Genomic DNA, 54099 nt, shown 5'->3' with positions numbered 1-54099 from the left:
GTGCCGTCCTCACCCGACGTCGACGTGCTGGTGCGACCGGAGGCCGTGCTGGTCACGCCCTCCCCGGAAGGCAACGCCACGGTCGTGGCGTCGTCCTTCCGCGGCTCCACCGCGCGGCTGCGGGTGCGGGTGGGCGAGCTGGAGGTCCTCAGCGACGTGCCGGGACACGACGCGGTACGCCTGGCGCCGGGCACACGGGTGGACGTCTCCCTCGTGCAGCGGCCCGTGCTCGTCGCCGCGCGCACCGCCCCCGCCCCCGTCCTCACCCCTGAGGGCTCCCCGGACTCCGCGACGCCCGCCGCGTCGTCGAGGGCGTCCGGGGCATCCGGAGCGTCCGAGTCCGAGGACGTCGCGGGTGTCGGGTGAGCTCAAGGCCGTTCTGTTCGACATGGACGGCACGCTCGTCGACACCGAGGGGATGTGGTGGCAGGCGTGCGTGGCGGTCGCCGCCGAGCTGGACCTGGAGCTGACGGAGGCCGACGCCGGCCACGTCCTGGGCCGCATGGTCGAGGACGTGGCCGGCCATCTCGCGCGACGCGCACCGTCCCCGCCCGGCGTGGAACGGATCGGGGCGCGACTCACCGAGGCCTTCGCCGGACGGATCTCCGGCGGGGTGACACCGCTGCCCGGCGCGATCCGGCTGCTGGACGAGCTGAGGGCGGAAGGCGTACCCGCGGCGCTGGTCAGCGCCTCACCGCGACTCGTCGTGGAGATGGTGCTGCGTACCGTCGGGGCGGAGCGCTTCGCCCTGGTCGTGGCCGCCGAGGACACCGTTCGCGGCAAGCCGCTGCCCGACCCGTACCTGCGGGCGGCCTCCGTGCTGGGCCTCGACCCCGCCGACTGCGTGGCCGTGGAGGACAGCCCGACCGGGCTCGCCGCGGCCCGCGCGGCGGGGTGCCGGGTGGTGTCGGTCTCCGGCGGTCCGGCGCCCGAGGACGTGCTGACCGTGGACGGCCTGGAAAAAGTCGGCGTGCCGCTGTTGCGTCTGCTGGTGAGCGGCAGAAGATCGATAGGCTGAAACACCCATGTGACGGCGTAGGCGGTTAGGCACAAAGGTGAGCGACCTCAGTCCCGACGAACCCCTGCAGATAGGCCGATACCGCGTGCTCAGTCGGCTGGGCAGGGGCGGGATGGGCACGGTCTATCTCGGCGAGTCCCCTGACGGGCAGCAGGTCGCCATCAAGGTCATCAATCCGGAGTACAGCCGGCACGAACGGTTCCGGATGCGCTTCCGCAGGGAGGCCGACGCGGCGCAGCGGGTCCGCAGGTTCTGCACGGCCGCGGTCGTCGAGGCCGCGCTCGACGGCGACCAGCTCTACGTCGTCACCGAGTACGTCGCCGGCCCCAGCCTTGAGGAGGCCGTCGACACGGACGGGCCGCTCCGCGGCTCCAGCCTCGACGCGCTCGCCGTCGGGGTGGCGACCGCGCTGACCGCCATCCACGGCGCCGGAGTCGTGCACCGCGACCTCAAGCCTTCCAACGTGCTGCTCTCCCCCGTCGGCCCCCGCGTGATCGACTTCGGTATCGCCCGCGCGCTGGACACCCTCGGCGGGATGACCGGGACCGGCGAGATCCTCGGCACCCCCCGATACATGGCGCCCGAGGTGCTGCGCGGTGAGCCGGTCTCCGCCGCCTGCGACGTGTTCTCGTGGGGCTGCCTGATGGCCTTCGCCGCGAGCGGGCGGGCGCCGTTCGGCGGCGAGGCGCTGCCCGCCGTGCTGTACCAGGTGCTCAACACCGAACCCTCCCTGGAGGGCATGGAGCCCGCGCTGCGCGAGCTCGTCACCTACGCCCTGACCAAGGACCCGCACAACCGGCCCACCTCGCAGCAGCTCCTCGACCACCTGGTGGGCCGCTCCGCCGCGCCGGAACAGGCCGCCCACTCGGTCCAGGCCTCCTGGCAGGAACTCGGGGAGACGCCTGACGGCGTCCCCTGGAGCGGAACCGGTCCCGGTGGACCCACGGGTACGCCTTCCAGCCCCGGCCACACCCTCACCGGGCCACCGGAGGGCGGCACCGGTCCCTTCCCACGCGGCCTCGCGGGCGGGCGGCGAAACCTCGCCGTCGGGGCGGCGGTGGCGGCCCTGCTGGTGGCGGCAGCGGGGATCGGGCTGCGCCTCGCCCTTGCTCCCGGCGGCCCTCCGGAGGACCTCCCCCTGCTCTACCAGGACGACTTCACCCAGAGCGGCACCGGCTGGAGCGGCGGCACCTACAGCCCGTTGACCGGCACGTACGGCTACTCCCCCAACGGCTACTACGCCGTCGACGTCAGCGGTTACTCCCCCATCAGGCGGGAGCAGGCCCCGATCCCCTTCGTCTCCGCTCCCCCGGCCACCCCCGACCCCACGGCCAGTCCCATGCCGATCACCCCGAGCCGTATCCTGCTCGGCTCCGACATCACGATCCGCTCCGGCACCGTCGGTATGGGCGAGTACGGGCTGTTCTGCCGGGGCGAGGACGACAACAAGGCGACGCGGTACGAGTTTCTGCTCGACACCTCGGGCAACGCCCGCATCCGCAAGACCGTCAAGAGCGCCGGGGGCGAGCTCACCAAGCCCGTCAAGGTCGACCTGCCCAAGGGCGAGGCCGTCCGGCTCACGGCGGAGTGCGCCGGCGTGAAGGAGGGCGTTCGGCTCACCATGTGGGTCAACGACGAGCAGACCCAGTCGTTCCTCGACACCAACCCGCTGCCCAACGGGCTCGTCGGCGTGATCGCCCGGGTGGGCGAGAACAGCGACGCCGTCCTGCGGACCGCGTTCGACAACTTCACCCTGCACGGCCCCGCCCCCACCACACAGCCCTGACGGCGAGTGATCCGCACCCTGCGGGGAACGGGGCATCCGACCGACCGAAGGAGTTCAGCACGATGCGCGCCATAGTCGTCTCCGCCACCGGTGGACCCGAGGTTCTCACCTACACCGACGATCACCCGGACCCCGAGATGAACCCCGGTGACGTCCTGGTCGACGTCGCCGCCTCCGGGGTGAACTTCATCGACGTCTACCACCGGATGGGCCGCTACCCGCTCTCCCTGCCCTTCGTTCCCGGCGAGGAGGGCGGGGGCACCGTCGTCGCGGTCGGCGAGGACGTGCGCGACGTCGCCGTCGGCGACACCGTGGCGTGGGCGAACGTGCCGGGCAGCTACGCCTCCAGGAACGTGGTGCCCGCCTCCAAGGTGCTCGCCGTCCCCGAGGGGGTGACGGCCGAGGCCGCGGCGGCCGTCACCCTCCAGGGACTGACCGCCCACTACCTGACGCACTCCACGTACGAGGTGAAGGAGGGCGACGACGTCCTGGTGCACGCCGCCGCCGGGGGGATGGGCCTGCTGCTCACCCAGATCGCCAAGCTGCGCGGCGCCCGGGTCATCGGCACGGTCTCCACCGACGAGAAGGAGACCCTGGCCCGCCAGGCGGGCGCCGACGAGGTGTTCCGCTACAAGGGCTTCGCCGACGCGGTCCGCGAGCTGACCGGTTCCGGCGTGCACGTCGTCTACGACGGCGTGGGCGCGGCCACCTTCGACGAGAGCATCGCCTCGCTGCGACCGCGCGGCATGATGGCGCTGTACGGCCAGGCGAGCGGCCCGGTCCCGCCGTTCGACCCGCAGGTCCTCGCCAAGAACGGCTCGCTCTTCCTCACCCGTCCGACGCTGGGCTCCTACATCGCCACCCGCGACGAGCTCGCCTGGCGCGCCTCCGACCTCTACGGCTGGGTCGCCTCCGGGCAGCTGCGGGTGCACGTCTCCGAGCGCTACCCGCTCGCCGAGGCCGCCCGTGCCCACGAGGATCTCGAAGCCCGCCGGACGACCGGCAAGCTGCTCCTGATCCCGTAACGGCGCGGAGGTCCGGTCAGTGCGTCGGCTGGGCGGGCCAGTCCAGGAGCCGGGCGCCCAGGACCGCCGTCTCCAGGGTGAAACGCTGGGTGGGATCGTCCGGCGAGAACCCGGTGAGGCGGCGGATCCGCTCCAGCCGGTAGGTCACCGCCCGGGTGCTGATATCGAGCCTGCGCGCGGCGGCGGTCTGGTTGCCCTGGGAGGCGAAGACGGCCTCCAGCGTGGCGAGCAGCGGCTCGGGGCCGCCCCGCGCCTCGAGCAGCGGGCTGAGGACGCTCGTCACCAGGTCCTCGATCGCCGTACGGTCCCGCAGCAGCACCGGGAAGACCAGCAGGTCGGCGGCCTTGAGCACCGGGGCGCGCAGCCCCAGCCTGTCGCCGAACCCGATGGCGTTGACACCCTCCCGATAGGAGGTGACCACCCCGCCGGGGCCCCGGTGCGCCCTGCCGAGCCCGACCCGCCAGCCGGGCGCGAACATCTGGCGCACGTGATGGGTGAACTCTCCGGTCACGACGCCGAGGCTGCCCGGCGCCACGCACACGAGCATCCCGTCGCGTACCGTGACCAGCACGTTGTGCGAGCCGAACCGGGCGACCAGCGCCTCCTCGATCCTCCTGGCCGTCCCCTCGGTCTCGCCCGCGAGCCCGCGGACCTCTTCCTTCCCACCGTGCCTCTCGAACCCGTCGCGCCTCTCGAACCCGCCGTCCTCCGAAGCGACGGCCGCGGCGGCTCCGGTGGCAGGGCGGGCGACGGCGACCACGTACGTCTCGGCCATGCGGAGCCCGAAGTGCTCGGCCCGTTCGGCGAGCCTGTCGGCACGGCCCTGGAGCAGGTCGTCGACGAACTTCCTGCGCTCCGTCTCCTCCCGGCGCAGCGCCGCCCGCTGGGCGTTCTCGTACCCCTCCATCAGGGCGGAGACCGTACGCCGCAGGGCCGGGAGCGGGGTGGGGGTCACCGACTCGGCCGTCGCCAGCGCGGCCTCGACCAGTGCCCGCACGGACACGCCCCGCTCGGCGGCCAGCGCGCCGGCGGCGCGGCAGTCGTCGAGCTCGGCCCGCCCCGGCAGCCTGCCGGTGGCGGCCGCCTCCCGCAACATCCGGAGATGGCCGCCGAGCAGCTCGTCCATCAGACTCCCACGTCACGCCTGTCGAAGGCCGGCATCGCGATCAGGAGCAGCACGACGGTCGCCCCGGCCAGCACGAGATAGTCCGCTACCGGGAGCCCCAGCTGGATCGGCCGACCGTCGAGGTAGTAGTGGAACGGCGAGATCCAGCGCAGCCAGGACACACCGGCCACGTCCTTGCCCATGGTCTCGACCACGTATCCGGCCACGGCGACCACCCCGACCACCGCGAGGGCGACCCCCCTGCGACCCGTCGCGGCGCCGACCGTCAGGCAGAGCGTCCCGAAGAAGAGGGCGAGCAGGAAGACGCCGACGTGACCGGCGAGGATCCTGCCGGCGGGTACGCCCATGTCGACGGCGACCGCCAGGCCGAGGACGGCGAGGAAGGTGGCCGCCGCCACGCCGAACAGTGCGAGGGCGAGGGCGGCGAAGCGCTCCAGGACCAGTCGCCTGCGGTCGACCGGAAGGGTGAGGACGAGCTCCAGCGTGCCCGACTCCTCGGGCTGGGCGATCGCCCGGTTGCCGATCACCGCGGCGCACATGATGAACAGCAGCGGCCCGAACAGCTGGTAGACCAGGGTCTGCAGATAGCCGGAGCCGCTGGTGAATCCCTCCTCCAGGCCGCCCATGAGGTCGCGCATCGCCCCGGGGAACTTGGTCAGCGCCACTTCCCCGTAAAGGTCGGGGTTGCTCTGGATGTTCGGGTAGAAGGCCAGGTACAGCGCGAAGAAGGCGCTGATCCCGATGGTCCAGCCGAGCAGCGGCCTGCGGTAGTCACGCAGGCTTTTCGACACCAGTGCGGGCATCGCGCGCCTCCTCTTCCTCTTCGTGCCGGCTGTAGTAGGTGAGGAAGATCTCCTCCAGGTCGGGCCGGGCGCTGACCATGTGCACCACCGTGAACCTCGCCGCCGCCTTGATCAGCGCGTCCGGGCGGCCGTCGATGGTGCAGCGCACCCCGGCCCCCTCGACCCGCAGGTCCCGTACGCCGGGCAGGTTCTCGAACGCCTCCCGGGGCACCGGGGCGTCGAAGTGGAACTCCACCCGGCGCACCGCCTTCTCCCTGAGCGCGGAGACGTCCTCCACCGCGACCAGCCTGCCGCCGCGCACGATGCCCACCCGGTCGGAGACGTCCTCGACCTCGGCCAGCACGTGGGAGGACATCAGCACGGTACGGCCCGAGGCGCGGACCTCGCGGACCATCGCGAGGAACTCCTGCTGCATCAGCGGATCCAGGCCGCTGGTCGGCTCGTCGAGGATCAGGAACTCCGGCTCGTGCATGAACGCCTGGATGAGCCCGACCTTCTGCCTGTTGCCCTTGGAGAGTTTGCCCATCGGCACCGACAGGTCGGCCTCCAGCCTCTCGGCCAGCTCCTCGATCCGCCCCTTGGGCACGCCGTCGCGCATCGCGCCGAGGAAGGCGAGGAACTCCCCCGCCTTCTCCCTGCCCTCCAGAGCCAGCTCGCCGGGCAGGTAACCGATCCGGCTCCGCACATCCGCCTCGCGGGGATCTCTGCCCAGGACCGTCATCCGGCCCCTGGTGGGACGGATGACGTCCAGGAGCAGCCTGATGGTCGTTGTCTTGCCCAACGCTCGAATATGACGCTTCTCATGCATACGCTGTGACCAGCGGTCAAGCACAAGGGAGAGCGGACATGGGCGAGCGAGCGGTCATCCTGGCAAGGATCAGCGACGCTGAGAAGATCACGGCAGACGACGGCACGGTACAACTCGACACGACCGGCGTTGACGATCAGGTTCGACGGCTGACGGCGTTCACGACCGGCAACGGGTGGGACGTCGTGAAGGTGATTGTCGAGAACGACACGAGCGCGTTCAAGCGCCGGAAGATCAAGCTCCCGAACGGCGAAGTCGCCATGCGGACTGTCCGCCCCGGCTTCCGTGAAGCGCTCGACTGGCTCGCCCGTGACCGCGCCGACGTCCTGGTCTCGCTCGATCTCGACCGCGCCATGCGCGACCCCCGCGACCTCGAAGACCTGATCGACGTCGTTGAGTCGAACCGCCCCCGCGTCCGGGCAGCGTCCATCACCGGGTCTCTCAGGCTGGACAACGACGCTGACGTGACCATGGCTCGGGTCATGGTCGCCATGGCGAACAAGTCGAGCCGGGACACCGCGCGGCGCGTGAGCGCGGCTCGGGAGCGTCAGGCGTCGGCCGGACAGTTCGGGGGCGGACGTCGGCCGTACGGGTTCGAGCCGGACGGCGTCACGATCCGGGAGAGCGAAGCGGCCGTCATCCGGCGCATGGCTGACGCGGTGCTCGCCGGGGTCAGCGTGCGTGCTGTTACTCGCGACCTGAACACGGACGGAATCCCGACCGCTGACGGGAAGCCCTGGCAACCGACGTACATCCGTGACGTGCTCATGCGCCCCCGGAACGCCGGGCTCATGGTCCACAAGGAAGGCACCGGCCGGAAGGTCTACGCCCCCGCTGACGTGGTCGGCCGCGCGCCGTGGAACGCGATCATCCCCGAAGATCAGCTCTGGACGATCGTCCACAAGCTGAGCGACCCGACCCGGCGGACGAACCCCGGCGTCGCGCCGAAGTGGCTCGGAAGCGGGATCTACCGGTGCCCGTGTGGCGCTGTGGTGCGCGTCTCGGGGTCGAGCGGGAGGAAGGACCGTCCGGTGTACGCCTGCCCGCCCAGCCCGAACCGGGGCGACGGACCGCACGTCATGTGCCCGCAAGCCGACCTTGACGCGCTCGTGGAAGGGCTCGCCGTGGTCATCCTGGCTCGGGACGCGGCCGACCTGATCGCGGCACCGGCCGCCGGGATCGACGTCAACGCCCTTCGGGGCGAACTGATCGCGGCACGTCAGCGGAAGGTCGTGATCGGTGAGGACTACGACGACGGGCTGATTGATCGCGCCGAGTACGTGACCCGCACGAAGCGGCAACAGGCAAAGATCGAAGATCTCGAACGGCGCCTTGCCGACGTCGCGGAAGCATCCCCGCTGGCAGCGTTCGCCGGGGTCGAGTCCGAAGACGCGGCACGGCGCGTGTGGGAAGGGCTCGGGATCGGAACCCGCCGGGAGATCATCCGGAACGTCATGACCGTGACCCTGAAGCCCTCCGGGAAGGGTCGGCGGCCGTCGATCGAAGAGCGCGTCACGATCGAGCCGATCAAGGGTCAGAGCATGTAATCAGCGAGATACAAAAGGCCGGTGAACTGGGAAAACAGTCACCGGCCTTTCGGTTGCGTATCCGAAACTGAGCGCCTACTGTGGAGGTAGATCGTTGGTCATGCAGTCACGCTGACCAGCGCCGGAGTTCGGCAGAGAGGCTGACGACCTCACTCCGGTAACGCCATGATCGCCGTACCAGCGGAACCCCTGTGATGTCACCGGGGGGCGGCATCCGCAGATCACTTCCTTCGGGAGATCTGCCATGGCGACCATGCCTGAGCCCCGGACGATCGCGGCCGAGATCGCACGGACAGAGCGCTACCGCCCCGACGCGGACACGACCGAGCTTCGCCGGAAGCTGCACGCCGCGAAGATCGCGAAGTTCATCCGGGAGACGGCCGACAAGTTCCCGCCCCTGAACGACGACCAGCGAGCCACCATCGGGCTTCTGCTGAAGGGCGGGCAGCACGCATGACCACAAACGAAGATCGCCGCCCCCTGGCCGGGACGGCGACCCTGAACGGCGCGGACACGTACGTTCACGACCAGAGTAGATCTCTTCACGCAAAGCTGACAAACGGTCACATGGACATGCTTCGCGCGTCCGGCATCGCAACCGACGTGATCGAAGAGCGCGGGTACTACTCGCCGACCGTGGGCGCTCCCGAGGTCGCCGACCGGCTTGCGGCACGGAAGATCCGGTTCAGCACGGGCAACCGTGACGGGCTCATGATCCCGATGTACGGACCGACCGGCGAACTGGTCACGGCTCAGTTCCGGCTCGACACGCTTCCGGCCGTCACCGGCGGGAAGAAGCCGCTCCGCTATCTGTCACCCGTGGGCATGCCGAACAAGCTCGATGTCCATCCCCGGAACGCGAGCCGGATCAAGGACCCATCCGTCCGGCTGTGGATCACCGAAGGCGTGAAGAAGGCCGACGCGCTGACCTCGCTCGGGGAATGCGTGATCGCGCTGACCGGCGTCTTCAACTGGCGTGCCAAGCTCGGGACGCTCGGGGATTGGGAAGACGTCCCGCTTCGCGACCGTGAAGTGATCGTGTGCTTCGACTCGGACGCGGCCGAGAAGCGTCAGGTCATGCTCGCCATGGTCCGGCTCGGACGGTGGCTGAAGAGCAAGGGTGCGAGCAAGGTCCGGTACCTGATCACGCCGACCGTCGAAGGGCTCGACAAGGTGGGTGCTGACGACTACCTCGCCAACGGCGGGACCGTCGCCGGGCTGCTCGACGTCGCGACCCCTGACGAGCCGGTGACCGCGTCGGCGGACGGAACGTTCTCGGACGCCTACCTGACGGAGACCGTCGCGGACGAAGTCATGGACGGCCGGTTTCGCTGGTCGGCCGGTACCGGCTGGATCGTCTGGGACGGCCGCCGGTGGGCTCGCTGCGACGAAGCGGCCGTGATCGAGGCGGTTCGGCTGTGGGCTGTGGCTCGCTTCGCGGAAGCGGTCGAGGGGGCGACCGGTGACAACAGCCGGACCCGTCAGGAAGTGATCGACGGGTGGCGCTCGGTTCTCGGTCGTGGCCGGATCGCGGCCGTGGTTGCGCTCGCGAGAGGGATCGTGCTCTTCGACGCGGCCGACATGGACGCGGACCCGGACGTTCTCAACTGCCGGAACGGCGTCGTGGATCTCCGTACGGGCGACCTCATGCAGCACGATCCCGAGCGGCTGATCTCGCGCATGGCGGGGGCCGACTACGACCCCACGGCAGCGAGCGACGACCTCGACGCGATCCTGTCGGCCGTCCCGGCGGACGTCGCCGAGTGGCTTCAGGTCCGGTTCGGGCAGGCAGCGACCGGCCACATGACGCCGGACGACGTCATGCCGCTTCTCAACGGTGGGGGCAGCAACGGGAAGACGACGCTCGTGGACTCGGTCGGCGCGGCGCTCGGGGACTATCACGTCCTTGTCCCCGATGCCGTCCTGATCGGGCAGGCATCGGACTTCGACCGGATCGCGCTTCAGGGTGTGCGCTTCGCGCTGATCGAGGAAACGCCGGAAGCGGCTCACCTCGACTCGGTCCGGCTGAAGAAGTCGATCGGTTCCCCCGAAATGCGGGGGGCGTTCAAGTACAAGGACAGCGTCACGTGGCGCGCTACACACTCGCTGTTCCTGACGACGAACTATCGGCCGATCGTGACCGAGACCGACACCGGCACGTGGCGACGGCTCGCGCTCGTGACCTTCCCGTACACCTACGTGAAGGGCGAGCCGACCGCACCGCATGAGCGGAAGAGTGACGGAAGGCTTCGCGACCGGGCGAGCAAGGATCCGAAGATCCTTTCGGCCATGCTCCGATGGATCGTGGACGGCGCACGCCGGTTCTACGACGCGGACATGGTCATGCCCCCGGCACCGACCACCGTGGACGCGGACACGCGGTCATGGCGAGCCGAGTCGGACATGATCCTTGCCTACTGGGACGACCGGCTGACGGCCGACCCGGACAGCTACGTGTCGAGCACGGACCTATACGAGGACTACCGCGCGTGGTCTCGCGATCGAGGCAACCGTGAGCCGTCCGAGAAGCTGTTCACCCCCCGGTTCCGGGATCACTCGGAGACGGCGCGGGCTCGGGTCGAGAAGAAGCGCGTCCGGACGTCTCAGCCGGGGATCTCGCGGCCGAAGGGTGCGCCTGCCGGTGCGCTCTCGGCTCAGGTCATGGCATGGCTCGGGGTCCGGTTCAGCGACGACGAAAGCCCCTTCGAGTGATCGTGTGCAGCTTGTGCAGGGTCGTTCTAAAACTCTCTACGTGTAGCGCTATGGGGAGTTTTGGATTGACCCTGCACAAGCTGCACACACCGAGTTTCCCCAGGTCGGGGGACCTGAGACACGGACCCTGATCGGCCACCGACACGAACCGATCCGAGAGGATTCATGACCATGACCACGACGACCAGCCGGGGGCGGACCCTATCCGCCCCCGACCGGCCGACCCCATTCTGTCCGATGTGCCGACCGGCCCTCGTGATCGACATGGGGCGGCATGAGATCGCTCACGAAGCCCGGTGTCCCGCCGGGTCACTGCCCACCGGGGCACCCATCACGGACGCTTACGGGCGCCCCAACGACCGGGAGGTGGCAGCGTGAAGAGAGGGCAACTCGCACAGCGGGTAGAGGCTCAGGACACAGCGATCATGCAAGCACCTACTGACTTCAGTGGTGCGCCGATCGTGATTCACGATCACCCGACGTGGATCGAGATCGTTCCCGATGATGATGGATTCGGATCATCGGTTCAGCGCGTGTGGCGCTTGATCGTCGCACCGTTCCGAGCGCTCGCCGTGATGTTCCTCTTGCTCACCGAACGTTGGTACACGTTCGCGTTCGTGGTCACGTCGGTCGCCGCGATCCTTGTGATCTACGCGACGCGCTGACCAGCGGTTTGTACCGTACGTACCAGAACCATCGCGGTACGTGGTACCGCATGGTACGGACGGTACCGACGTGGTACCGCGTACCACTGGTACCACGTCGGTACCGGTACCGGTGGTACCGGTACCACGAGTGCCATTCCTGGCGGGGTCGGCACTCGACCGGCTCGACCACACGCCCCCTGCGGGGGGTAGGGGTCGAGATCACGGCCAAGATCGCACCCCAGGGAGACCCCGCAATCTCCTTTTTCCCTCCCCGAGCCCCAGGCCCAAGAAAGGAAGATCGAAATGACCCCGGAAGAAACCCCGAGAAACCCCAAGATCACCCCTCAGGACGTCGAGATCCAGGTGACGGACTGGGTAATCACGCTCTTCGCCGAGATGTTCGGCCGCCCCGACGCGATGGCGGTAACGGACGCATGGCTGAGGGGTGAGGTCGTGTTCCTGGTGACGCGCTCGGGTCTCGCCGTCGCGCCGAACGACGGCAGCGCGACCGAGCCCCTGGCGGCCGACGTCGAGCCCGCACCGATGCCCGGCAACTACCTCTAGACGATCTACGCGCGTGCCTTCCTGGCGGGGTTCGGCATGACGCGCGGCCACAGAACGCGAGATAGCCCTAGGCGGCGCTGAGAGCCACGCGCTACCCACCTTGACGCGATGGCAGGAGTCTCACGGCGTGTGACGGCCGGTCAAGTGCAACGGGCAAGGGCAGCACGCGCCCCCCGATCACGTACGCGCGGGCGAAGCGACCTCAAGGGCAAGCGAGGGCAAACTGCCTGGTCAACGCCTTGATCAGGCAGCGTCGTCTGTGACGATCAGCTTCCACAGATCGAGCGTCGCCAGGCGCGTCATCTCGCGGCCGACCTCGCTCACGACGACCCGCTTTTTCGTGTAGTCGGTCCTGCGGATCACGTCTTGCCCACCTTCGGCGCACAGCTCGAACTCGACCTTGCCGCGCGTCACGATCTCCCGGACGCGGGACGTCGTTCCTCGCGAGTCGTACGGACGCCAGTCAAGATCCGGCATGACGGTCGAGCACTTCCCGGATGCTCGTGATCGAGATCAGGATGCGGACTTCATACGCGCGCCACACGAGAAGTTCCCAGTTGTCGGCGCTGATCGTCCGGCCGCTATCGCGGTGCCGACCGCGCCACATGTCCGCTTCGAAGTTGTCCCGCCAGATGTCGAAACCGGGGATCGCGTCGGGGATGTACTCAGGCTCGCTCACGTTCTTGACCTCGCCCTCTGTGACTGTCCGTCAAGCGCACTTTATATGTAGCGCGCTATATCTCACTAGGGCTCGCGCTGCCTCGCCCGTGCTGACTAGCGGTCACTACGGTGAGCGAGTGGTGATCGAACTCGACAGAAGCCGTGCCCTCTGGCCTCAGGTGGCCGCGATCATCCGTGAGCGGATCGAAGCGGGCACGTACAAGCCGGGCGAGCGCATCCCGCCCGTGCTCGCTCTCGTGACCGAGTTCGGCGTGACTCAGGTGACGGTCCGGAAGGCCGTCGCGGCACTTCGGGATGATCACTACATCCGGACCGAGACCGGCATGGGTTCGTTCGTGCTCACGCCGAAGGAACGTGAGGATGCGCAGCGTTCGGCCGACGACGTACGCTGATCATCAGACCCACGCGATCACTCGCCGGTCGGAACGTCGGGCTCGGCCCACCTTCCGAGACCTCGCCCGTGATCGCGTAGACAGCAAGCCGGGCACATCGCCCACTTCCTGACGGGTTGATCAATCCATGATCGACTTCAGGAGATCCACCATGTCCGAACGACGCACCCCCGTAGTCATCCGTGACGAGATCGACCGGCTCATGCGGGAACAGGACGACTTCAACGAAGACCACCCCGAGCCGATCAGCGGCGCGGAGCTTCGCGAGTGGCAGCAGCGAGACGACAAGATCGCGGCGCTCACTCGTGAGTACCGAACCGAGTTGCGGCGCGACTGGCTCGCGGGTCACGCGGTTCGCGGCGGCACGGCCGACCGGGCGACGTCCGCCCCGCGCGGCACGGCCAACCGGAACCGCGACCTCGCGCTGTGGCAGCTTGACGACCTCGTTGGGGCCGACCGTCTTCCCGCTCGTGCGGCCGAAGCGGCTCAGGGGCTTCTCGACAACGGCCCGACCGGGGATCGTTCTCTCGCGGCGCGTTGGGTTCAGGCGGCCGGTAGCGACGCCTACACCCGAGCGTTCGCGAAGCTCGCGGCCGACCCGACGCGCGGTCACCTTCTGTGGACGGCCGAAGAGGGTCAGGCGTTCCGGAAGGCCGACGAAATCCGGACGGCGCTCAACCTGTCCGGCGGATCCGCCATGCTCCCGCTCGTGATCGACCCGGCGGTCTTGCTGACGAATGACGGCAGCAACAACCCGCTTCGCCAGATCTCCCGCGTCGTACGAACCGTGTCCGACAAGTGGAACGGCGTCTCGTCCGCCGGTGCAACGGCCGAATGGAAGACCGAGGGGGCTCAGGCGGCGGACGGCACGCCCGCACTCGCGGCCGAACCGATCCCCGTGTTCATGGGCGACGTCAACGTGACGTACTCCTACGAACTCGGGATGGATGCGCTCGACCTGACCAATCAGCTTCGGGTCGTGGCGCGCGACGCGGCCGATCAGCTCATGGCGACGGCGTACACGACGGGCAACGGCTCGACCGCCCCGCGCGGCATCGTGACGGCTCTCGTAGGCACGTCTAGCGAGATCGACACTCTCGGCTCGGAAGCGCTCGCCGCGACCGACCCGTTCCGGCTTCAGAACGCTCTACCGGCGCGGTTCTCCGGGAACGCCTCGTTCATGTCGCACATCGCGACGGCGAACACCTACCGGCAGATGGAGACCACGAACGGCGCTCTCCAGTTCCCCGAGCTTCGCGAAGACCCGCCCCGGCTTCTCGGAAAGCCCTGGCATGAGAACTCGAACATGGACGGCACGATCAACCCGGCGGCCACAGCGAACAACTACGTCATGGTGTACGGCGACTTCTCGCAGTTCATCATCGTTGACCGGATCGGGACCACAGTCGAGATCCTTCCCGGCTACGGGGCGGACGGTCGGCCGTCCGGTCAGCGTCACATGTTCATGACCTTCCGGACCGGCAGTGACGCGCCGGTTCCCCAGGCGTTCCGTCTGCTGGACGTGCCGACGAGCGCCTAGCATGCGGACGGGGGCTCGGGGTTGCGCGGGTGAAACCGTGCCAGGGGAACCGAGCCCTCGCTGATCTCCCTTCGGGGATGGGTACGGGCCATGGGGCAGCCCGGAAGCCCCCGACGCGTTCACTCCTTCCGCGTCGGGGGCTCTCTCATGTCCGCGTCACAGAGGGTCCGATGTCTTCCCGTAGGTGACCGCGAAGCCTGCCGGGAGGTTCGGCGGGCTTCGTGCTGTACGGCTCTGAGAGCCACGCTGAGCGCCTTACGGGCTTCTCCGGTGTCGTCTATCCAAGGTGCTCGCGATAGGCCGTCAGTGTGGACTACAGCGCATCGGATTTCGCGAGACCGCGCCATATCTCGCCATAGAGCACCGATCGTGTATCCGGTGGGATTCAAGGGCTGATTTGGTCCGGCGGCCATGATCGAAGTTGTGTGAGCGCGATCCTAAGCAAGATCGTTCGCAGACCCCTACCTCACTGAGGGTTCCGGCGACGCTTTCAGGTCACAACGTGTATCCGGCGGCATTCAAGGGGCACAGTTACGTCACAATCGCCCGTCCGGCTTTCCCGCTCCGTTCGGGCCGAGATACCCGAACACCTCCCCCGGCCGGATCTCCAGGTCGAGATCCTCAAGTCCTCGGCGTCCGCCGTAGAACTTGGTGAGCCCTTCGGTCTCCACCACACTTGTCATGCGTCAGATCGTGCCCTCTCGCCGGCGCCTGAGGTCATGTCAGGACCCGGACAACTGGCCGCCTTTTCTTTGCGGGGATCCGGAACCGCCCGGTTCCTCGGCTTCTTCCCGTGGATCCGGAACCGGCGCGGCCTCGGCGGGAATCCGGTGCTCCGGGGCGGGGATATGGTGAGCCCATGAGCCTGGACACTGCCTTCGTACTGGGTGGCGGGGGCGTTCTCGGCGCTCACGAGGTGGGCATGCTGCGCGCGCTCGACGAGGCGGGCATCAAGCCCGACCTGATCGTCGGCACGTCCGTGGGCGCGCTGAACGGCGTCGTGTTCGCCGCCTCCCCCGGCGACGCGGTCGAGCGCCTGAACACGCTGTGGAGTTCCGACATCGTCCGTACGGCGTTCGCCGGGTCCTGGGTGACCCGGCTGTCCACCCTCGCCAGAAGCGGTACCCACCTGCACTCCTCCGAGCCGCTGCGCGACCTGCTCGCCAGGACGCTCCCGGTCTCCCGCATCGAGGATCTTCCCGTGTCGTTCCAGTGCGTGGCCGCCTCCGTCGAGCGTGCCGCCGCGCACTGGTTCACCGAGGGGCCGCTCGTCGACGCGGTCCTCGCCTCCTGCGCCGTTCCGGGGCTGCTGCCGCCGGTCCGCGTCGGCGAGGGCCACTATCTCGACGGCGGGCTGGTGCACAGCATCCCGGTCGGCCGGGCCGTCGCGCTCGGCGCCCGGCGGGTCTACGTGCTGCACGTGGGCAGGATCGAGCGTCCCCTGACGGTGCCCCGGCGCCCGTGGGAGGTCGGCATGACCGCCTTCGAGATCGCCCGGCGGCACCGCTTCACCGAGGAGATGGCCACCCTGCCGGACGACATCGAGGTCCACGTGATGCCTTCGGGGGGTGAGTCCCGGCCGGGAATGGACTTCTCCCAGCTGCGATACCGGGATATTTCGCATATATCTAAATACATCGATCGCGCCTATCGGGCCTCGGCCGACTACCTGGCCCGGCAGTCGCCCTCCTGAGCCACGTCACCCGTCCACCCCGGCATCGATGTGCGCCACACCGCGTTGTACGTATACATCGGGGTACCTCACAGGGACATGTCCGCATCAACGTCCATCCGAGTCACACCGGCCTGAGTCACACCGGTGTGAATCACACGGCACCCGCACGACCTACACACCGCACATCCACACAGGCAGGAGCCGCTCGTGCTGCCTCCTCGCATCATCCGCCGCCTGGTCCTCGCACCTCTCGTCATCGTGCTCACCGTCCTCGCGGTGCTCACGCTCCCGATCTGGCTGCTGGTGGTGACCGCGGCCTCGCTGCGCCTGCCACCCCCGCAGCGGCGCGGCACCCGGCTGGTCTGGTTCGCGATGGCGTGGCTGACGCTGGAGTCGATGGCACTGTGCGCCTGCCTGTGGCTGTGGGTGACGAACGGCCTGGGCGGCCGGCTCAGCCGTGACGAGTACCAGGAGCAGCACTACGAGCTGATCCAGTGGTTCCTGTCCAAGATCTACGAGGCCGCGGTGCGGATCTTCCGCCTGAGCGTCGAGGTCGACGAGCCTCCGCCGACCTCCGAGGAGACCTCCCGGCGCCTCACCCGCCCCGTCATCGTCCTGTCCCGCCACGCGGGCCCCGGCGACTCCTTCCTGCTCGTCCACCACCTTCTCGCCCGATACCACAGGCGCCCGAGGATCGTGATGAAGGCGGCCCTGCAGTTCGTCCCCTCGCTGGACGTGGTGATCAACCGGCTCCCCAACGCCTTCGTCCACCGCAAGACCGCGGAGAGCGGCATCCTCGCCGAGATCCGCCGCCTGTCGGCCGGCATGGACGCCGACGACGCCCTGGTGATCTTCCCCGAGGGCGGCAACTTCACCCCGAAGCGCCGCTGGCGGGCCATCCTGAGGCTGGAGCAGAAGGGCCTGGCCGAGGAGGCCGCACGGGCCCGCAGGCTGGAGCACCTGATGGCTCCCCGCCCCAACGGGGCGATCGCCGCCATCGACGCCTGCCCCGAGGCGGACGTGATCTTCGTCGCGCACACCGGCCTCGACGACCTGATCACCTTCGGGGACATCTGGACCCGTCTGCCGCTCAGCGCCCAGATCAAGGCCAAGTGGTGGCGGGTCCAGGCCGCCGACGTGCCCCGCGAGCGCGAGGAGCAGATCCGCTGGCTCTTCGAGCACTGGGAGGAGATCGACGCCTGGATCACCGAGAACCAGCCGGCCCCCGCCCCCGCGACCTGACACGCGTCGGCGTCACGATGTGCGTCCGACCACGTCGGCTCGTGACGCCGGTCCGACCACCTAAGGGCCTGAGAGAGATCGTCATCAAACTTGATCACAGCGACAACGACGCCATCACACCCGAGGCCACGGTGGAGGTGCTTCAACCGGCGATCGCCCTCCTACAGGACCTTCCCGAGCAGGACCGGCAAGCCCTCACCGAGCTGATCAGCCAGTTCGTACACCAGGAAACCAACCCCGAGCGGCAGCCGACAGCCTGGGAAACGCCCGAACCCCTGAGACTCCCGGATTGAAGGGCCACCTGATCCTTGTGAGCCGGCGAACACCACGCGATCACCCCACTGCCACCGACGTGACTTGTGCCCCCGGTTCGCCCTGCCCGATCGTTGAGGCATGAAGAGCATGAAGATCTTAATTGCCCTTGTCGCCATGCTGTTGTTGACCATCCTGAATGGCTGTGGTGTGGCGCGGACACAGGGAGGCGGGCCGTCGGCGTCGCCGTCAGCGTTACTTCCTTGCCCGGAAGCCGTTGAGTCGCTGACGCCTGCCCCTTGCATCACGATGCCCTCCTGGGAGCAAAAGCACGCGGACAACGAGGCATACCGCCAGCGCGGCGCGGTTCCTCCGGAGGTGGCTGCGAAGGCTGAGCCGGTGGCCGAGGCCCTGCGGGGCAAATTCGCCGACCTGCGCGAGCGGGCACTGCACGGCGAGGCCCACGTCGCGAAAGCGGTACGGGCGGTCGCCCCACCAGGGACGAACGTCATCATCAGGGCAGGAGGGGCTCGCTCCGCTGTGGTGTTCGCTATCGAATTGTCGGGAGGATGCCTCACCGGCTTCTACGACGAGCGTGAGTCGAAGGTGGAGGTAGGGGGCTACATCAACGACGGCGGTTGCCTGACAGCTCCCGGTCACTGACCCCTGTTTCCGCCAACATCGCGACCATCCCGGCCGCAGACTCTGCGACCTTGCGCCGTGCCCTCACCGGAGCCCAAGGCCACCAAGCGGCAATCCCACATGGGGCCACCCACCTCCGCTTCGTCGCCGGCTCCATCACCGCAGCTTTTGGGCGCTCCCCATTGAATGTGGACACCTTGAAGACTGGATCTTGAGGTCCAACGGCACCAACCTGACCGCAGCCCGACGCCGGTGGAACTACCAGTCCTGGGAGAGGCCCGACATCCGGCGGAGGTATTCGTCCTCGTCGATCTCACCGGCCGCGTAGCGGCGCTTGAGGATCTCGCGGGGACTGTCGGCGACGGGCTCGCGTTTCACCCCGCCTGCCACGGCGGCACGTACCCTCCTGGTCACGCCGAGGATCACCACCACGATCACCGCGATGACGACGAGCAACACCAGGATGCGGAACATCGTCGGCCTCCCCTACCTCCCCATCGGATTCGCCGGGGATCCATCGAGTTTACCCGGCGGAAGACCTTCCCCTTTTTCACCATCTGAACTGATTTATCCGTCTTCTCCCCTCATAAGAGGCAGTACAGGGGATAAATCACCTGTCGCCTCGCTGGAACGGACACCGGTCTCAGCCCACGGAAGGACCGGCACCTCACCCGACGGAGGGAACCCCCGGCTCCGATCGCTTCGCCGGTCGCCTCCGGTGCACCTCACCCGACGGAGGAAGCGCCCGCCGAGAAATCCGGAGCCTCACGCGAGACCCCGCCGGGCGGCAGCGACGGCAGCCCCGCGGGAGCCCCGCCCTCCAGCAACCGGAGCAGGGCAGCGGTGTCGACGTTCCGCTCGATCAGGTCACCGAGCGCGTCCAGCCTCTCCTCCCTCAGCGCGGCGAACGACACATCCGGCGCCGGGGTGAAGTCGCGGCCGGAGACGGCGGCCACGTCGGCGAGGAAGGCCCGGCGGAAACCGTCGTTCTCCAGGGCGCCGTGCCAGGTGGTACCCCACACCGAACCGGCACGGCAGCCGTCCAGGAAGGGCTCGCCGCCGTCGGCCGTCACCACGCCGTGGTGGATCTCGTACGCGGAGACCGGGTGGCCGTACGCGGCACCGACCGGACGGCCCAGCGTCTTGTCCCCGGCGAACTCCACCGACGCGGGCAGCAACCCCAGCCCTTCGATCAGCCCCGCCCCCGACTCGACGTCGTCGCGGATGGTCCTGGCGAGCATCTGGTAACCGCCGCAGATGCCCAGCACCGCCCGCCCCGGCAGGGCGGCGGCCAGGCCGGTGGCACGGAGCCACCCCAGGTCGGAGACCGTGGCCCGAGAGCCCGGCAGCACCACCAGATCGGTGTCCTCCAACTCGCCCGGGGAGGTCACGAAGCGGACCACCACTCCTGGCTCGGAGGCCAGCGCGTCCACGTCCGTGAAGTTGGAGATCCTCGGCAGCCGCACCACCGCCACCCGCAGGGTCTGCCGGCCGTACGGGGCACGCGTCCCGGACGCGGGCCGGTTGTCCAGGGCGAGGGAGTCCTCGACGTCCATCCAGAGGCCGTCCAGCCAGGGCAGCACCCCGTACACCTCGCGGCCGGTCAGCTCCCTGATCATGTCCAGCCCCGGTTCGAGGAGCTCGGGCGCCCCGCGGAACTTGTTGATCACGAACCCGGCGATCAGCGCCTGGTCGGCGGGCTCCAGCAGCGCGACCGTCCCGTACAGCGCGGCGAAGACCCCACCCCTGTCGATGTCGCCGACCACGACGACCGGCAGGTTCGCGGCACGGGCCAGGCCCATGTTCGCGATGTCGCCCCTGCGCAGGTTGATCTCCGCCGGGCTGCCCGCCCCCTCGCAGACCACCACGTCGTACGCGCCCCGCAACCGCTCGAGCGCGTCGACCGCGACCTGGCGGAGCCGCTCCTTGACGTCCCAGTACTCCATCGCGTCGACCTCGGCCATCGGCCTGCCCATCACCACGACCTGGCTGCGCCGATCGCTGCCCGGCTTGAGCAGGATCGGGTTCATGTCGGCGCTGGGTTCCAGCCCGCACGCGGCGGCCTGCATCGCCTGGGCCCTGCCGATCTCGGCGCCGTCCGCGGTGACGAAGGAGTTGAGCGACATGTTCTGCGCCTTGTACGGCGCGACCCTCACCCCCTGCCTGGCCAGCCAGCGGCAGATCCCGGCGGTGACGACGCTCTTGCCCGCGTCGGAGGTCGTCCCCGCGACCAGCAACGCCCCCTTCACCCCTTCCTCCCATACGAGCCCGTCCCGCGTGAACCTCGCCCGTACGAGCCCCGAACGGCGGCCAGGACGGCGAGCCCCGCCGCCGCCAGGCCGACCGCCCGCGCCAGCCGTACCGACCTGCGGATGTCCGCGACCGAGGGCGCGGGCCCCTCGCCCATCTCCGGCCGGTGCTCCACCCTGGTGCCGTACACGTTCACCCCTCCCAGAGTGAGGTCCAGCGCCCCCGCGAAGGCGGCCTCGCAGCGGCCCGCGTTGGGACTGGGATGGCGGTGGCCGTCCCTGCGCAGCACCGCCGCCGCCCGCCGCGTCGAACCGCCCACCAGCGGGGCGCCGAGCGCGGCGAGCAGCCCGGTGATCCGGGCGGGCACGAAGTTGGCGACGTCGTCGAGGCGGGCGGCGGCCCACCCGAAGCGCTCGTAGCGCGCGTTCCGGTGCCCCACCATCGCGTCCAGCGTGTTGACCGCCCGGTACGCGAGCAGACCGGGCACTCCGGCCACCGCACCCCAGAACAGCGGCGCCACCACCGCGTCCGAGGTGTTCTCCGCGATCGACTCGACGGTCGCCCTGGCGAGCCCGGACTCCCCGAGCCCCGACGGGTCACGCCCGCACAGGTGCGGCAGCCTCCCCCGCGCCCCCGCGAGATCGCCGTCCTCCAGGAATCCGGCCATCGCCGCACCCTCGCGGCCCAGCGTCGTACCGCCGACGACCGCCCACGTCGCAGCCGCGCTCAGCCCGGCCCGCACCACCGGGTTACGCGGCCGGGTCGCGACGTGACCGAGCAGCGCCACCGGGACCACACACAGGGCCACATGGAGCACGCCTCTCGCCCGGCTGTCGCCGTACACCCGCCCCTCCATCCCGGCGGCGGCGGTGCCGAACAGCGCGACCGGATGCCCGCGCCGGGGATCGGCGAGCACGGCGTCGATCGCGACCCCGGCGAGCATCCCCACCCCTTCGGCCACTCCAGGTCTCTTCGGTCCCACTTTGGCGATCAGTCGGCTAAACGAGGTGTTCATGGAGTTCATCCTGGTGGGTCTCCAGCCACACACAGGCCCGCCGGATGCGCTCCCCCGCCCCACCGGCCCACATCCGGGCCCACCCGCCGTTCCCGCCCTGCGCCTCGGCCTTGGCCCGCATCGCGTGGTAGGAGCGGTCGAAGCGGAGCCGGGCGAGATCCAGCAGCCGACGGCGATCACGGGGCTCCAGGCCGTACGCGTCACAGAACAGGCGCAGCCGGGGACCGACGTCGAGACGACGCTGGAGCGGCTCCAGATCGAGGGGATCGGCGATCGGCGCCCAGTGCCGCAGCGTGGTCACCACGTCGAACAGCCGGGTCGTCGGCCGGGCCATGTCGAAGTCGATCAGCGCGGCGGGAAGCCTGTCACGGAAGATCACGTTGTCGAGGTTGACGTCGCAGTGCCCGACCAGCCGCGGCGCCGCGTCGTCATTGGACCCCGCCTCCCAGACCGCCCCCCGCGGCGGGACGAACCCCTCGGCCGCGTCGTGAAAAGCGCGCAGCAGCCGCGCCAGCCCGGCCAGAGACTCCTCGGCGAGCGCGAACGAAGGCAACGGCCTCGCCGCGGACTCCCCCTCGACATAGCTCAGGATCTCCCTGCCCCGCTCGTCCACCCCCAGCGCCCGGGGAGCCCCTTCAAACCCAGAACGCTCCAAATGACGCAGGAGTGCGTGCACCGAAGCCGTGGAGGCCCTGCAGGGCCGCCGGACGGTGTCCCCGACCCGCACCACCCCGTCGGTGACATCACCGCCCAGAAGGGGAATCTCCTCTTGGGCCGTCGCGACGAACATGGCATACGAGCCTAGACCGCCCCGTCTCCTCAGGAGAACGATTCGGACAGACCGATCTTCACACGCCGGGACAGCCGGAAGCCGTTCTCACCGATCGACCGTCGCCGAGCCGGTCGGCCGTTCGCGCCCCTGCCCGGTCGCCGACCGCGCTTCGCGCCCTGATCTGGACGGTCTGGCCTGGCACGCCTTCGAGACGTACCACCACGCGAGCGAGCAGGGCACGGATCTCAATCTGCCCGGCCTTCAACTCGGCGACATCCTGGGCGACGCGGTTGAGTTTCAGTTCCGTACCGCTCTGCCCGGCCCTGATCGCCGCGACATCGCCTTTGATCTCGGCGAGATCGGTCTCGACGGTGTCTACGCGCTCTTCGAGGTACGGCATGCCGACCAGCATAGATTTGGTGTCCGGCCCCGCAAGGGTGCGAATCGTGGAATCCCGAGCGAGGATCATCACTTCGATGCGCGGGGCCATCCACCCCGAAGCAGGAGCATAACCAGGCAAAGCCTGCCCTCGGGCCTTCCCTGGGCGCACCCTTGGACCTCCCGGCCCCGCTCGCCCACACCCGGCATCCGCGACGCTCCCTACAGGATCCGGAGGATTCACGGGGTGATCCTCACGACACAGCCAGGAAACCGATACATGAGCACTCCCCGGATCATGCACAATTAAGCGGGAGCACCCTTAGCTCAGCTGGATAGAGCACCGGACTTCTAATCCGACGGTCGCAGGTTCGAATCCTGCAGGGTGCGCTGCCAAGACCAGGTCATCTAGCCGCTGACCTGGTCTTTTGCTTGCCCGCGGCCCGGCCCCCTCATGCAGCCGCAGGCAGCCGTATGCCATCGCGGAACATACACGGAATGGACCGGCCCCCGCTTTCCCAGGTAGGACCGACGGTTCCGGAGGCTCGCGGAAGGATTCCGAGCCTTCTGTGGCACGCTACGGGGTGGTTCGTGATGTCGAGGTGTGGCACGATGCGGATCATGACGACCCGAAAGGCCGATGCCGCGTAGACGGCCGAGCGTCCTCCGTGCGCAAGTGTGGGCGAACCGCCGACGCTACCGCCCAACTCCCCAGATTCCCGGCCTCTCCAGCCGGACCCGTGCGGCCATCGCACGAATCGAGTTCCAGCACAACTGGCTGGGGCCCGGATCCGTTGCCGCAGCCTTCGCCGAGTACCAATGGTTCCTCCGCCAGCCAGGCCGCCACCTCTACCTGCCCGAACCGGCCTGTCCTTGCTGCGACCCCACAGAAGCCCGGGACACCCTGGAATACGCACTGAGGCGCCTCAGACGTTCGACCAAGGCAGAGTTCTCACGACTCGTGGCGAGGATGGATGAGGAGTTCTACCGCCGAACACTCCCCGATCCCCGGCCACATCGACAACCAGGCTTCTTCGGCGGATGGTGGTACCACCGCATTTACGAACGGTGATCGGTTTCCTACATGGCGAAGGGCCTCGGCGCGAACCGGGGCCCTTCCTGTTCCTGGTGTCCCATGCGTTCCTGGTGTCCCATGCGACTTCCTGGTGTCCCTGCGACGTCTCACACAGCAAGGGCATCCAGAATCCGCTGGTTGGCCACCTCACGCCGACAATCAGCGGCGACGCCGTGACAGTCGATGTCATCACGCAGGACGGCCACCAGCTCCGGCGGGATCGGCGCCGGCCGCGTCTCCTTCTCATCCCGGTGCTTGAGACCGCGTTCGTCGTGGGTCTCCCTCGAGTCGGTGAACCGCTTCGGATGCTTCGCATTAACGACACCCGCTCGGAGCACGATGTGGAAGTTCGATAACCTACGGTTGACCATCCAGTCTGCCCTTCCTCCCATATACGGAGGCATTGGTTTCATGCATCGACGAGATGTCATCTCCGCCGGCTTGACTGCTCTGGTTCTGGTCAGCCTTCTGGTAACCCTGTGGAACACAGGCCGTAACGATCTGCGGATAGTCGTTGTCTTCTCCGCCTTCACTCTCCTCGCAGGTCTTGCCACGTGGATTCAGTTGAAGGGCCACGAGTCATCCGTGTCTCTTATGGTTTCATCCTTTGTTATGTGGCTCTTCGTGCTCGCCTGGCTTATCGGAACCCCTGCGTCCATGTATGCATTCATGATCACAGCGATCGTCGGAGCGGTATTGGCCGTCGCAGCGGGAATAGGCCACATGGAAGTCGAGAACGGCAGATGGGTCGGAGTCATTACTCAGGTTGCCCTGCTCCTCCTGGTGGCCTTCATAGCCCATCAGCGGTTCATTGAAGCCGGCTTCTGGATGGCGCTTGAGGTGTCCTCAGTCGGCCTAGCTGTGGTCCTGGTGGCGAGTTTCGCCATAGAACGCGCTCGAACCACACCAACAACATAGAACGATCGCCTGATGTCGGCTGATCTCCGCTCAGAGTCGAGGGCGTGGGCCAAACCTGCGGGCTGTTCTCAGGAGCAGCCGGTAAGGATCAGCGCCATGGTCAGGATGATCGAGACGATCGACGTCCACCCTCCCACGCAGAGCGCTGCCGCCAGCGCGAACGGGACTGCGCTCAGCAACGACCACCACAGCGGGGTCGCGCCCACCACCAATCCCATTTTGGAGAGGGTCGACACCCCGACAATCCAGTTCATCACCCCAAGAGCCAAGACCGCGCCCGCCCACAGCACCCTGCCCCTCTTGGTCATCGTCATCGGCGAACCGCGCGGTGTCATTTGGGCCACGGCATACAGAACGGCCATCCCGAAAAGCGCGGCAAAGACCAGGACGATCTGGCCCAACCCAAGTACGAAGACAGCGACGGCGTAAAGGCCGGGGCCGAACAACGCACCCACGAGCCCCACTCCGGTTATCTGACCAACGGTCCATGGCCAGTTCCGACCCGATATCCTCGCTTTCCATCTGACGGCTAACGCAGATGATCTCATCGTTGGATTGTAGCGTTGACAGCCTGGCCTATGCCTTTCGGATCTGGGTTGCTTACAGGTCGTCCGAGGTGGGCCGGCGATGATAGGTGACGACCGAAGCTGCCGATTCGGCAGCAAGCTCAGCGCAGTGGAGCGCAGGTGTCCACAGGTCGCTTCAGCAGGACAACACTTCCCACGCGACAAAACATCGTATGACCCTTGACGTAGTAGAGCTGCGTCGAATACGTGCTGAAATCACTTCTCGAGAACGCATGCCTACTGGTCAGAGCGCTTTCGAGGTGGCCATGTAAACCGTCAACACTCTGGACATCACCGGACCGCCAGAAACGTACAGGCCCACAGTGTCGAGAGTCCTCATCGAAGCGGACCTTTTTCAAGATCCAGAACATGCGTGGATCCCCCTCACGGTGAAGATCACCCGCCCCTCCCGCCGCCGACGCAAGCACCTCACAGAACTCGCCTGAGCGGTCAGCTGCTCACTGCGTCAAGAGCGTTCAACAGAATGGCGTGATCTTCTTCCGGCACTCACCGGACGGATGCGGTTGCCGGTACGCGCGGGGTTGACGCGCTCCGGCTTGGACGTATCTTTTATTTAGGAAAGTTTCCTAAGAGTCTCTCTTATTGCACATCCCCGGAGTAAGGCGCGAACCGGGTTGTACGGAACGTTGAACGGCCAGCTGTCACCAGTGTTCAGGAGAGAGTATGAGAAGAATCCTGCGTGTCCTCGCCGCGACCGTGCTCGCGGTGGGAGCCGTTACCGTCGGGTCGAGTGCGCTGAGCCCGGCGTCGGCAGGGGCCGACGGCTGTGACTACACCTTCGGCCAGAACTCGTTTTCCGCCCGATGCGCGACGATCGGCCCTGCCTACGAGTTCCGCGCGTGGGTCCAGTGCAGCAACGGCCGCAGGGACGGCGGATGGGTGACGACCAACAGCGGTCAGTGGAGCATGGCGAGCTGCGGACCAACGTGGATCGACCGCCTGAGCTACGGCGTGGACGTGCGTCCGCTCTCCTGACACGGGTATGACGGCACCGCCGGGGCGTGGCCGGCGGTGCCGTCGGCGAAGAGCTCCTATCACGATGAGGTGTGACAGGAACTCTTCGCCGTCCATGGGCGCCGCTTACCCGGGTGGAGGTTCTCAGCGCACCGGCACAGAAAGAGAACCGCCACGAGGAACAGGTTGTGCTCGAAGGCGAGCATGCCGGCCGTCGGCCGTCAGGTGATCAGACGCTGACGACGGTGCGGGTCATTCCAGGGTGAAGGTGGCACCGGCACGGAAGGTCGCCGAGCCGTCGTCGCGTTCCACCCACATCTGGAGGTCGCGATGGCGCAGGTAGTAGCCGGGGAAGTTGACGGACTCCAGCGACACCGCCGAACCGTCGGCCAGGCCGGTCCTGCGGGTGAAGGTGGCGTCGGCGCGGAAGATCGCCGAGCCGTCGTTGCGCTCCACCCACGCCTGGTGGTTACGGTGCCGCAGGTAGTAGCCGGGGAAATTGGTGGACTCCAGCGACACCGTCGTCCCACCGTTCAGCCCGGGGACGATCCTGAACTGGGAGTCGGCCAGCGGTGCGACGTTGGCGTCGATCCGGGCCCGATACTCCCAGTGCCGGACGAAACGGTCGGGCTGGTCGTAGGACCTCAGCCGCACCGGCGAGATCCCGTCGGGCACCGGGATGCCGAAGTCGGGGGTGCCGTCGGCCTTCCAGTACACCTTCTGGAGCCTGGTACGCCGGTTGGGATCGTTGAGCGGGTCGCCGGAGATGTCCCGGTAGTTGCGGTCGTGATAGACGAGGATGTCGCTCTGCCCGTCCTCGGAGACGGTGAAGGAGTTGTGCCCCGGCCCGTACTGACCGGTCGCGGCGTTGGTGGCGAACACCGGATTCTGGCTCTTGGTCCAGGAGGAGGCGTTGAGCAGGTCGGCCGAGGCCGAGGCGGTCAGCATGCCGAGGCAGTAGTTGGCGTCGGTGGCGCTGGCGGAGTAGGTGAGGAAGAGTCGGCCGTTGCGCTGGATCACCGACGGCCCTTCGGCGACCTTGTATCCGCGCGTCTCCCAGGCCAGGGTCGGCACGGTCAACCGGGTCGTCGGCCCGGTGATGGTCCACGGGTTGGTTCCCATCCGGGCGATGTACAGGTTCGAGTTGGTGGCGATGCCGGGTTCCTGCTGCGCCCAGGTCAGATACCGGACGCCGCCCGCGACGAACGTCGAGGCGTCCAGCGCGAAGGTGTCCCAGGGGGTGACGATCCGGCCGCGTTCGGTCCAGCTGCCGGTCAGAGGGTTGGCGGCACTGCTCTCCAGGACGTACATCCGGATCCGCCAGACGTCGTCGGCGCGGCCGGCGGCGAAGTAGACGTACCACTTGCCGTTGATGAAGTGGATCTCCGGCGCCCAGATGTGGGCTCCCATCTCACCGCTCGTGTGCTTGCGCCAGATCACCGTCTCCGGCGCGCTGGACAGACCCTGCAGGGTGGTGGCCCGGCGCAGCACGATGCGGTCGTACTCGGGAACGGTGGCGGTGAAGTAGTAGTAGCCGTCGGTGTGCCGGAAGATGTGGGGATCGGCTCGTTGCGCGGCCAGGGGGTTGGTGTACTGGACGGCCGGTGTGGCATGGGCGGCGGGAGCGGTCAGCAGGGTGGCGATCAGGCTCAGCACGACCATGGCGGCAGGCACCGCCAACCGCGACGGGCGGCGCAGGAGCTTTCGGCCTCGCGCCCACTGAATCGTCACGGTCTCGACCGCCGCGCGGGGGGTGATGCGCAGCATGCTCGCGTCTCCTCACAGATGTTAACGTTAACAAGAAACAGATGACGATCCGCGAAAGTCACATGCGGATTTCGCGGAGGTTTCCGCCCAAAGCGTTAACTCAAACATTGCTGCCGTCAAGAGCGACCGTCAATTCCCCACCGCCCCTGGCGCCTGATCGCTCCTCTGGCCCGGACGTTACCCAGGCACAGTGGGTCCGGCAGGCATTTCGGCGCGGCACGAGCCGCTCACTCGAACGCGGTAGGGCCGCCGGTTTCTGAGTATTCGTACCGGGACCGGTCAGGTAGCCGTACCGAGATCTCGGTGGCGATTCCCGGGCAGAGTCAAAGTCATGAGATCAGTTCGCGGCGTGTTCCGCTCCGCCTCCCGGTACAGGCGGGGAACCCTCGCCCTCGTCGTCAGCGGCCTGTACGTTCTGCTCGTCGTCGTCGGGCTCGTCATCGTCACGGTCGGCATGAGCGGGTCGGACGAGCAGGGCCTGTCGGCGGTCACGTTGATCCTGGTGACCCTGCCGCTCTCGTGGCTCGTGATGATGATCCCCGGGGAGGCCCTTCCTGTCGGCGCGCACCTGGCCCTGCTCATCGTCGCCGGGCTGGTCCAGGCCTGGTTGCTGTGGTTCCTGCTGCGCGGACCGCGAAAAGAGGCGCCCCCGCCTCAGGAGAGATGACGGACACCGGCCCTGAGGGCTCCGGACCGGCTCACCGTGTTCGCGATCCGCGTCAAGGATCCGGTCCGGGGCAAGGATCCGGCCCGGGCAGGGCATGGGGTGCCGACGGCGTTGTTCGCCGCGGCGGCGCGCCGGGTCGCTCCGCTCCGGATGTCACAGGACCCGCGACGTCACCCGACTCACCAGCGGTGAAACGCCCGCTTGGGGGTAGGGTGCGCAATCATGAAGGCCACCTCCGGGGCGAGCCGGTGGACCAGCGGGTTCGTCGGAGCATGGACCGCGGTACGGAACCGGTGCGGTTGGTTCGACCATCTTGTCCGGGCGGCCGTCCACTACGACCGCACCGACGCGGGCCGCCTGTCCGCGGGAATGACCTACTACGCGTTCTACGCCACCTTCGCGCTCGCGCTGCTGTCCTTCGTGATCATGGGCCATGTGCTGGACACACCGGCCGCGCTCGGTCAGGTGGAGGACTACCTGAGCGACACGTTCCCGCGACTGGACGTGCAGGCACTGCGCGACGCGCGGGACACGGCGGGGCTGATCGCCTTCTTCGGCCTTCCGCTGACCGGCGTGTTCTGGATCGACTCGATGCGCTCCTCCATCCGGGCGGTCTGGGGCCTGGAGCAGTATCCGGGCGGTTTCTTCCTGCGGTGGCTGCTCGACCTGGCCGTGATGGTCGCGCTCGGGCTGCTGCTCTCGATCTCGCTCACCCTCTCCTTCGGCACCCAGAGCGCGCTCATCTGGCTGGCCGAGCATACGATCGGGGTCGAGGCGCTACCGGCGCGCTGGGCCCTGTCCACGACCACCTTCGTGCTCGGCATCTGCGTGAACTTCCTGCTCTCGACGGCGTTGATGACGCTGCCCCCTCGGCTGCGCCTGTCGCCACGGCGGGTCGTCGGACCGGCCCTCGTCATCACCATCGGCCTGGAGTTGCTGAAGACGATCGGACAGGTCTATTTCAACATCAGTTCAGCGAATCCCGCGTACAAGGTGGTCGCGGGCGCGGTGGGCATGTTGCTCTTCCTGAAACTGGTGAACGTGCTCATCCTGTTCGCCGCCTCGCATGCCGCGACCAGCCGCCACGGCACGGTCCTCGACCTGGCCACGCGGCAACCTGTCGGCGAACCACGGACCGAGGTCGTCACCGCACCGGCGATCCCCGAGATCAGGACGGGGCCATCGGCACAGACGGGCCCGGAGGAGAAGCCGCGGACGGACGACGAGGAGACGACCCCGGAGGCACAGACGGACCCGCGAACAAAACGGGAGACGGAAGCGCAGGCGTGGGTGCGGCCACGACCCGTGCCACGCAGGTACGACTTCAGAACGCGACGGGCGCGCTCCTCTGCGAGGGGCAGCCGAGATTTTCCTGAGGACCGTCGAGCCCAGACGGCCGCCCCTCACCCGCCGACACCTCCGGTGAGACAGTGGGAAGGCTCCGGCCCCGAACCCCCTGTCGCGTCAGGAGAGCGAGGCCGGCACCGCCCGTAGCGGGGATCCGACGCGTGCGGCCGCGGTGCCGAGCCCGGAGAGGACGAGAGGACGTGTCGTCGCGGGTGGGTGGTGCAGCTCGGCCTCGTCGTAGCGGCGGGTCTTCATGTGCCACAGCAGCACACCCGCCATCCAGTCCTGCAGCTCCCGCACGTATCCGTCGAGCGTCTTCCTCGCTTCTCCGTCGAGGTCGAAGTCGTCGAAGAGGGCGGGGAGCTCGGTGGCGACGATGTGCTCGAACTGCCGCATCCTCGACGTCATCAGGTCGTTGACGATGTCGGCCGCCTTCGGCGGATCGCAGTTCAGGAAGTCCTGGACGACGAGCACGCAGTTGTGCAGCTCGCCCTCGAACTGGATCTCCTTCTGGTACGAGCAGAGGTCGTTGACCAGGCAGGCGTAGTCGGCGGCCGAGTCGTCCAGCCCGCGCATCGTCCGGGTGCGGTAGATCTCGGGCGGCACCGCCTCGCCGTGGGCCAGGCGCGACAGGCTCATCGTGAGGTCGGAGCCGAAGGTCCTGCGGCGCATCTCGATGTAGTCGACCGGGTCGGGGACCCGGTTCTGGATGTGGTTGGCCAGCTCCCACAGCCAGCTCTCCGTCATGTCCTGGACGGCCCGGCGAAACCTGGCGCGCGCGCTCTCCGTCATGGAGGCCGCCGTACGGAACCACAGGTCGGCGAGGCCGCGCTCGATCGGGTTGACCGGCGGCGGGGTGGCCGAGAGGTCGAGCGGCATGAACGCCGACAACCGCTCGTTGAACACCTTCGCACCCGCCATGTCGCGGCGGGACCCGAACACGACCGGGAAGTAGTCGTCGGCGTAGGTTCCCCAGGTGAGCCAGAAGGTCGAGATGTCCAGCTCGGGGCCGGGGGCGTCCGGATTGATGGCTCCCGCGCAGATGGCGAAGTCGTAGGTGTCGAGCTTGTGCTCGGTCCAGATCGCCAGCCCGGGAAAGCCGGGCAGCTGCTCGAACATCCCCATCTCGCGCGCCCATTCCACCGTGTTGCGGCGGGCGCTGTCGAGGTTGGGATTCATCCGGGCCGTGTACGGCATGTAGATCTCGGGCAGCGACAGCGGCCCCACCTTCCTGAGCGGGACGTGGGTGTGGCTTCTCGGGCCCCCCGGGCCCGTGATGCCGGGCGCCAGCCGGATGCGCGCCGCCGAGACGCCCAGGCCCGTGGGCCCGCCGAGGAGGGCCGGGGCCACCGGGTCGGCCCGCGAGGCCCCGTTCATGTAGCGGCTGGAGCGCATGTGCCACTCGTGGCCGCCCGACTGCCAGTCCTGGAGCCCCTTGACGTAGGCGAGGACGTCGAGGCGGGACTTCAGGTCCAGGCCGTGCTCCTCGAAGAGCGGGGGCAGCTCGGTGAGCGCGGTGTTCTCGAACTGGTGCAGCCGGGAGGTGATCAGGTCGTTGACCGCGTCGGCGGCCCGCTGGGTGTCGTAGCCCAGGAACCGCTCGAAGACCAGGACGCCGTTGCTGAGCTCGCCCTCGTCGCCGACCTCCCGCTCGTAGGAGAAGAGGTCGTTGCGCAGGTGCACCCCGTCGGAGAAGGTGTCTCGCAGCACGCGCATCGGCCTGCTCGCGGCGATGACGGCCGGGACCTCGGCGCCCGCGGCGTGCTCGACCAGGTTCGCCGACCAGGGGGCGCCGCCGACCTTGCGCCGCATCTCGATGTATTCGATCGGGTTGGCGACGCGTCCCGCGTTGATGTTGGCGAGCTCCCACAGGGACTCGTCGAGCAGGTTCTTCGTGCTCTCGACGAAGCGTGCCCGCCAGTCGGCGGACATCGCCGGGATCGTCCGGGCCCACAGGTCGGCCAGGCCGCGCTCCACCGGGTTCTCCGGCTCGGGAGGCGGCCCCGTGGGATGCACCGGCATGAAGGCCGCCAACCTGTCGAGGTATTCCTTCGCCCCCGTCAGGTCGCCACTGCGCTTGAAGGTCTCCAGGAAGTGGTCGTCGAAGAAGAAGACCCACACGTACCAGTCGGTGATGAGGTCGAGCTCGGCGGCGGGGGCGTCGGGGTGGGTGTAGGCGCACAGCAGGCCGTAGTCCATGGCGTCGAGCTTGCGCTCGTCCCAGATGCCGAGGTCGGGGTCGAGGATGCCCATGTCGTACGCCCAGGCCCTGGTGTGCTCTCGCGCGGTCTCCACGTGGGGGTTCAGCCTGGCCGGATACGGCAGATAGAAGTCAGGAAGCTCGAAGGGTTGCATGTTCTGTCCTTCCGTATCCGATATCGACGCGTCCGGGAGCGCCCTGGGCATCAGGGGGCATGACGAGTCGACGAGGCGGCTCCCTTACCCGGGAGCCACGACAGGCAGAACGCTACGCAACGACCACGGAGAGTGAAAGGGATTACCCCGAATAGGCCATGGCACGATCAGGACATCCGGCGCCCGCCGACCGGTGCTCCTCGCGACCCGGGCGCGACACGGCGGTCGCGAGGTCGCGGAGCCGGTCGGCGAACGCGAGCGCCTGCTCCGGTGTCATGCGGGGCTCGACGCCGACGTAGAAGACCACGATGTCCCCGCTCGGGGAGGTCGTGGCGGCGAAAGGAAGGGAGGGGGTGATAACCATGATGGAGCCATCCTTCCCTGCCCCACCGACAATTCGCAGGTCCTTTTACGCTCGCCGACGTCGTTGGCAAGTCACCTTCCACATGTCGAACAAGCCGCCCCAGGAGAACGGAGGTCGGTGACGGTAGGGGGCGAGGCAGGCGTCAACGCCGCCGACATCGCGCGGATGGCTGTGAGAGCCGTTCGGCAGGAAGATCGGTCAGAGAGACACGGCACGCTCGCCTCGCTGCTCATGCAGCATCATGTCGCGAAACGTCGGTAGCCGGATGTCGTCCGAGTGGCTGCGGAGTCACTGCCACCGTTTTAGGCTGGTGGCAAGAACGGAAAGGTGACAGCGATGACCGCTCAGCCCGTTGGCGGACATGAGACCAGGCAGCCGAGGGTGCCTCGGACCATCGGCGCGATCTCCGACGCGCTACGTGGTGGCCGCCGCGCCCAGTTCTTCGCCGAATTGCTGGAAGCTCAACAGGGGCCGGAGCTGGACGGTGTCCTGAGCGCGTGGTGGGGCCGGGCGATGCTCGACACCGATCCCGACCGCGACCGAGTTCACGCTGCCGCCGAGGCAGGCACGTTGCGGACATCGACCATGGAAGAGGTCGCCCGTCGGCGGGAGCACGTCGTTTCGTGAGCGAGGACGACGACCTGTGGCCGGTTCTCCCTTCCGAGATGGTGGCCGACACTCTCGCTGATCCCGCCGTGTCCGCCGAGGTGTTCTCCACGGTGGCCGCGCTGACGGTGGCGATCTGCGAGAACCCCTGGCTGCTCGGAAGCAATCAGCTTGGCGCCGATCCTGACTGGCGGGAAATTCTGATCCCCCACGGATACGGCATCGCCGAATACCGGATCAACCGAGACGATCAGCATGTGATCCTGACACGAGTCGTCCTGTTCTGATGGCTTGTACGGCCATGACGGCCACTTAACTCTTTCCAACCGCTCGAATACTTTTCGTCAACGGCATACCGGCGGCTTCGACCGCAGGCGTCTGATCTCTGTCACCGCCCGCACGACCCAGCCCTCGTCCAGCCGCCCTGAGCCGGCCTCACGGGAGAAGGGGGACGGCGCCTTCGGGGAATCGTCCACGTGAACGCGCGTCCCGAAGGGGTGCGTCCCGGCGCACGGTGAGGCATCATCACGGTAGGCGTCGACGGGTTTGAGGCAGGCATGGAAGGAAGCCAGGCGCTACGCCGGCATCGCACCAACCTGGAGCTGGAGTGGGCACGCTGGGTCCAGGGCGGGCGTCCGCATGACCGCGAGCGGCTCAGGAAGGAGATCGTCGACTCCTGGGGCCGGTCCATCGCGACGGTGAGGCCCGAGCAGGACAGCGCCCCCGAGGAGGGTGAGGCCCCGCAGCGCTGGAGAGCCTCGCCGTTGCGCGAGCCCCTGGCCACGGTCGCCGACGAGCTGCGCGGGATCGCCGAGGACGGCGGTTTCATCGCGGCGGTCACCGACGAGACGGGCACCATCATGTGGACCTGCGGCGGCCGGGTCATGCGGCGGCGGGCCGAGGCGGTGAACTTCGCCCCGGGAGGTCGCTGGGACGAGCAGGCCATGGGCACCAACGCCCTCTCCCTCGCGCTGCGCACCGGCCGCCCGACCCAGGTGTTCTCGGCCGAACACCTGGTGCGTGCCCTGCACGGGTGGGTCTGTTACTGCGCCCCGATCCGGTCCCCCGGCGGCCGGGTTCTCGGCGTGCTCGACCTGTCGAGCACCTGGGAGCGCTCGCATCCCCTCGCCATGCCCGCGTTGCACACCCTGGTCGGCGCCATCGAGAGCCGGCTGGCCGAACGGATGAGCCCTCCGTCCGCGAGCGGACCCTCCGTTCAGGGCTTCTTCGCCGGAGGTACCGGCAAGAAGAGCGGCCTGCGGCTGCGCGCCCTCGGCGGTGCCGAGCTGACCCGTGACGGCGTTCCCCTGAAACTGCCCCCTCGCCAGCTGGAGATCCTCACCCTGCTCGCTCTCTCGGGACCGCAGGGGCCCGGAATGTCCCCCGAGCGGCTGATGGACGAGCTGTACGGCGAGCGGCACGTCGCCGCGACCACCCTCAAGGCGGAGGTCTCCCACCTGCGGCGGGCGCTCTCCGGCGCGCTGGCCACCCGGCGCTACGAGCTGACCGCGCCCCTGGACTGCGACGCCGCCGAGGTGCTCGCCGCACTGGGCGCCGGGCGGGTGGAGACGGCGGCGCGGCTCTACGGCGGTCCTCTGCTGCCGTGGTCGGACGCGCCGGGGGTCAGGACCTGGCGCGAGCACATCGAGGTCGCGCTGCGTGAGGCGGTGCTGCGCTGGCCCGGCCCGGGTCCGGTGTTCCGCTTCGGCGAGCTGCACCCGTACGACCTGGAGATACACGAGCGGACCCTCGCGGTCCTCGGGGCCGATGACCCGCGCAGGGCCGTGGCGCTCGCCCGCCACCGCACGGCGCGGAGCGACTGACCTCGTCCCCTCCCCGGCGTCGGCCTGGACGCCAACCTTTCACCAACCTCGGCCCTCCATCGTTGGCTCTGTTACAGCCATGTGAAGGAAGGCGGAGTCATGGTCTACACACCACCCGGTTCCGAAGGAAGCATCGTCACCTACGCCGCCCGGTACGACAACTTCATCGGCGGCGAGTGGGTGCCCCCGGTGAACGGGGAGTACTTCGACAACCCGAGCCCGGTCACCGGGAAGACCTTCACCAGCGTGGCCCGCTCCACCGCGGCCGACGTCGAACTGGCGCTGGACGCCGCCCACCGCGCGGCCGACTCCTGGGGCCGTACCTCGCCCGCCGAGCGGTCGAACATCCTCAACCGGATCGCCGACCGTATCGAGGAGAACCTGGAGCGGCTCGCCGTCGCCGAGACCTGGGAGAACGGCAAGCCGGTACGCGAGACGCTCGCCGCGGACCTGCCGCTCGCCGTCGACCACTTCCGCTACTTCGCCGGGGTGATCCGCGCCCAGGAGGGCGGGATCAGCCAGCTGGACGAGGACACCGTCGCCTACCACTTCCACGAGCCGCTGGGCGTGGTGGGCCAGATCATCCCGTGGAACTTCCCCATCCTGATGGCGGTGTGGAAGCTCGCCCCCGCCCTGGCCGCGGGCAACTGCGTCGTCCTCAAGCCCGCCGAGCAGACTCCCGCCAGCATCCTGCTGGTGATGGAGCTCATCGCCGATCTGCTCCCGCCCGGTGTGATCAACGTCGTCAACGGGTTCGGCGCGGAGGCGGGCCGGCCTCTCGCCTCCAGCCCGCGCGTGGCGAAGGTGGCCTTCACCGGCGAGACCACGACCGGGCGGCTGATCATGCAGTACGCCTCGGAGAACATCATCCCGGTGACGCTGGAGCTCGGCGGTAAGAGCCCGAACATCTTCCTTCCCGACGTCACGGCCTCCGACGACGACTTCCTGGACAAGGCCGTCGAGGGTTTCGTGATGTTCGCCCTGAACCAGGGCGAGGTGTGCACCTGTCCCTCGCGGGCCCTGATCCACTCGTCCATCTACGACGAGTTCATGAGCAGGGCGCTCGACCGTACCAGGGCGATCGTCGGCGGCGACCCGCTGGACCCGGCCACCATGATCGGCGCGCAGGCGAGCAACGACCAGTACGAGAAGATCCTGTCCTACATCGACATCGGGCTGAAGGAGGGGGCCGAGCTGCTCACCGGCGGCGGCCCGCGCACGGTTCCCGGTCTGGACGGCGGCTACTACATCGAGCCGACGGTCTTCAAGGGCAGTAACGACATGCGCGTCTTCCAGGAGGAGATCTTCGGGCCGGTCGTCTCGGTGACGACCTTCGACTCGGAGGACGAGGCCTTGAAGATCGCCAACGACACCCTGTACGGCCTGGGCGCCGGGGTGTGGACCCGCGACGTGAACGCCGCCTACCGGTTCGGCCGGGCGATCAAGGCCGGGCGGGTGTGGACCAACTGCTACCACGCCTATCCCGCGCACGCCGCGTTCGGCGGCTACAAGCAGTCGGGCATCGGCCGCGAGAACCACAGGGCGATGCTGGACCACTACCAGCAGACGAAGAACATGCTGGTCAGCTACTCGCCCAAGAGACTGGGCTTCTTCTGATGCCGACCGGCCCCACCGGTGAGCCGCATCCGCTCCGAGTGGAGCGGGTGCGGCTCAGCCCCGCGGCCGAGGAACTGCTGACCGTGCTCCACCGGCGACACGGCCCGTTGATGTTCCACCAGTCGGGCGGTTGCTGCGACGGCAGCTCGCCCATGTGCTATCCCCGGGGCGAGTTCCGGGTCGGCGGCGTGGACCTGCTGCTGGGCGTGCTGGCCCTGGACACCCCGTTCTGGATCAGCGCCTCCCAGTACGCCTACTGGCAGCACACCCATCTCACGGTGGACGTGGTTCCCGGCCGTGGCAGCGGATTCTCCCTGGAGGCCCCCGAGGGGGTGCGCTTCCTCATCCGTTCCCGGCTGTTCACCGACGAGGAGGCCGAGCGGATTCTGGCGGAGCCTCCCCCACCGAGCGGCGCCGACCGTGATACGGGGACATACAACATCAAATAGGGTCACAGCGGGAGTACGATGCACGGAAATGAAGTGTCGGCGGTGATCGCCTGACACCGGGCGAAGCGTGAGCGGAGGTCGCCCATGGACCGGCGGAACTCCGCACAGAGCCCGCAGGCCGTCGCCGACGCGTTCGACCAGGGGCGGCTCACGCAGGCCAGGCAGCTGGCGGGGATGACGAAGAAGGACCTCGCCGAGCGGATCGGGGTCACCCCCGCGGCGGTGGGACAGTACGAGACGGGCGTGAGCCGCCCCCGGCCCGACCTCGTTCCCCGCCTGGCCGACGCCCTCGGCGTGCCGCCGGCGTTCTTCCTGCTGGGCCGCCCGCACGGCAGGCTGGACGGCTCCATCGCGCACTTCGGGAGCCCGCGCTCCGCCCGCGCGTACCAGCGGGCCAGGGCCGCGGCCTTCGTCGAGCAGGTCTGGGAGCTGGCCCACGCGCTGGAGAGTCAGGTCGGGCTGCCCCCCGTCGTCCTTCCCGGTCCCTCCGGCGGCGAGGTCCACTCCGGCGTGGAGTCGCCCGGCGACCCCGCCCGGGCCGCCCGCGCGCTACGGCGGCTCTGGGAGCTGGGTACCGGCCCGCTGTCGCACCTCGTCCGGCACATGGAGGCCCACGGGATCGTCGTGGTCTTCCTCCCACCCGGCGAGGACGACGAGGACGACAAGGACACCGTCACGGTGGACACCTTCTCCACCTCCCGGCTGCCCCGCCCGATCGTGGTGCTGACCGCCAACCGGTGCGACGACGTTCACCGCCACCGGTTCACCGCCGCCCACGAGCTCGGCCACCTGGTGCTGCACGGCGACGCGGCCTCGGGAGACGTCCGGCAGGAGCGGGAGGCCGACGTCTTCGCCGCCGAGTTCCTCACCCCGCGCGACAGCATCCTGCCGGAGCTGCCGGACCGCCTCGACCTGCGCGGGCTGGTCGAGCTCAAGCGCACCTGGGGCGTGCCGGTCGACTCCCTGCTGCATCGCTGCCGCGAGGCCGGTCTGATCTCCGATTCCGCGGCGAGCCGCGCCCACCGGCGGCTCAAGACGTTGCGCGACCAGCCGGGCTTCGCCGCCGAGCCGATCGGCGGCCACCCAGACGAGCAGCCCGTGCTGCTGCACCGGGCCTTCGAGCTCGCCGCCTCGCAGACCGGCCTGACCACGGAACTGCTCGCCGCCCAGCTGGCCTGGCCCGTCTCACGGGTGCGCGAACTGCTCGACCTGCCCGACCTGCCCGACCATCGCCCGGCGCTGCGTCCGGTGCCCTGACCGCTCCTTCGCGGCACCGGCCGCCGGTCGCGCCGTGCGGCGACGCTCGTCGCGACCGCTTCGCGGAGCCTCCCCTCCCGTGACCACCCCGCGTCGCCCGCCACCCGCTCACTCGCCCTCGACACGCTCCCTGATCCACTCCAGGCCGTCCTGCCAGGAGGCGAAGGCCTGGAGATAGCGGCCGTCGCGGGCGTGGAAGGCGTGGTATCGGAAATCTCCGTCGCTGCCCGTGCGAATCAAGTCGTAAATATCGCCCTTTGAGCGATACCAGACACATTCACCGTCGGCGGGACGCGAGGACGATGCGTAGGCGAACTCACGCGTGATGGACATGGGACGGATGCTACGGACCGGCGAATCAGCAGGCAATGCCGCGTCCATTTCATTCAGGGATAAAGTTCGCCCCCGCCGATAGTTCGGCTGGAAACGCCTACGCGGGATCACCCACCGCCGGCGGCGGACGCGGGACGGCCACCGCCGGCGGGCGCGGTGAGCTGGTCGATCAGCATCGCCAGCCGCCGCTCGTGGTGGGCGGCCGGGAGACGTCCGCTGCGGGTGAGGGTGACGAGTCCGTGCACGGACCCCCAGGCGATCTCGGCGAGGACTCCGGTGTCGCGGTCGTCGGCGAAGGCGGCGATCGCCTCACGGAATTCGGCGAAGGCGGCCTGGAGCGGGGCCGGCGTGTCGGGACGGCCGAAGGGCAGGTCGACGGCGAGGGTGAGCATGGCGTCGTACAGCGACGGGTTCAGCCGGGCGAAGTCGGCGTAGGCGTGGATCAGGGCGGAGAGGGCCTCGCGCGGATCCTCCGCCCTCAGTCGGGCCTTTCCCAGCTCCGCGGTGAGCTCGGCGAAACCCTCCAGCGCGACGGCCGCCACGATGGCGTCCTTGCCCGCGAAGTGGCTGTAGAGGACCGGCTGGCTGTATTCGATACGTTCGGCGAGACGGCGCGTCGTGACCGCCTCCCACCCCTCGGTCTCGGCCAGCTCGCGGGCGACCGTCACGATCAGCCGACGGCGCCGCGCCCGCTCGCGCTCACGGCGCTCCTGTGTGGACATCACGCTGATGCTAGCACCGCTATTAAGTCGCCCCTTGTTATTAATAACGCCGCTCGCATATCTAGCATCGCTATGACAAGCGGCGCCCCGGCCCGCACCGGGCGCTCACCCGGTGCGGAGCAGGAGGGCACATGTCACCCGGCGGGCGGTGTGGAGGTCGGGGTCACCCGGTGGTCGGTCAGGTGCAGCTCTCCTCCGAGCGTCACGCGCAACTCGTCCAGGACCTTCCTGGCGCCGAGTACGGTCCACAGTTCTCCGACGAGGTGGGGGTTGTACTCCGGCGCCTGGTCCATCCACTGGTCCTTGCCGGACTGGGTGACGAAGGTGCTGATGAAGAACCGACCGACGGAGGTCTTGCAGGCTCCCGTCCGGATGTCGACCGCGTCGACCTGGATCCTGGGCTTGCAGTCGACCTTCTTCGCGAGCTGCTCGACGGTCGGAGGCGGGCCCGCGGGGACTGCGGGGACGGCGTTTCCGGCCGCGGCGGGGGCGCTCGCGGGCTGGTCCGCGCTGCAGGCGAGGGAGAAGGACAGGGTGAGGATCACCGTGGCGACCACCCGGAGGTTCCTGGCGACACCGGTCCGGCGCGAATGTGTCAACATCCTTCAGATACGCTCACCGGCCCCGGCGGGTTCACCGTTCGCGGGCGTCGCCGATCGGGAGCGCGGTCACCGTGTCTCGCGCCGAGGGCGCCCGAACGGAATCGAGGGTCCCGTGAGGGACCCGGGGACCGGAAAGGACGTCGTGCCCCCGCTCCGGGTGTCCCACGGCCCCGCCAAGGTTCCGCGCTCCGGGATTTCACACTCTTCCGAGGTTCCCGTCCGCGCTCCGGCGAGGAACGCGGACGGGAGACGAGACTTCTACGGGACCCGCCCGACGGCTCCCACGGTGACGGCGCCGGCTCCCGGCGGGATGACGACGTCGCCGGCGTCGGGCCTCCAGTCGTAGACGGGCACCAGGCCGGGTTCGAGCACCTCCAGCCCGTCGAACAGGCCGCGGATCTGGGTGAGGGTGCGGGGGAAGATGCCGCCCGCCGTGGTCGTCCCGTAGACGCCGCGGCCCTGCCGGACCTGTTCCTCGGTGAGGTCGCCGGAGGTGACGTGGGAGATCACCAGGTGGCTGCCGGAGACCAGCCGCTTCCCGAAGGAGGCGGCGATGTCGGCGACCTCCTTGTCCTCGGCGACGAAGTGCAGGATGGACACCATGAGGACGGCGACCGGCTGGTCGAAGTCGATGCGCTCGCGAACCTCCGGATGGTCGAGGATCGCCCCCGGCTCTCGCAGGTCACCGGGGATCACCACGGTCCGCGTGTTGTCGGCGAGAAGTGCGCGGGCGTGGACGAGCACGATGGGGTCGTTGTCGACGTAGACGACCTGGGAGTCCGGCGCCTCGCGCAGGACGACCTGGTGCACGTTCTCCTGGGTCGGCAGTCCCGTGCCGATGTCGATGAACTGGCGGATTCCCGAGGCGGCGAGATGCCGCACGGTACGCCCGAGGAAGGCGCGGTTGGAGCGCGCCACGTCCTTGACGTTGGGGACGAGTTCAACGATCTTCTCGGCGGCGATCCGGTCGGAGGCGAAGTTGTCCTTGCCTCCCAGGTAGTAGTCGTACATACGAGCCACACTCGGGACCGTAGGGTCGATTCCCGGCGGAGCCTGCTCGTGTTCAGTCATGTCCTCGCCTTCACCATCTCTTTCTCGAATGGTAGACGAGTGATCGACGCCTTCAGATCATGAACCGACGTTTCGTCTGATGACCGAATGTGGTTTCCCCTGGTCAGCGAACCTCACCGGTCCCGTGAAACCACGCCGAACCGCATCAGACCGAGAGTTCCTCGCGGAGGTCGCGCAGGAACCGCTTGCTCTCGGAGACGGAGTACGCCTGGATGCACAGACGGTCCATGACCTGCATGTAGTGGTCGGTCTCTTCGAGCTTGTCCACGTAGAGGGCACTGGTGAGCTGCTCCATGTAGACCACGTCGGGCAGGTCCCGCTCGGGGAAGCGCAGGATGGAGAACGGACCGCCGGCCGCGGCGTGGCCGCCCCGCTCGAACGGCATGATCTGCAGCCTGACGTTGGGCAGCTCGACCACGTCGAGCAGGTGGTCGAGCTGGGCGCGCAGCACGTGGGGGCCGCCGATGGGCCGCCGCAGCACGGCCTCGTCCATCACGGCCCAGAGCGTCGGGGCGTCCGGCCTGGTCAGGCGCTTCTGGCGGGCCATCCGCAGCGAGACACGGCGGTCGACCTCGTCGGTGGAGGCGGCGCCGTGCACGAGCATGATGACGGCCCGCGCGTATTCGGGACTCTGCAGGAGGCCCGGGACGAACTGCACCTCGTAGGTCCGGACGATCGAGGCGGCCTCTTCGAGCCCGACGTAGACCTCGAACCAGTTGGGCAGCAGATCTCCGTACTTGTGCCACCAGCCGGGGGCGTTGGCCTGGCGGGCCAGCGTGAGCAGCGGGGCCCTGTCCTCGGGGTCGGTCACCCCGTACATCGTCAGCAGGTCCGCGACGTCGCGTTCCTTGAAGCCGACCCTCCCGAGCTCCAGCCGACTGATCTTGGCGTGGGAGGCACGGATGGCGTAACCGGCCTGCTCGCGGGTGATGTCCTTGGCGACGCGCAGCCTCCGCAGCTGGGCGCCGAGCAGAATCCGCAGGATCGTGGGACCGCCACCACCCGCGTACGCGAGAACGCCACCCTGCTCACCGCTGTCTTTCGCGGTCTGTCCGGCCATGCGGGCTCCCTGTCGCGCCTTCCTACGGTGCCACAGTTTCACACATACAGCGTGTTTCGCACAGCTCCGCCGGACACGCACTTGCGTTTGCACTTGCATCTGCGACTGCAGATATCTACAAATCTACCTTTGTAGGCGAATGTCGGTGAATTCATCACCCCTAGGGAATCGCCGGTAAAGCCGCTCGGCCCTACAGCCCTGCGGCGAGGTCACCCGAGTCCTCGTACGCGTCGTCGCGGAGGGTTCCCCGGTTCGCGGCGGTACGGCGCGACAGCATGCCGCGCACGATGTCGCACAACTCGCTCGTCTCCCTCGGCGACAGCACCCGGCTGAGACGGCGCTCGACCACTCCCCCGCTCAACGGCGCCGGCGCCCTGGTCACGTCGAGGTACCCGGACAGGTACGCGATCCTGAACAGCTTCTCCTGCGAGGGCGACACGGCGGTGGGGGCGGACACCTTGACCGGCCCCGCCGCGCCCTGCCCGTCGCGGGACATCTCCAGCCCGGGAAGCAGCAGGTGCGCGGCGGCCCGCTGCAGGGCGAGCCCGTACGCGCGCATGGACCCGTCGGGCGAGAAGGCGACGATCGAACGTCCGACGGCCTCCGCGGAGTCCGGTGACAGGTCGGCGATGCCGGTCTCCGCACCGAGGCAGGTGTAGACACGCACGACCCGCTCCCCCACGTACCCCGGCTGGACGTGCTGGGAGAGCGTGACGGTCACCGTGGACCCGTCGGGGTTGCGCAGCTCGGCGATGTCGGCCGTGTGAGTGACGTACGTGGTGGAATGCTCGCGCTCGCACCACGAGGGGCACGAAGCCTCCGAGCGGAGGCGAGGAGTCCCTGCAGGGACTCCTCGCCAGGCCGTGATGTCGTCCATCCCAGTCCTTCCGGCGTGGAGATCCGCGTCATCGACGACGCGAGGGCACGACGGCGGATCGCGCCCGGACCCGAGCCGGACCAGGCGACGGGCCCCGGCTCGCGCCGTCGATTTCGAGGTCGCTTTCACCGGCAGGTACGCAGCACCGGCATGGCCGGTTCATCGGGAAAGGGCCGACAGGGGGCGAAATCCGAGGCCCGGAACCGCTCGACGGTCTTAACCTGCCTTTAGGGTTGCCGCAGCGTGCCGCTAACGACGACCCCGGCAAGCTTTGGGACATGCGAAACACGACGAAACTCACCATCGCCGCCGCCGGACTCCTCGCCGTCGTCACCGGAGGTAGCGCAGTAGCCTTCGCCGGAACCGCGACGCCCACTCCGGCCCCCAGCGGTACGGCGACGACTCCCGCGCCGGTCAACGAGACGCCGGGGAGCGGCACCGCTCCCGCGACCCCCGCGCCCGGAGAGGCGGAGGCCAAGGTCGGCCGGGACGCGGCCATCAAGATCGCCCAGGACAAGGTTCCCGGCGCCAAGCTCGTCAAGACCGAGTTCGACGGCGACGAGACTCCCACCAAGTGGGAGATCGAGTTCCATGAGGGTGACGTCGAGCACGAGTTCGACGTCGACGCCACCACCGGCGCGATCCTGGAGCACGAGCAGGAGACCGAGACCGCCGCGGAACGGGCCGCCGACGCCGCCGATGACGCCAACGACATCGACGACGACGACGATGACGATGACGACCAGGACGACGACTGACATAAAGACGAACAGTGACAAGGAGCCCGTGACACCTCGCGTGTCACGGGCTCCTTGTCCATGCCGGCCGAACGCGACGGCGGTCACCGGACACGGGAGGGGGTCACCGAGGCGGAACGCCGGTGATCCGGCCCCGCCGCATCCGGTGGACGAGCGCGGCGAGGATCGTGACCCCCGCGACCCCCGCGAGCGCCGTCACCGCGTACCCGGGCCGCCACCAGGTTCCCCGCTCCACGACCGCGACGGTGGTCGTCTCTCCTGGCGAGCCTCCGGCGGGTGCCGCCGCCGGGGTGGCGACGGGCGTGGGAGTGGCGGACCTGTACGGGAGGAAGCCGGGAGTGCCGTCACCGAGGGGAATCCTCGGCGGGCGAACCGCCCCCCAGTGATCCTCCTCAGGCGGCTGCTGGCCGGTGATCGCCGGCCTGAGGTCCGGGGGAACCGGGGCGACCTCCAACCGTCCCGGCACGGCCAGGGTGCCGATCCGGTAGGACGGGAACCAGCCCTGGATCGCGGTCACCTCCCAGGTGCCCTTGGGCAGGGAGACCGCGGTGGCGTAGTGGGCGGGCTCCTTCAGCGCCACGCCGGGGAACCGGAGCGCCTTCTTCCCGTCGGTGAACTCCAGCGCGACCTCCCCCAGGTCGTCACCCTCGTACGGATGGGTGCCGTGCTGGAGCAGCCAGAAGCCGAGGGTGTACGTCGTGTCCGGGCTCGTCACCGGAACCGGGTCCATCACGGTGAGTGCCCAGCCTCCCGCCCGCGCCGGGGCGCCCAGGGCCAGCAGGGGGACGATGAGCGCCAGAAGTAAAAGAATTCTTCTCATGCGGGAGATACACCGGTCGAGTCGATCAGGTTCCGCCACCGCGCGATGCGTCTCCCGGTCACCGGGCCGCTATGGCCCGGAGCGTGAGGTCAAGGCCGTGGAGTCAAGGCCGAAAGCAGGGGTATGGACAGCGAATGAGTCTTCAGGAAGAACTGCGGCAGGTCGAAGAGGACCTGGAGAGACTGCGTGCCGAGGTCGCGGAGCTGCGTGGGCAGGTGGGAGAGATCGGCCCCACCGACGCCGTCGAGCGGGCAATGTTGATCAATCAGGCCGACGAGCAGGAGATCCTGGTCGGCGAGCTCGAAGCCAGGCGCGACGACCTTCTCAAACGCCTGGGCGAGGACGACGAGCGAGACCCCTCGAAAACGCGCGGCACGACGTAGCGAGACGGGCTTCACCCGCTGGAAGCAGCCCCACCTGCGGTTCGCCACATTCGGTTATCCGCCATCTCGCTGGGTAACCATAAGGACGAACCATCATCAGGGGGATGAAATGATCAATATGCTTCACAAGATGGGCGTGAAGTCCAACATGATGTACGCCGCCGGAATCGCCTCGGTCGGCGCGTCGATCGCGGCGTGGTTCACGTCGAACGCGCAGGAGAGGGCGGGGATCGAGCGGGCGGACCACTGGGGGATCTTCATCGGCGAGTGGGCACCGACCTTCTTCGCGATGGGGATCGCGCTGCGCATGGAGGAGACCCGCGAGGAGATGCGGCCCTTCCTGGGGCAGGAGTCGGTCGCCGAGTCGTACTCCGAGCGCAGGACGCCCTCCCGCGCGGGCGTGTAGCACCGTCACCGGAGGATCGAAGGCGGGACGCGTCAGGGGGACGCGCCCCGCCTTCGCCCGTCACGGGGTGACCAGGGCCGGATGTCTCGGGTCGTCGACGCGGACGACCACGTCGGCGAGCTCCGCCGGGGCGACCTCCTCCTCGTAGCGCGCGTAGGCGGGCAGCGTCCAGTGCAGCTCCTCCGGGGTGCGCCGGGAGAGCGCGCCCGGCGAGAGCCTCAGGTGCACGGTCAGCTCGAACGGCAGCCCCCGGCCCAGCAGCAGGGGGCCGGCCAGCAGCAGCACACCGCCCGGGGGGACCGTGACGTACGGCGCGCGGGTGGCCCTGTCGACGGCGCTGTCCCACAGCGTGGGCAGCACCTTTCCCGACCGGCCCGGGTCGAGCGGTCCCAACACCTCTCTGACCAGCCCTCCGTAGTCGAACCAGTCGGTGTAGAAGGAGTCCGGGTCGGTCCGGCCGTACTCGAAACGCAGCGAGGCCGGGCGCAGGAAGTCGGCGGTGGAGACACGGAGCACCTCCCTGCCGCGCAGCCGGAGCGGGCCCGCCAGCGCGTCGGCGAGTTCCTCCGGCCGCGTCGCGGGAGCCCCGTCGAGCGCGACGCGCACCCAGGAGTCGCGGGGCTCCGCGGCCACCCGGTCGGCGAGTTCCTCCACCAGCGAGGAAGGGGAGATAGGCCGTATGTCCACCCCACCATCCTGGCCGACGCGCGCCGCCTCCGGCGGGGACCGGTCAACCATCCCGGTCGGGTCAAGGTCGAACGTAATGCCGATCAAATATCGGTCTGTCCGGGTTGTCCGGCCGCTACGGGCGGTAACGATCCATATGGATCGACGGCTCGGCCGTGACCGGGCGTCGGCCTCCAGGTCGCGTCACGTTCACGTCGGCGCGATCCGGTAGTTGGCGTGATCTTCACGTCTTTCCGCAACCGAGATCACGGCACGTTACGCACGGAGACAGCGATGTCAGGAGGACTTCAGTGATCAAGCGCGGTAAGCCGACCAAGAACGGCCAGGTCAAGCTGACTTTCACCATAGTGGAGAGCCCGACCCGCGGAGGGGTCTCGCTGGTCGGTGACTTCAACGGCTGGGACCCCTACGCCCATCCCATGCGGCGCAGGGACGACGGCACCTATCAGGTGAGCCTGATGGTTCCCGCCCACCAGCCCATCCGCTTCCGCTATCTCGCGGAGGGCGGCGTGTGGTTCGACGACGCGGACGCCGACCACCACGACGAGCACGGCGGCCGGATCAACCCCGCCGACGTCCAGGAGGCTCCTGAGAGCCCAGGCGCGGCGCGCACCGCGGTCGGCAAGCCGATACGGCAGACGCTCTCGGCCGGGCAGCCGGTCACGGCCTCGGTGGCCTCCTCCTAGCACCTCGGTGACCGTTCGCAGGAGCGGGATCCCCCGGACGGAACCGTTCCACCGGCTCCGCGATCATCGTTGCGGCTCGTGCCTTCCCCGTCCCGGCCCATTCCGGCGGGGACGCGGAGGGTGCGGGCCGTCAGGTCTCGCGCCGGGGGCCGTTCACCGCGAGGGCGAGCATCGCGTCGTACACCACGTGGCCCGCGGCCATCACCGCCTGACGTCCCGGCCGATCCTCGTCGATCGGCGGCAGGACCTACGGATGCCCGCCGAGCGCGCCGAGGGTCTCCCTGGCGAGTTGCAGTTCCTCTCTCGGCCTGACCACCAGTACGGGCACGGACGCGCCGGACGCGCTGACCGTCCCGTCCATGTCGAGATCACCGCGGGCGGGCGGCTCGACGCCGAGCAGGGAGAGCCTTCCGCAGACGGCCTCGCGGACCTCCGGCTGGTCCCAGCCGATCTCTCCGGTGAACACGAGCGCGTCGAGCCGGTCCAGGCTCGTCGCGGCGGCGGCGATCTCCCGGCTCACCCGATGCGCGAACACCTCCAGGGCCAGCGCGGCGGCCGGATCTTCTGAGGCGACCAGTTCCCGGGTGTCTCCCGACTTCCCGTCGGAGAGTCCGAGCAGGCCCGAGTGGTGTTCCAGTCCTTCACGCAGTTCGTCGAGCGTGAGCCGGGAGTCCGACAGCAGCCACAGCAGCATGCCGGGATCGACGCTCCCGGACCGTTTGCTCATCGGGACCCCCTCCAGCGGGGTGAATCCCATCGAGGTGTCCACGCTGCGGCCGTCGCGGACGGCGCACACCGAGGAGCCTCCGCCGAGGTGGGTCAGCACGACCTGGAGGGTGCCCGCGGGCCGGTCGAGCATCTCCGCGGCCCTTTCCAGCGTCCAGGCGTACGACAGGCCGTGAAAGCCGTAGCGGCGCAGGCCGTAGCGGCTCCTCCACTCCGCGGGCAGCGCGTAGGTGGCGGCGCTGTCGGGAAGTTCGGCGTGGAAGGCCGTGTCGGGGCAGAGCACGTGCGGGATGTCGGGCAGCCTGTTCCGGGCGGCCTCGACGAGCGCGAGCGCGGGCGGTACGTGCAGCGGGGCGAGATCGGCGTACTCCTCCACCGCTCGCAGTACGCCGTCGTCGACGACCGTCGGCTTCCGAACCGCCTCGCCTCCGTGGACGAGGCGGTGGCCGACGGCGGCGAGGTCGGTGCCGGGGGCGGCGTCGAGGAAGTCCGTGATCGCCCGCTCGGCCGTGCCGGGGTCGAGGCTCTGCTCGCTGTGCTCGGTGCGCAGGACCTGACCGTCCCGGACGAGGTGGAGTTGCAGGCTCGACGATCCCGCGTTGACGGTGAGCACCGCCGGATCAGTGGTTCCCATCTTCCTCACGTGCCCGGGGGCGGATGGGACAAACGGCGCCCCGCGGCGGCCCGCCGTCCGTCACCGTGCGTGAGAATCCGTGGGTATCCCGTGGGTATCCGGGATGAGGACGCCGCCCCTCGTCTCACCGCGACGGCCCGGTCCTGTGAGGTCCCGCACCGAGAACGAAACCGGAGCGCGGCGATCTACCTCCGTATTCCTTGACCGCTGACGGTTCGCAATCACTTGTTGAACTGTCATGAGCGACGGGCGTACGGTGGGGGTAACGGCACCCGTCCTTCGTACGGCTCCCGACAGGGCGCTGTCTCCAACCGCCGTAGACAGCGGGGCGATATGACTCGACTTTCCGTAAGCATGGACGCGCACCCGCACTTCTCCGTGGTGACCTTGGTCGGCGACCTGGACAAGTCCTCGGCACCGCTGCTCGAGGAGAAAATCGCGGAGTACATGAGGCGCGGTCACGTCTGCCTCGTCGTCGACACGACGGGGGTGGGATTCTGCGACTCCACGGGCATCTGGGTGCTACTGACGAGCCTGCGACGCGCCTACGAGCGGAAAGGCTGGCTGCGCCTCGTCGGCGTGCACGGATTCCTCGGCCGCCTGCTCGATCTGACCAGGCTGCGCGAGGCGTTCCCCATCGACTCCACCGTCGAGGAGTCACTGCGCGAGGTCTCCGACAGTCACGTCCCGGTCCCGCGCTGACCCTCGCCGTCTCCGGTGAGCGCGGTCAGACCCGCGGTGGCGCCCGACGTCACCGAGGGAGAACGTCAAGAGAAGGTCGCGCGAGGTGGCACCCGTTCTTCGAGGGGGCCACCGGTTCCGGTGGCCCCCTCGAAGAACGGGGAACGGTCAGTCTCGGGAAACCAGGCGGACGAACTCCTCGAACGAGAGCCGGCCGTCGCCGTCGGAGTCGCCGTTCTGGTTCAGCGATCCGATGGCCTCGGCGGGCAGGGCGGGAAAGTGCTCACCGAACTCCCGCTCCGTGATGAATCCGTCGCCATCGACGTCGATGGCCGCGAACGCCTCCCTGAGCTTCGCCAGCCGCTCCCCGTGGGGTTCTGTCGACATGGTGACCCGCCTTTCTCAACGACCCGCACTTCGATCAGCAGACAACTTACGGGAGGCGTCTCCCGTAGAGCCATGCGACCCTATATAACACCTTTTATCATCGAAAATCCTTTTCTAACTCGTCCCCGACCGCGGCCCCGCCCTAGACTTCGAGCATGATTCGCCCCGCAACGCCGGACGACGTCCCGGCGATCATCGACATGATCCGTGGACTCGCGGAGTACGAGAAGGCGCTGGACAAGGTCGAGAACACCCCCGACATGCTCCACGAGACGCTCTTCTGCCCCTCCCCCAGCGTGTTCTGCCACATCGCCGTCGACGGGGAGAGGATCGCGGGGTTCGCGATCTGGTTCGTCTCCTACTCAACCTGGCTCGGCACCCACGGAATCCATCTCGAAGATCTCTTCGTCCATCCGGCCCACCGGGGCGGCGGGCACGGCAGGAGGCTGCTCGCCGAACTGGCGGGCATCTGCGTGGAGCGCGGCTACGGCCGCTTCGAATGGTCGGTGCTCGACTGGAACACCCCGGCCATCGACTTCTACCGGGCGATCGGCGCGGAACCGCTCGACGAGTGGGACAGGTACCGCCTCACGGGGCCCGCACTGGAGAAGGTCGCGGCGGGAAGAACGCGGTAGCCCGCAGGAAAGGCGCGGTGGCCCCGCGGGGAAAGGCGTCTCACCCAGGACCCGTCCCTTCACCGAAGACCGGCCGGAAATCCTCCGGCCGGTCTTTCGTTTTTCCCCACCGTTTTCTCCTACACCTCGAAGATCCGCAAGTCCTTCGCTCTCCACCTGGCGCGACCCTTCCCGCGAAGACTCACCACAGGGCACCCCAACCGTGAACCTTTCATTGGGTGAAATCACCCCTTAACCCCCTGAACTGGTACAACAAGCGGCTCCCTCACGGTGAAAGAAGCACTCCGTTTACACCCCCGCAACCTGCGACCTAGAGTCCGTCTCGCGTGAGCGCCTCACCGCCATTGATCAATGCCTCGTCACCCCCTCGAAAGGGATGGTAATTCTGTGAGTAAATGGCGAAGTATGGCTGTCGCCGGTGTGGTCACTTTCATGACCGCGCTGCTCGCCGTCGTTCTCGTTCCCCTGCCGGCCTCGGCGCACGGCGCGATGATGGTGCCCGGCAGCCGGACGTATTTCTGCTGGCAGGACGGCCTCTCCCCGCAGGGGAACATCGTGCCGATCAACTCGGCGTGTTCGGCGGCGGTTGCCCAGAGCGGGGCGAACTCGCTGTACAACTGGTTCAGCCTGCTGCGGTCCGACGGAGCCGGGCGAACCCGCGGGTTCATCCCCGACGGCCAGGCGTGCAGCGGCGGCAACCCCGGCTACAGCGGGTACGACCTGCCGAGTGCCAACTGGCCGGTGACGCACCTGACCGCGGGCGCGAACATCCAGTTCAAGTACAACAAGTGGGCCGCCCACCCCGGCTGGTTCTACCTCTACATCACCAAGGACGGCTGGAACCCCAACCGGGCTCTGACCTGGGATGACCTGGAGTCGGAACCCTTCCACACGGCCGACCACCCGCAGAGCGTCGGAAACCCGGGGACCAACGACGCCAACTACTACTGGAACGCCAGGCTCCCGTCCGGCAAGTCGGGCCGTCACATCATCTACTCGGTGTGGAAGCGTTCCGACAGCGCCGAGACGTTCTACAACTGCTCCGACGTCGTCTTCGACGGCGGCAACGGCCAGGTGACCGGAGTCGGCCGTTCGGGCAACAACCCGGACCCGACCCCGACCCCGACGCCGACCGTGACCCCGACCCCGACCCCGACCGTGACGCCGCCCCCCGGCAACGGAGCGTGCACCGCCACCTACAAGACCGTCAGCTCCTGGTCGGGCGGTTACCAGGGCGAGGTGACCGTGCGCAACTCGGGATCGGCCACCATCAACGGCTGGACGGCGACGTGGACACTCGGCAGCGGTAGCGCCATCAACAGTCTGTGGAGTGCCACGCACACCACGTCCGGATCCACCGTCACGGCCAAGAACGTCGACTGGAACCGCACGATAGCCCCCGGCGCCTCGACCACCTTCGGGTTCACCGGATCGGGCACCAGCGGCTCTCCGAGCGTCACCTGCTCCAGCCCCTGACGTAACGCGGTCCCCGCCGGTGCCACCGGCGGGGACCGACCCGTCTCCCCCCTCACCCCGTTCATCCCCACAGACCGACAGACCGACGGATGAGCGGACCGGCAGACCGCCGGGCCGCCACAACCGCACCGGATCACCGCCCCTCCCCACGGCCGCCGCGCCCTCGTGAAAAGGGCGGAAGGGAGTCCCGTGCCGTTCAGCACGAAGATCGCGCCACTGCTGGGCCTCGTCTCGCTCGGAGCGGCGGTGGCCCTGGTCGCGGGCGCCTGCGCCGGCCGGACACAGGAGAGCGGGCACACCGCGGCGCACCCGATCTCCCAGCACGTCACCCAGGTGTCCCCGTCCGTCCAGGGGAACCCCCCGGCGGCCCCGTCCGATGACGGCAACCCCCCGGCATCATCGTCCTCCGCGCCCCTCCACGAGGACATGGACACCCCTGCCCCGGACACCAAGAGGTGTCAGGCGACGGTCACCCTGGTGGAGTCGTGGCCCGGCGGCTACCGAGGCGCCGCGACGATCACCAACACCACCGACAAGCCGATACGCGACTGGTACATCCAGTGGATGCAACCGCGCGAGGCGACCTTCACCCAGTCGTGGAACGGCACCCACATGCAGAGCGGCCCCGTCGCGATGCTCCACGCCCCCACCGAGAAGCCGTCGCTGGCGCCGGGGGCGACCGCCACCGACATCGGCTTCGTGGGGTCCGCCACCACGCCCCCGACCTTCACCGAGATCACCTGCGGCTGACGCGACCCGGCCTGTCCACGGCCTGCGCACGGTGGCCCGCGCCCCGATGAGCGGTGCCGCGCGTCCCGGCGAGGCGGGGACGCGAGTCCCGGCCACCGGAAAACAGCACGGCCCCGGCCGAGGCCGGGGCCGGAATCGGTTCTGGGGTCAACTCCTGCCGTAGCGCCGCTGGAAGCGCTCGACGCGCCCCGCCGTGTCGACGACCCGGCCGCGCCCGGTGTAGAAGGGGTGACTCGCCGAGGAGACGTCGACGTCGACCAGCGGGTAAACGGCGCCGTCCTCCCACTCGACGGTCTTGCGGCTGCTGACGGTCGAACGGGTCAGGAAGGCGACACCCGCGCTCGGATCGCGGAAGACGACCGGGCGGTAGTCGGGGTGGATGCCCTTCTTCATGACTATCTGTCCTCTCGGAACGGGACGTGCTGGCGGACGATCGGGTCGTACTTGACGAGGGTGAGCCGGTCGGGGTCGTTACGCCGGCTCTTGCGGGTCACGTAGGTGAAGCCGGTGCCCGCCGTGGACCTCAGCCTGATCACCGGTCGCATCTCGTTCTTGGCCACGTCTGCTCCTCTCGGAGGGCGGATTATCCGACGCCGATGATAACGGTTTTCATTAGCCGGGCATTCCCATCCCGCGCCCCCTCGCCTCGGGCGACTGGAGCGCGAGCACGGGGAACGCGAGGGGGGACGCCGAGTGGCGGCGCGCGGCCCTCCACCGGCGGGCCCCGGCTCGAAAGCACCGGCACCACGCGTGCCGGGCGTCCTGTCCGCTCGACGCTTCCAAGGGATTCGAGGCGCTTCCCTGACCATCGGGCTCTCGGTGCGGCCGCACCGAAAGTGCGGTTCTCCTACCGATCTCGGGCGATCCGTCCCTCCGGCTCTCCGAACCACCAGGGGGTGAGGCGGTAACTTTGGACTGCCGTCACAAAGGAAGAGGGATCGTGAGCACGTCTATTCATCAGCGGATCGCCGAAGAGCTGGGTGTGCGCGAGCGACAGGTGAGTGCGGCGGTGGACCTGCTCGACGGCGGGGCCACCGTGCCGTTCATCGCCCGCTACCGCAAGGAAGCCACCGAGATGCTCGACGACACGCAGCTGCGCACGCTGGAGGAGAGGCTGCGTTACCTGCGGGAGCTGGAGGAGCGGCGCACCGCGATCCTGGAGTCGATCGACGCCCAGGGCAAGCTCGACGACGCCCTGCGCGCGCAGATCCTCCTCGCCGACTCCAAGGCCCGCCTGGAGGACATCTACCTCCCGTACAAGCCCAAGCGGCGGACCAAGGCGCAGATCGCGAGGGAGGCGGGGCTCGAACCGCTCGCCGACGGCCTGCTCGCGGACCCGTCGGTCGATCCGCGGGCCGCGGCCGAGGCGTTCGTCGGCGAGGGGGTGGCCGACGCCGCCGCCGCGCTGGACGGTGCCCGCGCGATCCTGGTCGAGCGGTTCGGCGAGGACGCCGACCTCGTCGGCGAGCTGCGCGAACGGATGTGGACGAAGGGCCGCCTCGTCGCGGCGGTCCGCGAGGGCAAGGAGGAGGAGGGCGCCAAGTTCTCCGACTACTTCGACTTCGCCGAGCCGTTCACCAAGCTGCCCTCGCACCGGATCCTCGCGATGTTCCGCGGCGAGAAGGAGGAGGTCCTCACCCTCACCCTGGAGCCGGAGCAGGAGCCCACCGGCACCTACGAGGGCCGCGTCGCGCACCGCTTCGGCATCTCCGACCAGGGAAGGCCGGCCGACGCGTGGCTGGCC

At 68.6% G+C, this 54099-nt stretch carries 62 protein-coding genes and 1 tRNA gene (2 of these 63 only partly in view); 35 read left to right on the top strand and 28 right to left on the bottom strand.

Annotated elements, in window-relative coordinates; genetic code table 11:
• The 4 genes from ABT352_RS14890 to ABT352_RS14875 form a co-directional block, all read left to right on the top strand.
• Window positions 1-366 carry the 3' portion of an ABC transporter ATP-binding protein gene (locus ABT352_RS14890; RefSeq protein ID WP_350945356.1) on the top strand. The gene continues 780 nt to the left of window position 1, outside the view, so only the last 366 of its 1146 coding nucleotides appear in the window; its start codon lies beyond the left edge, outside the window; its stop codon occupies window positions 364-366.
• Window positions 356-1018, top strand: a complete 663-nt coding sequence (locus ABT352_RS14885) for an HAD family hydrolase (RefSeq protein WP_350945355.1) — start codon at window positions 356-358, stop codon at window positions 1016-1018. Before ABT352_RS14890 ends, ABT352_RS14885 begins: the two co-directional genes overlap by 11 nt.
• Before the next feature lie 37 nt (window positions 1019-1055).
• The gene (locus tag ABT352_RS14880; protein ID WP_350945354.1) at window positions 1056-2804 is read left to right on the top strand and encodes a serine/threonine-protein kinase; all 1749 of its coding nucleotides are present in this window, start codon (window positions 1056-1058) and stop codon (window positions 2802-2804) included.
• Window positions 2805-2866: 62 nt separating this feature from the next.
• On the top strand, window positions 2867-3829 hold the full coding sequence (locus ABT352_RS14875) for a quinone oxidoreductase family protein (RefSeq protein ID WP_350945353.1): 963 nt from the start codon (window positions 2867-2869) through the stop codon (window positions 3827-3829).
• 16 nt (window positions 3830-3845) lie between these two features.
• Here ABT352_RS14875 and ABT352_RS14870 read toward each other — a convergent pair whose 3' ends face one another.
• Genes ABT352_RS14870 through ABT352_RS14860 form a run of 3 tightly spaced genes read right to left on the bottom strand, consistent with a single transcriptional unit; the run spans window position 3846 to window position 6539 of the window.
• The gene (locus tag ABT352_RS14870) at window positions 3846-4955 is read right to left on the bottom strand and encodes a PucR family transcriptional regulator (RefSeq protein ID WP_350945352.1); all 1110 of its coding nucleotides are present in this window, start codon (window positions 4953-4955) and stop codon (window positions 3846-3848) included.
• Window positions 4955-5758 (bottom strand): ABC transporter permease subunit, encoded by an 804-nt coding sequence (locus ABT352_RS14865; RefSeq protein ID WP_350945351.1) that lies wholly within the window; start codon window positions 5756-5758, stop codon window positions 4955-4957. The genes ABT352_RS14870 and ABT352_RS14865 overlap by 1 nt, the downstream gene beginning before the upstream one ends.
• Window positions 5727-6539 carry an ABC transporter ATP-binding protein gene (locus ABT352_RS14860; RefSeq protein WP_350945350.1) on the bottom strand — a complete coding sequence of 271 codons (813 nt, stop codon included), beginning with the start codon at window positions 6537-6539 and terminating at the stop codon, window positions 5727-5729. The genes ABT352_RS14865 and ABT352_RS14860 overlap by 32 nt, the downstream gene beginning before the upstream one ends.
• A 65-nt stretch (window positions 6540-6604) precedes the next feature.
• Here ABT352_RS14860 and ABT352_RS14855 point away from each other — a divergent pair, with 65 nt between their 5' ends.
• The 5 genes from ABT352_RS14855 (at window position 6605) to ABT352_RS14835 (ending at window position 12036) form a co-directional block, all read left to right on the top strand.
• Window positions 6605-8113: a recombinase family protein gene (locus ABT352_RS14855; protein WP_350945349.1), complete on the top strand. Its 1509-nt coding sequence runs from the start codon at window positions 6605-6607 to the stop codon at window positions 8111-8113.
• 244 nt (window positions 8114-8357) lie between these two features.
• Window positions 8358-8570 (top strand): hypothetical protein, encoded by a 213-nt coding sequence (locus ABT352_RS14850; protein WP_350945348.1) that lies wholly within the window; start codon window positions 8358-8360, stop codon window positions 8568-8570.
• A 110-nt stretch (window positions 8571-8680) separates the two neighbouring features.
• The gene (locus tag ABT352_RS14845; protein ID WP_350945347.1) at window positions 8681-10825 is read left to right on the top strand and encodes a phage/plasmid primase, P4 family; all 2145 of its coding nucleotides are present in this window, start codon (window positions 8681-8683) and stop codon (window positions 10823-10825) included.
• A 374-nt stretch (window positions 10826-11199) separates the two neighbouring features.
• Window positions 11200-11490, top strand: a complete 291-nt coding sequence (locus ABT352_RS14840) for a hypothetical protein (protein WP_350945346.1) — start codon at window positions 11200-11202, stop codon at window positions 11488-11490.
• Between the two features lie 285 nt (window positions 11491-11775).
• The gene (locus tag ABT352_RS14835; RefSeq protein WP_350945345.1) at window positions 11776-12036 is read left to right on the top strand and encodes a hypothetical protein; all 261 of its coding nucleotides are present in this window, start codon (window positions 11776-11778) and stop codon (window positions 12034-12036) included.
• 243 nt (window positions 12037-12279) lie between these two features.
• On the opposite strand, the gene ABT352_RS14830 is transcribed toward ABT352_RS14835, so the two are convergent.
• Window positions 12280-12450, bottom strand: coding sequence for a hypothetical protein (locus tag ABT352_RS14830; RefSeq protein ID WP_350945344.1), 171 nt, complete (start codon window positions 12448-12450; stop codon window positions 12280-12282).
• Window positions 12451-12499: 49 nt separating this feature from the next.
• Window positions 12500-12715: a hypothetical protein gene (locus ABT352_RS14825; protein WP_350945343.1), complete on the bottom strand. Its 216-nt coding sequence runs from the start codon at window positions 12713-12715 to the stop codon at window positions 12500-12502.
• 118 nt (window positions 12716-12833) lie between these two features.
• Between ABT352_RS14825 and ABT352_RS14820 the strand changes: the two genes are divergently transcribed.
• A complete protein-coding gene (locus tag ABT352_RS14820; RefSeq protein WP_350945342.1) occupies window positions 12834-13109 on the top strand; it encodes a GntR family transcriptional regulator in 276 nt (91 codons plus the stop codon).
• A gap of 151 nt (window positions 13110-13260) precedes the next feature.
• Window positions 13261-14649, top strand: a complete 1389-nt coding sequence (locus ABT352_RS14815; RefSeq protein ID WP_350945341.1) for a phage major capsid protein — start codon at window positions 13261-13263, stop codon at window positions 14647-14649.
• 536 nt (window positions 14650-15185) lie between these two features.
• Here the strand turns inward: ABT352_RS14815 and ABT352_RS14810 are convergent.
• Complete coding sequence (locus ABT352_RS14810; protein ID WP_350945340.1) at window positions 15186-15332, bottom strand: hypothetical protein; 147 nt, start codon at window positions 15330-15332, stop codon at window positions 15186-15188.
• Window positions 15333-15508: 176 nt separating this feature from the next.
• Between ABT352_RS14810 and ABT352_RS14805 the strand changes: the two genes are divergently transcribed.
• The 4 genes from ABT352_RS14805 (at window position 15509) to ABT352_RS14790 (ending at window position 18481) form a co-directional block, all read left to right on the top strand.
• Complete coding sequence (locus ABT352_RS14805; RefSeq protein ID WP_350945339.1) at window positions 15509-16342, top strand: patatin-like phospholipase family protein; 834 nt, start codon at window positions 15509-15511, stop codon at window positions 16340-16342.
• Between the two features lie 189 nt (window positions 16343-16531).
• Window positions 16532-17566: a 1-acyl-sn-glycerol-3-phosphate acyltransferase gene (locus ABT352_RS14800; RefSeq protein WP_350945338.1), complete on the top strand. Its 1035-nt coding sequence runs from the start codon at window positions 16532-16534 to the stop codon at window positions 17564-17566.
• Between the two features lie 41 nt (window positions 17567-17607).
• Window positions 17608-17859 carry a hypothetical protein gene (locus ABT352_RS14795; protein ID WP_350945337.1) on the top strand — a complete coding sequence of 84 codons (252 nt, stop codon included), beginning with the start codon at window positions 17608-17610 and terminating at the stop codon, window positions 17857-17859.
• A gap of 100 nt (window positions 17860-17959) precedes the next feature.
• Window positions 17960-18481, top strand: coding sequence for a hypothetical protein (locus ABT352_RS14790; protein ID WP_350945336.1), 522 nt, complete (start codon window positions 17960-17962; stop codon window positions 18479-18481).
• Between the two features lie 237 nt (window positions 18482-18718).
• Here the strand turns inward: ABT352_RS14790 and ABT352_RS14785 are convergent, their stop codons facing one another.
• From ABT352_RS14785 to ABT352_RS14765, 5 genes are all read right to left on the bottom strand, one after another.
• The gene (locus ABT352_RS14785; RefSeq protein ID WP_350945335.1) at window positions 18719-18934 is read right to left on the bottom strand and encodes an SHOCT domain-containing protein; all 216 of its coding nucleotides are present in this window, start codon (window positions 18932-18934) and stop codon (window positions 18719-18721) included.
• A gap of 251 nt (window positions 18935-19185) precedes the next feature.
• The gene (locus tag ABT352_RS14780) at window positions 19186-20709 is read right to left on the bottom strand and encodes a cobyric acid synthase (protein ID WP_350945334.1); all 1524 of its coding nucleotides are present in this window, start codon (window positions 20707-20709) and stop codon (window positions 19186-19188) included.
• On the bottom strand, window positions 20706-21653 hold the full coding sequence (locus tag ABT352_RS14775; protein WP_502992866.1) for a cobalamin biosynthesis protein: 948 nt from the start codon (window positions 21651-21653) through the stop codon (window positions 20706-20708). Before ABT352_RS14775 ends, ABT352_RS14780 begins: the two co-directional genes overlap by 4 nt.
• A 55-nt stretch (window positions 21654-21708) precedes the next feature.
• Window positions 21709-22515: a phosphotransferase gene (locus ABT352_RS14770; protein ID WP_350945332.1), complete on the bottom strand. Its 807-nt coding sequence runs from the start codon at window positions 22513-22515 to the stop codon at window positions 21709-21711.
• Window positions 22516-22573: 58 nt separating this feature from the next.
• Complete coding sequence (locus ABT352_RS14765; RefSeq protein WP_350945331.1) at window positions 22574-22987, bottom strand: hypothetical protein; 414 nt, start codon at window positions 22985-22987, stop codon at window positions 22574-22576.
• 204 nt (window positions 22988-23191) lie between these two features.
• On the opposite strand from ABT352_RS14765, the gene ABT352_RS14760 reads away from it, so the two are divergent.
• Window positions 23192-23265 (top strand) — tRNA-Arg (locus ABT352_RS14760).
• A gap of 792 nt (window positions 23266-24057) precedes the next feature.
• On the opposite strand, the gene ABT352_RS14755 is transcribed toward ABT352_RS14760, so the two are convergent.
• A complete protein-coding gene (locus tag ABT352_RS14755) occupies window positions 24058-24321 on the bottom strand; it encodes a hypothetical protein (RefSeq protein ID WP_350945330.1) in 264 nt (87 codons plus the stop codon).
• Between ABT352_RS14755 and ABT352_RS14750 the strand changes: the two genes are divergently transcribed.
• Window positions 24314-24868, top strand: coding sequence for a hypothetical protein (locus tag ABT352_RS14750; protein WP_350945329.1), 555 nt, complete (start codon window positions 24314-24316; stop codon window positions 24866-24868). The genes ABT352_RS14755 and ABT352_RS14750 overlap by 8 nt on opposite strands.
• A 68-nt stretch (window positions 24869-24936) precedes the next feature.
• Here ABT352_RS14750 and ABT352_RS14745 read toward each other — a convergent pair whose 3' ends face one another.
• Window positions 24937-25323, bottom strand: coding sequence for a hypothetical protein (locus tag ABT352_RS14745; RefSeq protein ID WP_350945328.1), 387 nt, complete (start codon window positions 25321-25323; stop codon window positions 24937-24939).
• Window positions 25324-26118: 795 nt separating this feature from the next.
• On the opposite strand from ABT352_RS14745, the gene ABT352_RS14740 reads away from it, so the two are divergent.
• Window positions 26119-26430 (top strand): hypothetical protein, encoded by a 312-nt coding sequence (locus ABT352_RS14740; RefSeq protein ID WP_350945327.1) that lies wholly within the window; start codon window positions 26119-26121, stop codon window positions 26428-26430.
• Window positions 26431-26661: 231 nt separating this feature from the next.
• On the opposite strand, the gene ABT352_RS14735 is transcribed toward ABT352_RS14740, so the two are convergent.
• The gene (locus ABT352_RS14735) at window positions 26662-28176 is read right to left on the bottom strand and encodes a family 43 glycosylhydrolase (RefSeq protein WP_350945326.1); all 1515 of its coding nucleotides are present in this window, start codon (window positions 28174-28176) and stop codon (window positions 26662-26664) included.
• A gap of 331 nt (window positions 28177-28507) precedes the next feature.
• Between ABT352_RS14735 and ABT352_RS14730 the strand changes: the two genes are divergently transcribed.
• Together ABT352_RS14730 and ABT352_RS14725 are read left to right on the top strand one after the other, a co-directional pair.
• A complete protein-coding gene (locus ABT352_RS14730; RefSeq protein ID WP_350945325.1) occupies window positions 28508-28843 on the top strand; it encodes an SCO4225 family membrane protein in 336 nt (111 codons plus the stop codon).
• A 222-nt stretch (window positions 28844-29065) separates the two neighbouring features.
• Window positions 29066-30337, top strand: a complete 1272-nt coding sequence (locus ABT352_RS14725) for a YihY/virulence factor BrkB family protein (protein WP_350945324.1) — start codon at window positions 29066-29068, stop codon at window positions 30335-30337.
• Here ABT352_RS14725 and ABT352_RS14720 read toward each other — a convergent pair.
• Together ABT352_RS14720 and ABT352_RS14715 are read right to left on the bottom strand one after the other, a co-directional pair.
• The gene (locus tag ABT352_RS14720; RefSeq protein ID WP_350945323.1) at window positions 30308-32545 is read right to left on the bottom strand and encodes a family 2 encapsulin nanocompartment cargo protein terpene cyclase; all 2238 of its coding nucleotides are present in this window, start codon (window positions 32543-32545) and stop codon (window positions 30308-30310) included. The genes ABT352_RS14725 and ABT352_RS14720 overlap by 30 nt on opposite strands.
• Window positions 32546-32687: 142 nt before the next feature.
• Window positions 32688-32909 carry a hypothetical protein gene (locus ABT352_RS14715; protein ID WP_350945322.1) on the bottom strand — a complete coding sequence of 74 codons (222 nt, stop codon included), beginning with the start codon at window positions 32907-32909 and terminating at the stop codon, window positions 32688-32690.
• Window positions 32910-33245: 336 nt separating this feature from the next.
• On the opposite strand from ABT352_RS14715, the gene ABT352_RS14710 reads away from it, so the two are divergent.
• The 6 genes from ABT352_RS14710 (at window position 33246) to ABT352_RS14685 (ending at window position 38661) form a co-directional block, all read left to right on the top strand.
• On the top strand, window positions 33246-33536 hold the full coding sequence (locus tag ABT352_RS14710; RefSeq protein WP_350945321.1) for a hypothetical protein: 291 nt from the start codon (window positions 33246-33248) through the stop codon (window positions 33534-33536).
• Window positions 33533-33802 (top strand): hypothetical protein, encoded by a 270-nt coding sequence (locus ABT352_RS14705; protein ID WP_350945320.1) that lies wholly within the window; start codon window positions 33533-33535, stop codon window positions 33800-33802. The genes ABT352_RS14710 and ABT352_RS14705 overlap by 4 nt, the downstream gene beginning before the upstream one ends.
• Before the next feature lie 270 nt (window positions 33803-34072).
• On the top strand, window positions 34073-35338 hold the full coding sequence (locus ABT352_RS14700; protein ID WP_350945319.1) for a GAF domain-containing protein: 1266 nt from the start codon (window positions 34073-34075) through the stop codon (window positions 35336-35338).
• 99 nt (window positions 35339-35437) lie between these two features.
• Complete coding sequence (adh, locus tag ABT352_RS14695) at window positions 35438-36955, top strand: aldehyde dehydrogenase (protein WP_350945318.1); 1518 nt, start codon at window positions 35438-35440, stop codon at window positions 36953-36955.
• Window positions 36955-37404: a DUF779 domain-containing protein gene (locus ABT352_RS14690; protein WP_350945317.1), complete on the top strand. Its 450-nt coding sequence runs from the start codon at window positions 36955-36957 to the stop codon at window positions 37402-37404. The genes adh and ABT352_RS14690 overlap by 1 nt, the downstream gene beginning before the upstream one ends.
• 84 nt (window positions 37405-37488) lie before the next feature.
• Entirely contained in the window at window positions 37489-38661 is a 1173-nt protein-coding gene (locus tag ABT352_RS14685) for a helix-turn-helix domain-containing protein (RefSeq protein WP_350945316.1), read from the top strand.
• Window positions 38662-38769: 108 nt separating this feature from the next.
• On the opposite strand, the gene ABT352_RS14680 is transcribed toward ABT352_RS14685, so the two are convergent.
• The 6 genes from ABT352_RS14680 to ABT352_RS14655 form a co-directional block, all read right to left on the bottom strand.
• A complete protein-coding gene (locus tag ABT352_RS14680) occupies window positions 38770-38994 on the bottom strand; it encodes a hypothetical protein (protein WP_350945315.1) in 225 nt (74 codons plus the stop codon).
• 107 nt (window positions 38995-39101) lie between these two features.
• Window positions 39102-39716: a TetR/AcrR family transcriptional regulator gene (locus ABT352_RS14675; protein WP_350945314.1), complete on the bottom strand. Its 615-nt coding sequence runs from the start codon at window positions 39714-39716 to the stop codon at window positions 39102-39104.
• Window positions 39717-39850: 134 nt separating this feature from the next.
• Window positions 39851-40318 carry a hypothetical protein gene (locus ABT352_RS14670; RefSeq protein WP_350945313.1) on the bottom strand — a complete coding sequence of 156 codons (468 nt, stop codon included), beginning with the start codon at window positions 40316-40318 and terminating at the stop codon, window positions 39851-39853.
• A 258-nt stretch (window positions 40319-40576) separates the two neighbouring features.
• Entirely contained in the window at window positions 40577-41389 is an 813-nt protein-coding gene (locus tag ABT352_RS14665) for an SAM-dependent methyltransferase (protein WP_350945312.1), read from the bottom strand.
• A 145-nt stretch (window positions 41390-41534) separates the two neighbouring features.
• Complete coding sequence (locus ABT352_RS14660; RefSeq protein WP_350945311.1) at window positions 41535-42449, bottom strand: Sco1979 family transcriptional regulator; 915 nt, start codon at window positions 42447-42449, stop codon at window positions 41535-41537.
• 190 nt (window positions 42450-42639) lie between these two features.
• Window positions 42640-43326, bottom strand: coding sequence for a DUF6907 domain-containing protein (locus ABT352_RS14655; RefSeq protein WP_350945310.1), 687 nt, complete (start codon window positions 43324-43326; stop codon window positions 42640-42642).
• Between the two features lie 278 nt (window positions 43327-43604).
• On the opposite strand from ABT352_RS14655, the gene ABT352_RS14650 reads away from it, so the two are divergent.
• Window positions 43605-44084: a PepSY domain-containing protein gene (locus ABT352_RS14650; RefSeq protein ID WP_350945309.1), complete on the top strand. Its 480-nt coding sequence runs from the start codon at window positions 43605-43607 to the stop codon at window positions 44082-44084.
• A 103-nt stretch (window positions 44085-44187) separates the two neighbouring features.
• Here the strand turns inward: ABT352_RS14650 and ABT352_RS14645 are convergent, their stop codons facing one another.
• Entirely contained in the window at window positions 44188-44904 is a 717-nt protein-coding gene (locus tag ABT352_RS14645; RefSeq protein WP_350945308.1) for a hypothetical protein, read from the bottom strand.
• Between the two features lie 134 nt (window positions 44905-45038).
• On the opposite strand from ABT352_RS14645, the gene ABT352_RS14640 reads away from it, so the two are divergent.
• Both ABT352_RS14640 and ABT352_RS14635 read left to right on the top strand, forming a co-directional pair.
• Window positions 45039-45287 (top strand): hypothetical protein, encoded by a 249-nt coding sequence (locus tag ABT352_RS14640; RefSeq protein ID WP_350945307.1) that lies wholly within the window; start codon window positions 45039-45041, stop codon window positions 45285-45287.
• Between the two features lie 109 nt (window positions 45288-45396).
• Entirely contained in the window at window positions 45397-45693 is a 297-nt protein-coding gene (locus tag ABT352_RS14635) for a hypothetical protein (RefSeq protein WP_350945306.1), read from the top strand.
• 60 nt (window positions 45694-45753) lie between these two features.
• Here ABT352_RS14635 and ABT352_RS14630 read toward each other — a convergent pair whose 3' ends face one another.
• Window positions 45754-46380, bottom strand: a complete 627-nt coding sequence (locus tag ABT352_RS14630; protein ID WP_350945305.1) for a nucleoside/nucleotide kinase family protein — start codon at window positions 46378-46380, stop codon at window positions 45754-45756.
• 290 nt (window positions 46381-46670) lie between these two features.
• On the opposite strand from ABT352_RS14630, the gene ABT352_RS14625 reads away from it, so the two are divergent.
• Window positions 46671-47066, top strand: a complete 396-nt coding sequence (locus ABT352_RS14625; RefSeq protein WP_350945304.1) for an isoamylase early set domain-containing protein — start codon at window positions 46671-46673, stop codon at window positions 47064-47066.
• A gap of 247 nt (window positions 47067-47313) precedes the next feature.
• On the opposite strand, the gene ABT352_RS14620 is transcribed toward ABT352_RS14625, so the two are convergent.
• A complete protein-coding gene (locus tag ABT352_RS14620; RefSeq protein WP_350945303.1) occupies window positions 47314-48426 on the bottom strand; it encodes an acetate/propionate family kinase in 1113 nt (370 codons plus the stop codon).
• Between the two features lie 354 nt (window positions 48427-48780).
• Here ABT352_RS14620 and ABT352_RS14615 point away from each other — a divergent pair, with 354 nt between their 5' ends.
• Window positions 48781-49128, top strand: coding sequence for an STAS domain-containing protein (locus ABT352_RS14615; protein ID WP_350945302.1), 348 nt, complete (start codon window positions 48781-48783; stop codon window positions 49126-49128).
• A 147-nt stretch (window positions 49129-49275) separates the two neighbouring features.
• Here ABT352_RS14615 and ABT352_RS14610 read toward each other — a convergent pair whose 3' ends face one another.
• Window positions 49276-49494 carry an EF-hand domain-containing protein gene (locus tag ABT352_RS14610; RefSeq protein WP_350945301.1) on the bottom strand — a complete coding sequence of 73 codons (219 nt, stop codon included), beginning with the start codon at window positions 49492-49494 and terminating at the stop codon, window positions 49276-49278.
• Between the two features lie 155 nt (window positions 49495-49649).
• Between ABT352_RS14610 and ABT352_RS14605 the strand changes: the two genes are divergently transcribed.
• The 3 genes from ABT352_RS14605 (at window position 49650) to ABT352_RS14595 (ending at window position 52355) form a co-directional block, all read left to right on the top strand.
• Window positions 49650-50129 carry a GNAT family N-acetyltransferase gene (locus tag ABT352_RS14605; RefSeq protein WP_350945300.1) on the top strand — a complete coding sequence of 160 codons (480 nt, stop codon included), beginning with the start codon at window positions 49650-49652 and terminating at the stop codon, window positions 50127-50129.
• Between the two features lie 405 nt (window positions 50130-50534).
• Window positions 50535-51605, top strand: coding sequence for a lytic polysaccharide monooxygenase auxiliary activity family 9 protein (locus ABT352_RS14600; RefSeq protein ID WP_350945299.1), 1071 nt, complete (start codon window positions 50535-50537; stop codon window positions 51603-51605).
• 189 nt (window positions 51606-51794) lie between these two features.
• The gene (locus ABT352_RS14595; RefSeq protein WP_350945298.1) at window positions 51795-52355 is read left to right on the top strand and encodes a cellulose binding domain-containing protein; all 561 of its coding nucleotides are present in this window, start codon (window positions 51795-51797) and stop codon (window positions 52353-52355) included.
• A 147-nt stretch (window positions 52356-52502) separates the two neighbouring features.
• On the opposite strand, the gene ABT352_RS14590 is transcribed toward ABT352_RS14595, so the two are convergent.
• Both ABT352_RS14590 and rpmG read right to left on the bottom strand, forming a co-directional pair.
• Window positions 52503-52748, bottom strand: a complete 246-nt coding sequence (locus ABT352_RS14590; protein ID WP_350945297.1) for a type B 50S ribosomal protein L31 — start codon at window positions 52746-52748, stop codon at window positions 52503-52505.
• A gap of 2 nt (window positions 52749-52750) precedes the next feature.
• The gene (rpmG, locus tag ABT352_RS14585; protein ID WP_350945296.1) at window positions 52751-52915 is read right to left on the bottom strand and encodes a 50S ribosomal protein L33; all 165 of its coding nucleotides are present in this window, start codon (window positions 52913-52915) and stop codon (window positions 52751-52753) included.
• Window positions 52916-53295: 380 nt separating this feature from the next.
• On the opposite strand from rpmG, the gene ABT352_RS14580 reads away from it, so the two are divergent.
• A protein-coding gene (locus ABT352_RS14580) for a Tex family protein (protein WP_350945295.1) crosses the window boundary here: on the top strand, window positions 53296-54099 show its 5' portion. It continues 1569 nt past the right edge of the window; only the first 804 of its 2373 coding nucleotides appear in the window; it begins with the start codon at window positions 53296-53298; the stop codon falls past the right edge of the window.

Origin of the sequence: Streptosporangium sp. NPDC000563, assembly GCF_040299985.1 — a bacterium.
Classification (GTDB): Bacteria; Actinomycetota; Actinomycetes; order Streptosporangiales; family Streptosporangiaceae; genus Streptosporangium.
This window is presented reverse-complemented; position numbering and strand designations above follow the sequence as displayed.

Bases quoted from the DNA above. Each gene is read 5' to 3' on its own strand.
- ABT352_RS14875 (WP_350945353.1), top strand. From the start codon at position 2,867: ATGCGCGCCATAGTCGTCTCCGCCACCGGTGGACCCGAGGTTCTCACC.
- ABT352_RS14870 (WP_350945352.1), bottom strand. From the start codon at position 4,955: ATGGACGAGCTGCTCGGCGGCCATCTCCGGATGTTGCGGGAGGCGGCC.
- ABT352_RS14865 (WP_350945351.1), bottom strand. From the start codon at position 5,758: ATGCCCGCACTGGTGTCGAAAAGCCTGCGTGACTACCGCAGGCCGCTG.
- ABT352_RS14855 (WP_350945349.1), top strand. From the start codon at position 6,605: ATGGGCGAGCGAGCGGTCATCCTGGCAAGGATCAGCGACGCTGAGAAG.
- ABT352_RS14850 (WP_350945348.1), top strand. From the start codon at position 8,358: ATGGCGACCATGCCTGAGCCCCGGACGATCGCGGCCGAGATCGCACGG.
- ABT352_RS14845 (WP_350945347.1), top strand. From the start codon at position 8,681: ATGGACATGCTTCGCGCGTCCGGCATCGCAACCGACGTGATCGAAGAG.
- ABT352_RS14835 (WP_350945345.1), top strand. From the start codon at position 11,776: ATGACCCCGGAAGAAACCCCGAGAAACCCCAAGATCACCCCTCAGGAC.
- ABT352_RS14815 (WP_350945341.1), top strand. From the start codon at position 13,261: ATGTCCGAACGACGCACCCCCGTAGTCATCCGTGACGAGATCGACCGG.
- ABT352_RS14810 (WP_350945340.1), bottom strand. From the start codon at position 15,332: ATGACAAGTGTGGTGGAGACCGAAGGGCTCACCAAGTTCTACGGCGGA.
- ABT352_RS14805 (WP_350945339.1), top strand. From the start codon at position 15,509: ATGAGCCTGGACACTGCCTTCGTACTGGGTGGCGGGGGCGTTCTCGGC.
- ABT352_RS14790 (WP_350945336.1), top strand. From the start codon at position 17,960: ATGAAGAGCATGAAGATCTTAATTGCCCTTGTCGCCATGCTGTTGTTG.
- ABT352_RS14785 (WP_350945335.1), bottom strand. From the start codon at position 18,934: ATGTTCCGCATCCTGGTGTTGCTCGTCGTCATCGCGGTGATCGTGGTG.
- ABT352_RS14775 (WP_502992866.1), bottom strand. From the start codon at position 21,653: ATGCTCGCCGGGGTCGCGATCGACGCCGTGCTCGCCGATCCCCGGCGC.
- ABT352_RS14770 (WP_350945332.1), bottom strand. From the start codon at position 22,515: ATGTTCGTCGCGACGGCCCAAGAGGAGATTCCCCTTCTGGGCGGTGAT.
- ABT352_RS14765 (WP_350945331.1), bottom strand. From the start codon at position 22,987: ATGGCCCCGCGCATCGAAGTGATGATCCTCGCTCGGGATTCCACGATT.
- ABT352_RS14755 (WP_350945330.1), bottom strand. From the start codon at position 24,321: ATGGTCAACCGTAGGTTATCGAACTTCCACATCGTGCTCCGAGCGGGT.
- ABT352_RS14740 (WP_350945327.1), top strand. From the start codon at position 26,119: ATGAGAAGAATCCTGCGTGTCCTCGCCGCGACCGTGCTCGCGGTGGGA.
- ABT352_RS14735 (WP_350945326.1), bottom strand. From the start codon at position 28,176: ATGCTGCGCATCACCCCCCGCGCGGCGGTCGAGACCGTGACGATTCAG.
- ABT352_RS14730 (WP_350945325.1), top strand. From the start codon at position 28,508: ATGAGATCAGTTCGCGGCGTGTTCCGCTCCGCCTCCCGGTACAGGCGG.
- ABT352_RS14725 (WP_350945324.1), top strand. From the start codon at position 29,066: ATGAAGGCCACCTCCGGGGCGAGCCGGTGGACCAGCGGGTTCGTCGGA.
- ABT352_RS14720 (WP_350945323.1), bottom strand. From the start codon at position 32,545: ATGCAACCCTTCGAGCTTCCTGACTTCTATCTGCCGTATCCGGCCAGG.
- ABT352_RS14715 (WP_350945322.1), bottom strand. From the start codon at position 32,909: ATGGTTATCACCCCCTCCCTTCCTTTCGCCGCCACGACCTCCCCGAGC.
- ABT352_RS14710 (WP_350945321.1), top strand. From the start codon at position 33,246: ATGACCGCTCAGCCCGTTGGCGGACATGAGACCAGGCAGCCGAGGGTG.
- ABT352_RS14700 (WP_350945319.1), top strand. From the start codon at position 34,073: ATGGAAGGAAGCCAGGCGCTACGCCGGCATCGCACCAACCTGGAGCTG.
- adh (WP_350945318.1), top strand. From the start codon at position 35,438: ATGGTCTACACACCACCCGGTTCCGAAGGAAGCATCGTCACCTACGCC.
- ABT352_RS14690 (WP_350945317.1), top strand. From the start codon at position 36,955: ATGCCGACCGGCCCCACCGGTGAGCCGCATCCGCTCCGAGTGGAGCGG.
- ABT352_RS14685 (WP_350945316.1), top strand. From the start codon at position 37,489: ATGGACCGGCGGAACTCCGCACAGAGCCCGCAGGCCGTCGCCGACGCG.
- ABT352_RS14680 (WP_350945315.1), bottom strand. From the start codon at position 38,994: ATGTCCATCACGCGTGAGTTCGCCTACGCATCGTCCTCGCGTCCCGCC.
- ABT352_RS14675 (WP_350945314.1), bottom strand. From the start codon at position 39,716: ATGTCCACACAGGAGCGCCGTGAGCGCGAGCGGGCGCGGCGCCGTCGG.
- ABT352_RS14670 (WP_350945313.1), bottom strand. From the start codon at position 40,318: ATGTTGACACATTCGCGCCGGACCGGTGTCGCCAGGAACCTCCGGGTG.
- ABT352_RS14665 (WP_350945312.1), bottom strand. From the start codon at position 41,389: ATGACTGAACACGAGCAGGCTCCGCCGGGAATCGACCCTACGGTCCCG.
- ABT352_RS14660 (WP_350945311.1), bottom strand. From the start codon at position 42,449: ATGGCCGGACAGACCGCGAAAGACAGCGGTGAGCAGGGTGGCGTTCTC.
- ABT352_RS14655 (WP_350945310.1), bottom strand. From the start codon at position 43,326: ATGGACGACATCACGGCCTGGCGAGGAGTCCCTGCAGGGACTCCTCGC.
- ABT352_RS14650 (WP_350945309.1), top strand. From the start codon at position 43,605: ATGCGAAACACGACGAAACTCACCATCGCCGCCGCCGGACTCCTCGCC.
- ABT352_RS14645 (WP_350945308.1), bottom strand. From the start codon at position 44,904: ATGAGAAGAATTCTTTTACTTCTGGCGCTCATCGTCCCCCTGCTGGCC.
- ABT352_RS14640 (WP_350945307.1), top strand. From the start codon at position 45,039: ATGAGTCTTCAGGAAGAACTGCGGCAGGTCGAAGAGGACCTGGAGAGA.
- ABT352_RS14635 (WP_350945306.1), top strand. From the start codon at position 45,397: ATGATCAATATGCTTCACAAGATGGGCGTGAAGTCCAACATGATGTAC.
- ABT352_RS14620 (WP_350945303.1), bottom strand. From the start codon at position 48,426: ATGGGAACCACTGATCCGGCGGTGCTCACCGTCAACGCGGGATCGTCG.
- ABT352_RS14615 (WP_350945302.1), top strand. From the start codon at position 48,781: ATGGACGCGCACCCGCACTTCTCCGTGGTGACCTTGGTCGGCGACCTG.
- ABT352_RS14610 (WP_350945301.1), bottom strand. From the start codon at position 49,494: ATGTCGACAGAACCCCACGGGGAGCGGCTGGCGAAGCTCAGGGAGGCG.
- ABT352_RS14605 (WP_350945300.1), top strand. From the start codon at position 49,650: ATGATTCGCCCCGCAACGCCGGACGACGTCCCGGCGATCATCGACATG.
- ABT352_RS14600 (WP_350945299.1), top strand. From the start codon at position 50,535: ATGGCTGTCGCCGGTGTGGTCACTTTCATGACCGCGCTGCTCGCCGTC.
- ABT352_RS14590 (WP_350945297.1), bottom strand. From the start codon at position 52,748: ATGAAGAAGGGCATCCACCCCGACTACCGCCCGGTCGTCTTCCGCGAT.